At 73.7% G+C, this 49,720-nt stretch carries 33 protein-coding genes; 20 read left to right on the top strand and 13 right to left on the bottom strand.

What is annotated here, in order from left to right; translation table 11 throughout:
• Positions 1-260: 260 nt before the first annotated feature.
• Positions 261-671 (bottom strand): RidA family protein, encoded by a 411-nt coding sequence (locus tag ACLJWH_RS39155; RefSeq protein ID WP_411146588.1) that lies wholly within the window; start codon positions 669-671, stop codon positions 261-263.
• A 378-nt stretch (positions 672-1,049) separates the two neighbouring features.
• Here ACLJWH_RS39155 and ACLJWH_RS39160 point away from each other — a divergent pair, with 378 nt between their 5' ends.
• Positions 1,050-1,178 carry a hypothetical protein gene (locus ACLJWH_RS39160; protein ID WP_411146589.1) on the top strand — a complete coding sequence of 43 codons (129 nt, stop codon included), beginning with the start codon at positions 1,050-1,052 and terminating at the stop codon, positions 1,176-1,178.
• Between the two features lie 980 nt (positions 1,179-2,158).
• Here ACLJWH_RS39160 and ACLJWH_RS39165 read toward each other — a convergent pair.
• Positions 2,159-3,187 (bottom strand): YncE family protein, encoded by a 1,029-nt coding sequence (locus ACLJWH_RS39165; protein WP_411146590.1) that lies wholly within the window; start codon positions 3,185-3,187, stop codon positions 2,159-2,161.
• A 523-nt stretch (positions 3,188-3,710) separates the two neighbouring features.
• On the opposite strand from ACLJWH_RS39165, the gene ACLJWH_RS39170 reads away from it, so the two are divergent.
• On the top strand, positions 3,711-6,062 hold the full coding sequence (locus ACLJWH_RS39170) for a GH92 family glycosyl hydrolase (protein WP_411146591.1): 2,352 nt from the start codon (positions 3,711-3,713) through the stop codon (positions 6,060-6,062).
• A 115-nt stretch (positions 6,063-6,177) separates the two neighbouring features.
• Here ACLJWH_RS39170 and ACLJWH_RS39175 read toward each other — a convergent pair whose 3' ends face one another.
• From ACLJWH_RS39175 to ACLJWH_RS39200, 6 genes are all read right to left on the bottom strand, one after another.
• Positions 6,178-8,655, bottom strand: a complete 2,478-nt coding sequence (locus tag ACLJWH_RS39175) for an ABC transporter (RefSeq protein ID WP_411146592.1) — start codon at positions 8,653-8,655, stop codon at positions 6,178-6,180.
• Positions 8,656-8,675: 20 nt separating this feature from the next.
• On the bottom strand, positions 8,676-10,028 hold the full coding sequence (locus ACLJWH_RS39180; RefSeq protein WP_411146593.1) for an NAD(P)/FAD-dependent oxidoreductase: 1,353 nt from the start codon (positions 10,026-10,028) through the stop codon (positions 8,676-8,678).
• On the bottom strand, positions 10,025-10,219 hold the full coding sequence (locus ACLJWH_RS39185; protein ID WP_411146594.1) for a ferredoxin: 195 nt from the start codon (positions 10,217-10,219) through the stop codon (positions 10,025-10,027). The genes ACLJWH_RS39180 and ACLJWH_RS39185 overlap by 4 nt, the downstream gene beginning before the upstream one ends.
• Before the next feature lie 112 nt (positions 10,220-10,331).
• Positions 10,332-11,597, bottom strand: coding sequence for a cytochrome P450 (locus ACLJWH_RS39190; RefSeq protein WP_411146595.1), 1,266 nt, complete (start codon positions 11,595-11,597; stop codon positions 10,332-10,334).
• A 222-nt stretch (positions 11,598-11,819) separates the two neighbouring features.
• Positions 11,820-12,440: a TetR/AcrR family transcriptional regulator gene (locus ACLJWH_RS39195; RefSeq protein WP_411146596.1), complete on the bottom strand. Its 621-nt coding sequence runs from the start codon at positions 12,438-12,440 to the stop codon at positions 11,820-11,822.
• A 98-nt stretch (positions 12,441-12,538) separates the two neighbouring features.
• Complete coding sequence (locus tag ACLJWH_RS39200; protein ID WP_411146597.1) at positions 12,539-13,684, bottom strand: CapA family protein; 1,146 nt, start codon at positions 13,682-13,684, stop codon at positions 12,539-12,541.
• 199 nt (positions 13,685-13,883) lie between these two features.
• Between ACLJWH_RS39200 and ACLJWH_RS39205 the strand changes: the two genes are divergently transcribed.
• The 5 genes from ACLJWH_RS39205 (at position 13,884) to ACLJWH_RS39225 (ending at position 22,811) form a co-directional block, all read left to right on the top strand.
• Positions 13,884-14,831 (top strand): aminoglycoside phosphotransferase family protein, encoded by a 948-nt coding sequence (locus ACLJWH_RS39205; RefSeq protein ID WP_411146598.1) that lies wholly within the window; start codon positions 13,884-13,886, stop codon positions 14,829-14,831.
• 132 nt (positions 14,832-14,963) lie between these two features.
• Positions 14,964-15,695: an alpha/beta fold hydrolase gene (locus ACLJWH_RS39210; RefSeq protein WP_411146618.1), complete on the top strand. Its 732-nt coding sequence runs from the start codon at positions 14,964-14,966 to the stop codon at positions 15,693-15,695.
• 168 nt (positions 15,696-15,863) lie between these two features.
• Positions 15,864-18,182 (top strand): glycosyl hydrolase family 95 catalytic domain-containing protein, encoded by a 2,319-nt coding sequence (locus ACLJWH_RS39215; protein WP_411146599.1) that lies wholly within the window; start codon positions 15,864-15,866, stop codon positions 18,180-18,182.
• Positions 18,183-18,279: 97 nt separating this feature from the next.
• Complete coding sequence (locus ACLJWH_RS39220) at positions 18,280-20,622, top strand: glycosyl hydrolase family 95 catalytic domain-containing protein (RefSeq protein WP_411146600.1); 2,343 nt, start codon at positions 18,280-18,282, stop codon at positions 20,620-20,622.
• A gap of 68 nt (positions 20,623-20,690) precedes the next feature.
• Positions 20,691-22,811 carry an alpha-galactosidase gene (locus tag ACLJWH_RS39225; protein ID WP_411146601.1) on the top strand — a complete coding sequence of 707 codons (2,121 nt, stop codon included), beginning with the start codon at positions 20,691-20,693 and terminating at the stop codon, positions 22,809-22,811.
• Positions 22,812-22,907: 96 nt separating this feature from the next.
• Here ACLJWH_RS39225 and ACLJWH_RS39230 read toward each other — a convergent pair whose 3' ends face one another.
• Entirely contained in the window at positions 22,908-24,455 is a 1,548-nt protein-coding gene (locus ACLJWH_RS39230) for an AMP-binding protein (RefSeq protein ID WP_411146602.1), read from the bottom strand.
• Between the two features lie 329 nt (positions 24,456-24,784).
• Between ACLJWH_RS39230 and ACLJWH_RS39235 the strand changes: the two genes are divergently transcribed.
• Both ACLJWH_RS39235 and ACLJWH_RS39240 read left to right on the top strand, forming a co-directional pair.
• A complete protein-coding gene (locus tag ACLJWH_RS39235) occupies positions 24,785-26,623 on the top strand; it encodes an alpha-L-fucosidase (RefSeq protein ID WP_411146603.1) in 1,839 nt (612 codons plus the stop codon).
• A gap of 249 nt (positions 26,624-26,872) precedes the next feature.
• Positions 26,873-27,448, top strand: coding sequence for a TIGR03086 family metal-binding protein (locus tag ACLJWH_RS39240; protein WP_411146604.1), 576 nt, complete (start codon positions 26,873-26,875; stop codon positions 27,446-27,448).
• A 108-nt stretch (positions 27,449-27,556) separates the two neighbouring features.
• Here ACLJWH_RS39240 and ACLJWH_RS39245 read toward each other — a convergent pair whose 3' ends face one another.
• On the bottom strand, positions 27,557-27,727 hold the full coding sequence (locus tag ACLJWH_RS39245; protein ID WP_172450374.1) for a hypothetical protein: 171 nt from the start codon (positions 27,725-27,727) through the stop codon (positions 27,557-27,559).
• A 468-nt stretch (positions 27,728-28,195) separates the two neighbouring features.
• Here ACLJWH_RS39245 and ACLJWH_RS39250 point away from each other — a divergent pair, with 468 nt between their 5' ends.
• Entirely contained in the window at positions 28,196-29,764 is a 1,569-nt protein-coding gene (locus ACLJWH_RS39250; protein WP_411146605.1) for a lipase maturation factor family protein, read from the top strand.
• A gap of 227 nt (positions 29,765-29,991) precedes the next feature.
• On the opposite strand, the gene ACLJWH_RS39255 is transcribed toward ACLJWH_RS39250, so the two are convergent.
• A complete protein-coding gene (locus ACLJWH_RS39255; protein WP_411146606.1) occupies positions 29,992-31,077 on the bottom strand; it encodes a tetratricopeptide repeat protein in 1,086 nt (361 codons plus the stop codon).
• Positions 31,078-31,480: 403 nt separating this feature from the next.
• On the opposite strand from ACLJWH_RS39255, the gene ACLJWH_RS39260 reads away from it, so the two are divergent.
• Positions 31,481-32,629 carry a lactonase family protein gene (locus ACLJWH_RS39260; RefSeq protein ID WP_411146607.1) on the top strand — a complete coding sequence of 383 codons (1,149 nt, stop codon included), beginning with the start codon at positions 31,481-31,483 and terminating at the stop codon, positions 32,627-32,629.
• Between the two features lie 88 nt (positions 32,630-32,717).
• A complete protein-coding gene (locus ACLJWH_RS39265) occupies positions 32,718-34,136 on the top strand; it encodes an amino acid permease (RefSeq protein ID WP_411146608.1) in 1,419 nt (472 codons plus the stop codon).
• Positions 34,137-34,281: 145 nt separating this feature from the next.
• Here the strand turns inward: ACLJWH_RS39265 and ACLJWH_RS39270 are convergent, their stop codons facing one another.
• Positions 34,282-35,094, bottom strand: a complete 813-nt coding sequence (locus tag ACLJWH_RS39270) for a PaaX family transcriptional regulator C-terminal domain-containing protein (RefSeq protein WP_411146609.1) — start codon at positions 35,092-35,094, stop codon at positions 34,282-34,284.
• An 83-nt stretch (positions 35,095-35,177) separates the two neighbouring features.
• Here ACLJWH_RS39270 and ACLJWH_RS39275 point away from each other — a divergent pair, with 83 nt between their 5' ends.
• The 8 genes from ACLJWH_RS39275 (at position 35,178) to ACLJWH_RS39310 (ending at position 47,254) form a co-directional block, all read left to right on the top strand.
• On the top strand, positions 35,178-36,836 hold the full coding sequence (locus ACLJWH_RS39275; protein WP_411146610.1) for an acyl-CoA dehydrogenase family protein: 1,659 nt from the start codon (positions 35,178-35,180) through the stop codon (positions 36,834-36,836).
• 82 nt (positions 36,837-36,918) lie between these two features.
• Positions 36,919-37,680, top strand: coding sequence for a crotonase/enoyl-CoA hydratase family protein (locus tag ACLJWH_RS39280; protein ID WP_411146611.1), 762 nt, complete (start codon positions 36,919-36,921; stop codon positions 37,678-37,680).
• A 282-nt stretch (positions 37,681-37,962) separates the two neighbouring features.
• Complete coding sequence (locus ACLJWH_RS39285) at positions 37,963-40,422, top strand: polysaccharide lyase 8 family protein (protein ID WP_411146612.1); 2,460 nt, start codon at positions 37,963-37,965, stop codon at positions 40,420-40,422.
• A 497-nt stretch (positions 40,423-40,919) separates the two neighbouring features.
• The gene (locus tag ACLJWH_RS39290) at positions 40,920-41,789 is read left to right on the top strand and encodes a YndJ family protein (protein ID WP_411146619.1); all 870 of its coding nucleotides are present in this window, start codon (positions 40,920-40,922) and stop codon (positions 41,787-41,789) included.
• Complete coding sequence (locus ACLJWH_RS39295; protein ID WP_411146613.1) at positions 41,786-42,310, top strand: DUF1990 family protein; 525 nt, start codon at positions 41,786-41,788, stop codon at positions 42,308-42,310. The genes ACLJWH_RS39290 and ACLJWH_RS39295 overlap by 4 nt, the downstream gene beginning before the upstream one ends.
• 256 nt (positions 42,311-42,566) lie before the next feature.
• Positions 42,567-43,625: a hypothetical protein gene (locus ACLJWH_RS39300; RefSeq protein WP_411146614.1), complete on the top strand. Its 1,059-nt coding sequence runs from the start codon at positions 42,567-42,569 to the stop codon at positions 43,623-43,625.
• A 229-nt stretch (positions 43,626-43,854) separates the two neighbouring features.
• Positions 43,855-46,047, top strand: coding sequence for a SpoIIE family protein phosphatase (locus ACLJWH_RS39305; protein WP_411146615.1), 2,193 nt, complete (start codon positions 43,855-43,857; stop codon positions 46,045-46,047).
• Between the two features lie 220 nt (positions 46,048-46,267).
• Positions 46,268-47,254, top strand: coding sequence for an alpha/beta fold hydrolase (locus ACLJWH_RS39310; RefSeq protein WP_411146616.1), 987 nt, complete (start codon positions 46,268-46,270; stop codon positions 47,252-47,254).
• A 122-nt stretch (positions 47,255-47,376) separates the two neighbouring features.
• Here the strand turns inward: ACLJWH_RS39310 and ACLJWH_RS39315 are convergent, their stop codons facing one another.
• Complete coding sequence (locus ACLJWH_RS39315) at positions 47,377-48,774, bottom strand: NADP-dependent succinic semialdehyde dehydrogenase (protein ID WP_411146617.1); 1,398 nt, start codon at positions 48,772-48,774, stop codon at positions 47,377-47,379.
• Positions 48,775-49,720: the final 946 nt, after the last annotated feature.

Raw genomic sequence — 49,720 nt, forward strand, 5'->3', positions numbered from 1 at the left:
GCTGCTTACCGCCCACCTCGGCATCCCCCGGGGTGAACTGCCCCCTGCTTCACCCGGATTGCTGCGACAACCCGGGGGTAAGGTCTCTCACCTCACTCGACTCCATGGCGCCTCGTGGCGCACCCACACGCTACGACAAGCGCGGGTACGTCTATCTCGGCACCGTCACCGCCGCCACCCTCCTCATTTGGCTCCGGTCGTGATCGGAGCCAGAACACGGGTGGGACGGTCGGTCGCCGTGGCAGGGAAGTTCTTTCGGCTCAAGAATCGAGCACAGCGGCGATGGCTTCGATCTCTACGAGCTGGCCGTCGTAGCCGAGCACGGTGACACCCATCAACGTGCTGGGCACGTCATGGTCGTCGAACGCGTTCCGGACCACCTCCCACGCCGTCACCAGGTCCTCCCGCCGGTGGGAGGCAACGAGAACGCGAGTGCTGATGACATCGTGCAGTGACGCGCCGGAGTCTGCCAGAGCGGTCCGCATGTTCTCCACGGCCTTGGCCGCCTGTCCTGCGACGTCTCCGATCGCCGCAGTGGAGCCGTCCTCATTCAGCGGGCACGCTCCGGCGAGGAAGATCAGCCGCGACTCGGCCGGAGCCGTGGCCGCGTAGGCGTACTCTGCGACATCGGACAAGGACTCAGAGCGAATCAACGTGACGGCACTCGGCACGGGCTTCCTTTCGCGGTAGATCCGGGGCACTCACGACCTTCTCAAAGATTGACTCCGCGTTCGACCCGATTCCCTGGCCGTCGACTCCTGCGATGGCCGCTGCCGGCCGCCGAATGGATCTGCGCGGTCAGCCCGTCAACACCCGCCACGTGCTGATCCCGTACCCAAACCCGACGAATCACGTGATCGAAGAGACACCGCCTAGTCCACTACGAGGCACCGGAGATCTCGCGGAGCATCCTGGAGACAGGCACCGCTGTACCGACGAAGGAAGCTGACGTATACGCGCTGGGCGCGTCCCTGTTCATCTCCGCTACCGGCTGGAGGCACGTTCCCTACCCGGACGACGCAGACCGGAGGGACCAGCGCCAAGCCATCGTGGACAAGCCACACCGGCCAATCACGGTGCCGGGCAAGCTCGGCAAGCTCATTGAGCAGATGATGAGCCGCAACCCGGCCGACCGGCCGACCAGCGCCGAAATCTGCGGAGAACTCCGGGCTGTCTGACATTCGCATGTCCGGGCAGGCCGCCACCCGTTCGAACACGTCCCTACGGCTGACAGCCGCCCCGCGGAGCCGAGCAACGCGCCGTGGGTGAGGTGGCCGGGCTCGGTCACCACCGACGCCGCGGTCCCGCGCAGCTCATCGACGAGTCCGCGGGCTGCGGGGCTGCTGGTCTACGGGCTGCGTCGTCGACGGCTGAGAACCGGGTGACGAGGCACGCCCGTTCCGGACTCGGCACGGCAGGGGCCGAGATCCGCGCCGGATGGGTGCTGCCGTCCGCGTGCCCGATGGTGCTGTCTGCTGACAGGCTCACTGCCATCTCCCTGTCGTGTCGGTGGACACCTCCCAACATCGCCCCACCAAGTCATGTGCACAAGCGATGGTTTGGCATGGCGAACATGCGGTCCACACATGGATGCGCTCGTCGAGGAGTGCAGGTGGGAGTAGGCGACGTACAGGAAATTCCGTAGAGATTGAGTTCGGTGGGGTCGGGAGAGGAGCTCGGCGAAGAGGACTGCCGCGGCCCGAAGGAGGGATGGACCACGGTCCACAGTGACCGCGGCTGCACGGCGAAAGCGCCTTCGGCCCGAAGGCTGGCGGCGGGTTACTTTTCGGTCGGGGCGCCGTTCGTCAACGGCACCCCACAGCCACCTGTCCTGTCGCACTCAGGCCGGCGGATTCTCACCCGGTCCCATCAGGCTTGGCAGATTCTCAGCTGACCGCGCCCTGAGCGGCGGCGTACCTGATCACCGCGGGCAGTGGCGCGGGCGCGGCCGTCACCCTGCGCCCGAAGCGCTCCGAGGCCAGTGGCAACTCCGCAGTCCTGGCGGAAGGCTTGACGAGCTCTCGTGTCGGGCAGGGCGTGGTGGACGTGGTGCAGGCCGTGTCCGGCGGCTTCCTTCTGCGCGGTGAGAAGTGCGCATGTCAGAAGGCGTCGTCACGGCCTGCACGATGAGAGGGGGCAGGCCCTCCCGCTACTGCGGTCAGGCTTGGGTGGGTGCTGCGGTGACGGCATTCTGGGGGATGCCGGACACGCTGAAGGGAGTTCCGGCTTCTCCGTCGGGGGTGATCAGGACGGCGGTTCCCGTGGAGTAGGCGACCAGGAGGGTGCCGTCCGGGCCCATGCACAGGATGGGGGAGGCGTCGGGGTCGGCAGGGAAGGTGTCGGTGGAGGTGAGCGTGGTGGGGTCGAGGATGACGCCGCCACGGTCGTGGTAGACCGCGTAGAGCCGTTCTCCGTCCGGGGACAGGGCGATGGCCCCGGGCGGGCGGCCCTTGGCCTGGGCGGTGATCTGAAAGGTCTGTGTGTCGAGGACGACGAGCGCGTCGGTCGACTTCGGCTCCCAGGCGTAGAGCCGGCTGTCGTCCGCGCTGAGCAGGACCCGTACTCCCGTGATCTTTTCGACGGTCGTTCCGATGTCCACCGGCCCGAGGACCTGGCGGGGCTTGTCCATGGGCTCTTCTTCTTCGTCGTCCGAAGCGGTGACCGGCGGATCGTCGCGGTCCGCCAGCTCCAGCATCGCCACCCTGGGGGTGATGCCCGCGGGGCTCCAGAAGTTCCCGCTGGTGCCCATGTACACGCGCTCGCCGTCACCACTGAGCGTCAACCCGCCCTCGGTCCCCGGCAGATCGTAGTGACGTACGGAAAGGTTCGTCTTCGTGTCCACCTCGTACAGGGTGCGGCCGGAGTTGGCGGTCACCAGGAGCCGCTCGCCGTCCGGTGACAACGCGGCGTGGCCCAGATTGCCGTCTTCGGGGGCCACGTCGTCGTCGTGGGGCTGCAGCTGGACGCAGTCGATGATCGAGACCGCCGTCGGGTCGTGCGCGTCAACCACGTACAGCCGGTCCACTCCCGGCTGCCCCGCCAGGGACCGGGGGCTGATGAACCCTTGTGACGTGGAGGCCCTGACCTTCCCCTCGGCCGGATCGATCACCACGATCGCGCTGTCGGACTGGTCCTCGTTCCGGCCCTGGCAGGCGAGATAGAAGTGGTAGGAAGCACCTTCGGACATGCGGATCTCTCCTTGGAACGAGGCTCGTGTCTGGAGACGCCATAGTCGCGGATACCGTTCAGAGCGGCTGGTCCTCGCACGAGAACCAGCCACGGTGCTCGCAGCCTGGAGCAGTCCTGACGCGCAGTCAGCGGCGCAAGTCCGCCAGGCCGCCGAGCTCATGGCCCGGACTACTGCGGCGCGAACCGAAGCCTGACCGGACTCGGTACGGCAGCCCACTCCGGGATTCCGCGGAAGCCAGCTCTACCGAGAATGCGCGCATGGAGGGTTCTCGACCAACCTGGCAAACCTAAAGCTCCGGCGAGATCCACGGACAACCCCAGTGCGACGGGACACCACCGCCGACCGCCCGGCAGTTCACCGCCGCAGCCCCGCAACCCCGGTCACCCTCCCGCGCTCTTGACGCGCTCCGGACAAGCGCCAAGAATGAATCAACCCGCCTGACAACGTTGTCGATCGGCCGGGGCACATCCGCCGCCCGGTCGGCCGTCCGCTCAGCGACGACTCTCCGGAGGTCCCGACCATGCCATGGCTCCGTCGTATCCGGCTGCGTACCGCGGGGGCGGTACTGGCGGCCGCGCTCCTCGGGAGCGCGCTCGGCGCCCCCGCCGCGCGGGCCGCGCAGCCGGCCGGCCCGCTCACCGACCTGGTCAACCCGTTCATCGGCAGTCAGCACGAAGGCAACACCTTTCCCGGCGCCGCCGTCCCCTTCGGGATGGTGCAGCTCTCCCCCGACACCGGTCACGACACCGGTTACGACTACGACGACGACCACATCCGCGGTTTCGGCTCGGTGCACCTGTCCGGTGTCGGCTGCGGGCTGGGCGGCGATCTGCCGGTGCTGCCCACCACCGGCGACATCACCGAGACCGACTACGCGAAGTACGCGGCCGCCTACCGCCACGACGACGAGTCCGCCCGCCCCGGCTACTACCGCGTCGGCCTGTCCTCGTACGGCGGAATCACCGCGGAGCTGACCGCCACCGCCCGTACCGGCAAGCAGCGTTACACCTTCCCGGCCACCGACAAGGCCAATGTGCTGCTCAACGCGGGCCAGTCGCTGCACCGGACGGTCACCACCCGTGTCGAGGTGCTGGACTCGCGCACCGTCCGCACCACCATCACCGGCCGCGGCTTCTGCCAGGACACCGAGCCGTACACCGTGCACACCCTCACCCGCTTCGACCGGCCGTTCGCGTCCTACGGGATCTGGGACGGCGACACGGTGACGGCCGGCGCCCGGAGCTCCACCGCCACCGGCCGGCACGGCGTATATGTCCGCTTCGACACCCGTGCGGACCGTACCGTCGAGGCCACCACCGCCCTCAGCTACGTGGACGCGGCGGGCGCGGACCGCAATCTGCGGGCCGAGGGCGGCCGTTCCTTCGACGCGACGAAGGCCGCGGCCGACGCCGCCTGGGAGCGGCGGCTGGGCGTGGTGCGGGCGACGGGCGGCGATGCCACCCTGCACCGGACCTTCTACTCCTCGCTCTACCGGTCCTTCCTCGCACCGAACATCGGCAGCGATGTGGACGGCCGCTACACCGGCTGGGACAACCGGACGCACCGCGCCCGGGGGTTCACCTACTACCAGAACTGGTCCTTGTGGGACACCTACCGCACCCAGGCGCCGCTGCTGTCGCTGCTGGCACCGCACGAGTCCCGGGACATGGCGCTGTCGGTGCTGCGGATCGACAAGGAGAGCGGCTGGCTGCCCAAGTGGGGCTACGGAACGGTCGAAACGAACATCATGACCGGCGATCCGGTCACGCCGTACCTCACCAACGCCTATCAGCAGGGGCTGCTGGCCGGCCACGAGGAAGAGGCGTACGCGGCGCTGCGCAAGAACGCCGACGGGGTGCCGCCCGCCGCCTCGCCCGCCGTGGGCCGGGAGGCCAACGCGGAGTACCTGACGGGTGGGTTCGCCCCGTACATCAAGGGCCGCGCGCACCCCAAGCCCGGCGATTCCGACTTCGACCACGGCGCTTCGGCGACCCTCGAATACGCCCTGTCGGACGCGATGCTGGCCCAGATGGCGCGCGATCTGGGCCACCGCGCGGACGCCGACCGCTACGCGGTGCGGGCCCGCAACTACCGCAATATCTTCGACCCTTCGACGGGGTTCTTCCGGGCCCGCGACGAGCACGGCGCCTTCACCGGGCCCGCCGACCCGGCCAGGAGCGAGGGGTTCCACGAGGGCACCGCCTGGCAGTACCAGTGGCTGGTCCCGCAGGACCTGCCGGGGATGCTGGACCTGATCGGCGGCAAGGCGGCCGCCGACCGGCGCCTGGACTCCTTCTTCGCCTACCAGGAGCTGCTCAAGGACCCGGGGCGGACCGCCCGCCAGGTGTGGGTCAACGGGCCGTACGACTACGACAACGCGGACAAGTACAACCCGCAGAACGAGCCCGACCTCATCGCGCCGTACACCTATCTCTCCACCGGCCGTCCCTGGAAGACGACGGACGTGGTGCACGCGGCGCTGACGCTCTTCACCGACACCCCCGCCGGGATGACCGGCAACGACGATCTGGGGACCATGTCGGCGTGGATGGTGCTCTCCTCGATCGGGGTGTTCCCCGTGCAGCCGGGCACCGCCACCTGGGGACTGAGCACTCCGGTCTTCGACCGGGTCGACCTGACCCTGGACCGGCGCTATTACCCGGCGGGCCACTTCACCGTCACGGCGCCCGGCACCTCGGCCACCGACCGCTATGTCCAGTCGGTCCGCCTGGGCGGCGCCGCGCACGACCGGACCTACCTGACCACCGCCGATCTCCGTACGGCCCGCGAACTGGCCTTCTCGGTGGGCCCGGAGCCGTCCGCCTGGGGTACCGGCGACCGCGCCGCGCCACCGCCGGTACCGACGCGGTGACCATCCGCCCGGTACCGGCACGGAGCCGGCCCCGCCCGTGGGTCAGCCGGCGTCCGACCCGTGAGGGGGCACCCCGCATCCGGCCGGCCCTTCCGGGGCCGGCCCGGGTCCGGCCTCACGCCTCCGTACGGGACAGGCGCCGGGCCAGGTAGGGCGCGGTGCGGCTGTGCGGCGCGGCCGCGACCTCGGCCGGGGTTCCCGCGGCGACGATCCGGCCGCCGTCCGCGCCGCCGCCCGGTCCCAGGTCGATGACGTGGTCGGCGCCCGCGACCACCCCCATGTCGTGCTCCACGACGACCACCGTGTGGCCCGCGTCCACCAGGCCGTGCAGCTGGCGCAGCAGCACCTCGGTGTCGGCGGGGTGCAGTCCGGTGGTGGGCTCGTCGAGGAGGTAGAGGGTGTGGCCGCGGCGGGTCCGCTGGAGTTCGGTGGCCAGTTTGATGCGCTGTGCCTCGCCGCCGGAGAGTTCGGTCGCCGGCTGGCCGAGCCGCAGATAGCCCAGACCCACGTCCTGGAGGGTGCGCAGACTGCGGGCGGCCGCGGGGATGTCGGCGAGGAAGCCGGCGGCGGTGTCGACGGTCATCGCCAGCACGTCGGCGACGGTCCGGTCCCGGTAGGTGATCTCCAGTGTCTCGGGGCGGTAGCGGGCACCGTGGCAGGCGGTGCAGGGCGCGTACGTACCGGGCAGGAAGAGGAGTTCGACGGCGACGAAGCCCTCTCCCCGGCAGGTCTCGCAGCGGCCGCCGGCGACGTTGAACGAGAACCGGCCCGCCGAGTAGCCGCGCGCACGGGCCGCGTCGGTGGCGGCGAAGACCTTGCGGACGGCGTCGAACAGCCCGGTGTAGGTGGCGAGGTTGGAGCGCGGGGTGCGGCCGATCGGCCTCTGGTCGACCCGCACCAGCCGGTCGACCGCCGCCAGGCCCCGGGCGCCGGTGAGCTGGGCCCGTGCCGTCACACCGGCGTCGGTTCCGGTGTCCGCGTCGGCGTCCGGGCCGGATTCCGCGGTCCGTTCCTCCGCCGTGGCGCCGAGCTGCTCCCGCACGGCCTCGGCCAGGACGCGGGTGACCAGCGTCGATTTACCCGATCCGGAGACGCCGGTGACGGCGGTGAAGACGCCGAGCGGGAAGACGGCGTCCAGCGCGCGCAGATTGTGCAGGGTGACGCCGTACAGGGCCAGCGTGCCCGACGGGCGGCGGGGCGTCCGGTCGGCGGGCGGTTCGGTGGCGAAGAGGAACCGGCGGGTGGCGGAGTCGGGGACGTCCGCGAGGGCGGCGACCGGGCCGCTGTGCAGCACCTGGCCGCCGTGCTCCCCGGCCCGCGGACCGACGTCCACGAGCCAGTCGGCGCGCCGCACCACGTCCATGTCGTGCTCCACGACGAACAGCGAGTTGCCGGCCTCCTTGAGCCGGCCCAGCACCGTGAGCAGCGACCGCGTATCGGCCGGGTGGAGTCCGGCGGACGGCTCGTCCAGGACGTAGACGACGCCGAAGAGACCGGACCGCAGCTGGGTGGCGAGCCGCAGCCGCTGGAGCTCGCCCGCGGAGAGGGTGGGCGAGGGCCGGTCCATGCTGAGGTAGCCCAGGCCCAGTTCGGTGAGCACCTCGATCCGGGCCACCAGGTCGCGGGCGAGCGTCGGGGCCACACCGTCGTCCGGGCGCCCGGCCGTGGGGCGCAGCAGTCCGGCGAGGGCGCTCAGCGGCAGACCGGCGAGGGCGGCGATGTCGTGGCCCTCGAAGGTGACGGCCAGTGCCTCGGGGCGCAGCCGCCGCCCGGCGCAGACCGGGCACGGTTCGGCGACCAGGAAGCCCCGTACGCGCTTGCGCAGCGTCTCGCTCTTGGAGTCGGCGAAGGTGTGCAGCACATAGCGCCGGGCGCTCATGTACTGGCCCTGGTAGGGGCGTTGGATGCGGCCGGCGGCGCGGACCGGCTCGACGGTGACGACGGGCTGTTCGTCGGTGAACAGGATCCACTCGCGGTCGGCCCGCGGCAGCTCGCGCCAGGGGCGGTCGATGTCGTGACCGAGGGTGGCGAGGATGTCGCGGAGGTTCTTGCCCTGCCAGGCGCCGGGCCAGGCCGCGACGGCGCCGTCGCGGATGGACAGCGCCGGGTCGGGGACGAGGGAGTCCTCGGTGACCCGGTGGACCCGGCCCAGGCCGTGGCATTCGGGGCAGGCGCCGGCGGCGGTGTTGGGCGAGAAGGCGTCCGAGTCGAGCCGCTCCGGCGCGTTCGCCGGATAGTCGCCGGCCCGCGAGAACAGCATGCGCAGGGAGTTGGAGAGGGTGGTGACGGTGCCGACCGAGGAGCGTGCGGTGGGCGCGGAGCGCCGCTGCTCCAGCGCGACGGCGGGCGGCAGGCCGGTGATGTCCTCGACCTTGGGGGCGCCGACCTGGTGGATCAGGCGGCGGGCGTAGGGGGCCACCGACTCGAAGTAGCGGCGCTGCGCCTCGGCGTAGAGCGTGCCGAAGGCGAGGGACGATTTGCCCGATCCGGACACCCCGGTGAACGCGACCAGCGCGTCCCTCGGGATGTCCACATCGATCGTGCGGAGGTTGTGCTCACGGGCGCCGCGCACCCGTACGTACGAGTCGGTCATCCCTCCATGATCGGGCACGGTCAGCCGGTGGTGACGGCACGGACCGTGGCGCGCGCCTCCTCCCACGGGACGGGGGTGGCGACGACCGCGCGCAGGGCCCGCAGCTGGCGGGGCGGGAGCCCGGCGGCCAGCACGCCGACGGCGGCGCCGCCCCGGCCGAAGAGGGCGACGGTACGGCGCTCGGCCCGGTCCAGGACGGTGGTCTCGACCTGGTCGGCGCCGTCGGTCAGCCCGTACGCCTGGATCTTGATGTCGTACTGGTCGGACCAGAAGTACGGCACGGGGGCGAAGGGGCGGCGTTCCTGGGCGGGCGCGGGGGCCTGGTCCGCCGTGGTGGCCGGGTCGCTCCCGGCCGCCCGCGGGGTCTGCGCGGCCAGTTCGGCCAGCAGGTTGCGGGCGGCGGCCATCCCCTGCTCGGTGGCGTTCAGCCGGTGCTCGAAGCGGAGCGGCAGGCCGTGCGCCGGATGGTCCCAGCGGGCCACGTCGCCCGCGGCGTAGATACCGGGGGCGGCGGCGCAGTACGCGTCGCAGCGCAGCCCGTCGGTGGTGTCCAGCGCCGGGTCGCCGCGCAGCCAGTCGACGGCGGGCTCGGAACCGATGGCGAGCAGCACGGTGTCGGCGGGCAGCCGGGTGCCGTCGGCCAGCCGCACGGCGGTGACCCGCGGTCCGTCCGGTGCGTCGTCGGTCCCGGCCGCTGCCCCTTCCGCCGCCTCGTCCGCTGCTCCGGGGCGCGTCTCGAATCCGTCCACGGCGCCGGTGACCAGCCGTACGCCCCGCGCGCGGTGTTCCTCGGCGAGCAGTGCGCCGACCTCGGCGCCGACGGTCCGGGCCATCGGCACCGGGTCGCGGCCGACGAGGGTGACGTCATGGCCCAGCTCCCGTGCCACCGCGGCGGCTTCACAGCCGAGTACGCCGTTGCCGACGACCACCAGCCGCCGGGCGGGGCCCGCCAGCCGGGCGCGCAGGGCCAGGGCGTCGTCGAGGGTGCGCAGGGTGTGCACCCCGGCGGTCCGGTCGGCGCCGGGCAGGGTGCGGGCCGCGACACCGGTCGCGATGATCACCCCGGCGCAGCCGAGCCGCTCGCCGCTGTCGAGGGTGAGGGTGCGGGTGGCCGTGTCCAGGCCGGTCGCCCGGGTGCCGAGCCGCAGGTCGAGGCCGAGCGGATCGAGCTGGTCGGTGGTGCGCAGCAGCAGCCGCTCGGGCTCCCAGACGCCGTGCAGCAGCTGCTTGGACAACGGCGGCCGGTCGTAGGGCAGATGGGGTTCGTCGCCGATGAGGGTCAGCGGGCCCCGCCAGCCGAAGCGGCGCAGCGCCTCGACGGCGGCGAGTCCGGCCGCGGCGGCGCCGACGACGGCGATGGGCCGGGCGCTCATGCGTGGATCCGGATGACGGCGGCCGGGCAGATGGCGGCCGCCTCGCGGACCGCGTCGTGCCGCTCGGCGGGCGGCTCGGCGTCGAGGAGGACGACCACGCCGTCCTCGTCACGCTGGTCGAAGACCTCGGGCGCGATCAGTACGCACTGACCGGCGGCGCAGCACGCGTCGGCGTCAAGAGTGATCTTCATGGCAGGAAGCTCCCGTCGGAGGTGAGGTGGGAAGGTAACCGAGGTACGGGTGCGGCGCCGCGGTGCGGTGGGCCGCCCGGCATCACAGGGTGACGGCCGGTGTGTGCCCATGTCACCAGGTGACGGGCAGCGCGTGGCAGCCATAGATCGACATATCAGTACGGAACGGAATCTCCTCGACCGGTACGGCGGGCCGCATCGTGGGGAACCTGCGCAGCAACGTACCGATGACCACCTGGAGTTCGACACGGGCCAGCGCCTGGCCCAGGCACTGGTGGATGCCGTAGCCGAACGCGACATGGTGCTGGGCGTTGGGGCGGCCGGGGTCGAACCGGTCGGCGTCGGCGAAGACGCGGTCGTCGCGGTTGGCCGAGGCCACGGCCACCACGACGCCCTCACCGGCCCGGATGAGGTGCCCGTCGATCTCGATGTCGGTGGTGGCGACCCGGCGCGGTCCGTTACGGATGATGCTGTGGAAGCGCAGCAACTCCTCGACGGCGCCCCGGATCAGGGCGGGGTCCCGGCGGAGCCGGTCGGCGGCCTCCGGGTCGCGCATCAGGGTGAGGGCGCTGAGGCCGATCATGTTGGCGGTGGTCTCGTGCCCGGCGATCAGCAGCAGCGCGGCGAAGGCGGTCACATCGTCGTGGGTGATCTCGCCGGTCCGCTGCTGTTCGGTGATCAGCCGGCCGAGGATGTCGTCGCCGGGCGCCGCCTCCTTGGCGGTGACCAACCGGTCCAGGTAGTCGCGCAGTTCATCGCGGGCCGCCGCCCGCTCGGCGTCGGTCACGCTGCGGGCGAGCAGGGTGCCGGTGAGCCGCTGGAAGGTCTCGTGGTCGTCGTAGGGGACGCCCAGCAGCAGGCTGATGACCAGGGACGGGACGGGCAGTGCGAGCGCCTCGACGAGGTCCACGGGGCCGTCCGCCCGCTCCCGGGTCCGCTCCATCGCGTCGCAGAGGTCATCCGTGAGGCGCTGGATCCGCGGGCGCAGCGCCTCGACGCGCTTGACCATGAATTCCCGGGTGACCATCCGGCGCAGCCGGGTGTGCTCGGGCGGGTCCCGGCGGATGAATGCCCGGTTGTCGGTGTTGCCGCCGCCGGTCATCCCGCTGAGCGGGTAGCCGGGGACGGTGGGGTCGGAGCTGAAGCGGGTGTCGCCGAGGATCGCCCGGATGTCGGCGTAGCGGGTGGCCAGCCAGGCCCAGCTCCCGTCCGCGAGGGAGACCTTGGAGATCGGCTCCGTGGTGCGCAGCGCGCCGAACGCGGTGTGCGGGTCGCCCCGGTCGAGCAGGTTCGCGTGCGGGGGCGGACCGGCGGGGCAGCCGCTCGGTGGCTGGACGGGCAGCGGTGCCGCGGCGGTGGGACGGGTCATTTCGCTCATCACGCTCCTCGCGCGCACACCGGCAGGGGTGTGCGCCATGCGTCGGACGTTCGCCTAACAGCTGTAAACTTACATGTGTATCGACCAACTAAACAGGTCGGGGTACGGGAAATGACGTTGCTTCAGGGAGCCCGGGGGGGGCGACGGGCGGGGAGGGGCGGCGCCGACGGCGCCCGAGGCCCGGCACCGGGCGCCGGGCGCCCGGTGTCCAGCGCTGAGCGCTCAGCGCTCAAGGAGCAGATGCAGGATCTCGTCCACGAACCGGTCCAGCCGGCTGGCGTCCTTGCGGCTCGGCATGACCTGCCAGAGCATGACCCGGCCGTGCACCGACGACCACAGCATGCCCGGCGCCTCGGACCGGGTGCCGCGCACCCGCCAGCCGGCCGCCTCGCAGGCCGCCAGCGCGTCGGACCAGCTGTGCACGATCAGCCGGGCCGGGTGCCCGGACAGCCGCTCGGGGCCGACCGGGGTCTGCCGGGTCTCGTAGAGCAGGCGGTAGGTGGCCGGGTGCGCGACGGCGTAGTGGCAGTAGGCGCGCAGCTCGGCGCGGAGCCGCTCCACCGGGTCGTCGGCGTCGGCCCGCGCGGCGGCCTGCGTCATCGCCTGCGCCAGCCGCTCGAAGCTGACCTCCAGGGTCGCCCAGACCAGTTCGGTCTTGTCGGCGAAGTGCCGGTAGATGCTCGGGGCGGCGACACCGGCCTCGCGGGCCACCGCGCGCAGCGACAGGGCGTCCTCGCTGCCGACCTCCTCCAGAAGCCGCTCGGTGGCCCGCAGGAGGTCCGCCCGCAGGCGCTCGCCCTGGCCGCGCGGGTTCCGGGGCCGGACGGCCGCACTCTCGCTCACTGCCCTCCGGTCCCTTCCCTGGTCTGGTCGCCGTGGTGCGTCACCAGGGTTTCACACCGGGGCGGCCGGGCATACGCGCGCACCGTCCCGGCCTCGGGTCACCTCCCCATCGTCAGCCCGTCCGCCGCGGCGCCCCGGCTGAGGACCGCCTTGCCGATCTTCTTGCGGACGTCGGCGTGGCCGCGGGTCCTGGTGAGATCGACCACCCGCACCTTCGGCCGCTGCACGACGAGCTGCGGGAAGTACTCGGCCTCGGTGACCTGCCAGCGTTCGCCCTCCTCCTCGGGCGGGGCGAACCGGAAGCGGGCGATGGTGCCCCAGTTGCCCTGCGGTTTGCGCATGGCGCCGGAGAGCTGGGCACCCAGGCCGTAGACGACCCAGGTGCCGTTGACCTTCTCGTACGGCTGCGGGGTGTGCGCATGGGCGCCGATGACCAGGTCGATGTCGGGGCGGCCGTCGGTCTGCGAGGCGGTCAGCGCGTGGGCGAGCCGGATCTGCTGTTCGTTGGGGGCGGTCCGGTACTCGGTGCCCCAGTGCGGGCTGACGACCACGACATCGGCGCCGGCCCGGCGGGCGGCCCGCGCATCCGCGATGATCTTCTGGTCGTCGAGGAGGTTCACCGTCCACGGGGCGGCCGCCGGGCGCTGGGCGCCGCCGGTGCCGTAGGTGTACGAGAGCTGGGCCACCCGCGCGCCGTGGGTCCGCAGCAGCGCGGGGCGGGCCCCCTCGGTGGCGCTGCGGGCCGAGCCGGTGTGCCGCAGGCCGACCGTCTCCAGGACCTTCAGGGTGTGGCGTACGCCGGGGACGCCGCGGTCCAGGGCGTGTTCGGAGGCGGTGGCGCAGGAGTCGAAGCCGGTCGCCTTGAGGGCGGTGGCGAGCTGCGGCGGCGCCTGGGCGGTGAACGGTCCGGACAGTGGGCCGAGCGGGGTCTCCAGCTGGCACAGCGCGAGGTCCGCGGCGGAGATCACCGGCCGCACGCCCGCCAGTATCGGCCGGTAGTCGTACTCGGCGTCCTGGTCCGGTACGTCGTCGTGGGCCGTGCGGAGTACGGCGGGGTGCGACGCGCTGATGTCCCCGGAGGCGACCAGGGTGAACGGCCGCTGGCGGGCGACATGGGACACGGGGGCGCCCGCGTTGCCGCGCGGCCTGGGCGCCGGGGACGGCGGGGCGAGGTGCGGGCCGCCGCAGGCCACGGCGAGTGCGGCGAGCACGGCGACGGCCGCACAGCGGGGGTACGCGCTCATGCCCGAACACTTACCAGCAGTCATACGTATGAAGAGCGCTCTTGCGGCGGTGTCCGGGGCGATCCCCTCGTACGGCCCTGCGCGGGCCGGGTGTCCCGGCGGCCGCGGCACCGGCACATCACCGCGCGCCCGGCCGTCCCCCGTACCCGCCGCCGGGCCCGGCTCCGCGTCCCCGGCGGCCCGTCGCTACGCTGCCCCGATGGCGTACTCCCCGCACGACGACGACCGCTTCCCCGCCCAACTGCCCGTGGTCGCGCAGCTGGGGCGGTCCCCGTCCGGGCGGGCCTGGCTCGACCGGCTGCCGGGGCTCGTCCGGGAGGTCGAGGAACGGTGGGAGCTGCGGCTCGGCGCGCCGTTCCACGGCGGCAGCTGCTCCTGGGTGGCACCGTGCGAACGGCCCGACGGCTCGCCCGCGGTGCTCAAGGTGACCTGGCCGCACCGCGAGGCCGAGGGGGAGGCACCCGGACTGCGCGCCTGGGACGGTGACGGAGCCGTACGGCTGCACCGCTGGGACCGCGAGCGCGGCGCACTGCTGATCGAACGGTGCACGCCGGGCACCCCGCTCACCGGCCACCCGTTGCCGCCCGCCGAGCGGCTGACGCTCGCCGCCGGTCTGCTGCGCGACCTGTGGGCCGCGCCCGCGCCGCCGGAGGGCGAGCTGGAGCGGGTGGACCTGGTGTGCGCCGAGTGGGCCGATGTGCTCCAGGAGCGGATGATCCGGCTGCGGCCCGGCTACGATCCGGGGCTGGTCGCGCTCGGCGCGGACCTGCTGCGCACCCTGCCGGTGACGGCCGCCCGCGAGGTCGTGGTGCACGGCGACTTCAACCCCGGCAATGTGCTGGCGGCGGAGCGCCGGCCGTGGCTGGCGATCGATCCCAAACCGATGGCCGGCGACCCGGCGTACGACCCGTGGCCGCTGCTGATGCAGGTCGACGACCCGTTCACGCAGCCGGATCCGCGGCCGGTGCTCCGCGACCGCTACACGCTGGTCGCCGAGGTGCTGGGCGAGGATCCGGCGCGGCTGCTGGCCTGGTCGGTGGCGCGCGGGGTGGAGAGCGCGCTGTGGTACGCGGACGAGGACGATCTCGCGGCCGGGGCACGGGAGTTGGCGCGGGCGCGGGTGCTCGCGGAGCTGGCCGGATACTGACCGGTGGGGAGCCGGGCCGCACCGGTCGCCCGCGCCCTGCCGTGGGGCCGCACGCCCCCTGACCCCCTTCCTGTGACGGTGTGGGACGAGACGGCGCCCGGCGCTCCCCGGGCGGTGCTGGTGCACGGCACGATGAGCCGGGGCACCGACTGTTTCGCGGCGCAGCGGCCGCCGGCCGGGCTGTGCCGCCTCGAACTCGCCGACCGCCGCGGCTGCGGCGACAGTCCGGACCTCGCGCGGAGCGACTACGCGATCGACGTCGAGGACATCGGCCAACTACTGGGCGACGGCGCCCACTTGGTCGGCCACTCCTACGGCGCCGCGGGCGCGATGCCGGCCGCGTCGGCCCGGCCCGCGGCGGTGCGCTCCCTCCCACTCATCGAGCCGTCGCCGCTGCGCACTTGCCGCCGCGCGGCCCGAAGTCGCGGCCGCGCTGACGCGCATCCGCGCGTCGTTCGGGGACGTTCCCTAGGAGCCGGACCCGGTGGAGTATCTGCGGCGGCCCACCCAGCCGTACGGTCCGCCGATGCCGGAGACGACGCCCCGGCCGCCGCGGGCGGTGCGGTCCGCGATGCGCGAACGGCCCGTCCGGGACGCGCGGATACCGCTCGGCCCACTGGCCGCGCCCGGTCTGCCCCAGATGGTGATCAACGGGACCTGGGAGGGCGCGCACCCCGACCACCGGACGTTCACCGGCGAGGCGCTGACGGCGGGCGGGGAGTATCTCGCCGGGGCGATCGGCGCGCGCCATACGCGGGTGCGCGGCGCCACCCACGCCCCGCACCAGGAGCGTCCGGACGTGGTGAACGAGGTCCTCGCCCGGCTGTGGCGGAGCCGACCAGGGCCGCACACCCCACCCCTTGACATCCGAGGTATCTGTTCGAAGGAGGCGAATCGACCGCCAATTCGGCGGCCCCATCGGCCCGTTGGCGTGAGTTCATCCGATGTATGTGGTGCCGGAGGTCTTTCGGAACCCCGGAGCTGCCTGCACTATGCGGGGGGAGTTCAGGGACGAGACCCGGAGGCGCCGCCATGACCGATCTCTCGCGAAGAGCCTTCACCGGTGCGGCGGTCGCCGGCACCGCCGGTGCCTGGGCCGCCGGATCCGGTGCCACCTGGGCCGCCGGCGGCCGGGGCGCCACGGCGGCCCCGCACCGGGACCCGTACGAAACCGCCGTCCGCGCCGCCGCCATGACGTGGCGCAGGCTGCCGGCCGGCTGGCAGCAGGCACCGTTCCTCGCCGACGGGCGGCTCGGCTGCCAGATCTACGCGGGTACCGCGCCGAACACCCTGAAGGTGATGCTCAGCCATACCGAGGTCCAGGACCAGCGCGGCCGGTGGCGGGCCGGGATCGGCTACTCGCGGCTGCCCATCGGATACTTCACGCTCACCCTCGCCGGGACCGTCACCGCCGTGGACTGGTCGCTGGACCTGTGGGACGCGGAGCTGCGCGGCACCGTCACCACCACCCGCGGCAGTGTCCGCCTCGCCGCCCTGGTGCACACCGCCCGCTCCGCGCTGCTGCTCTCGACGCGGCCGAGCGCGGGTGAGTCCGGCGCCGCCTGGTCGTTCACCTGGCTGACCGCGGCGACCACCCGCACCACCGGCAGACCGGCCGACTACACCCCCAACCCCGACCCCCGCACCGCCACCACGGACGCCACCCACGTCATCGAGCAGCCGCTGCTGGCCGGCGGCGGCTGGAGCACCGCCTGGCGCGAGCGCCGTGCGGGCTCCGACCGGCTGCTCGCCGCCCATCTCGTCTACCGCTCCCCCGGCGACCCGGCCGCGACGACGCGGGAGGCCGTCCGGGCGGTCGCCGCGACCCTCGCCGCCGACCCGGACCGGCTGGTCGCCGAACACCGCGCCTGGTGGCACGCCTACTACCGGCGCAGTCTGCTGTCGGTGCCGGACAAACGGCTCCAGAGCTTCTACCTGATCCAGCTCTACAAACTCGGCTCGGCCACCCGCGCCGACGGCCCCGCGCTGTCGGAGTGGGGCCCGTGGTTCCCGGAGACCGGCAACAACTGGACCGGGCTGTGGTGGAACCTCAACGTCCAGATCGCCTCCACCGGCTACCTCGGCACCAACCACCTCGAACTCGACTCGGTGACCGCCGCGTTCCGCCGCTTCGAGGCGAACCTGCCGCTCTCCGTACCACCCGCCTACCGCGACGGGCAGAGCTACGCGCTCGGCCATCCCTCCGACTGGCAGCTGCGGGCCGGGGAGTGGAACGTGGGCGTACCGGGCTCCGGCCGGATCTCCGACAACTTCGGCAATCTGACCTGGGGCCTGCACAACGTCTGGCTGGCGTACCGCCACACCATGGACCGCGCGATCCTGCGCGATGTGCTCTTCCCCGTCCTCGCCAGGGCGCTGAACTTCTACGACCACTTCCTGCACGAGGGCGGCGACGGCCGGCTGCACCTGCCCACCACCCGTTCCCCCGAGTACGCCGACGCCGCCGACTGCACCTACGATCTCTCCCTCATCCGCTGGGCGGCCCGCACCCTGCTCGACGCGGCGCGCACCCTGCGGATCGCGGACCCGCGCGCCGGGCGCTGGCGGGAGATCGCCACCCGCCTGGTCCGGTACGCGCAGGATCCGGCCGACGGTGTGCTGATCGGCGCGGGCGTCCCGCTCGCCGCCTCGCACCGCCACCACTCGCATCTGCTGTGGCTGTACCCGCTGCGCGAACGGGTCTGGGACCGGCCCGCCGACCGGGACCTGATGCGCCGGAGCTTCGTGCACTGGGCCGGGATGCGGGACAGCTGGCACGGCTACAGCTACGCCGTGTCCTCCTCGATGTCGTCGGTGATGGGCGCGCCGGAGCGGGCGCTGGACCTGCTGACCCACTTCACCGACCGGAACACCGTCGCGGACTGTCAGCTGACCGAGAACACGATGTACCGGGAGGGGAAGAACTTCGCGCTGGAGAGCCCGCTGACGGGGGTGCAGTCGATGCTCGACATGGTGCTCCAGGGGCACGGCGGGGTGCTGAAGGTCTTTCCCTCGGTCTCCGGCCGGTGGCCCGATGTCTCCTTCGCGTCGCTGCGCACCCAGGGCGCGTTCCTGGTGGACGCCGACCGGTCCGCGGGGCGGACCCGCTGGGTGCGGGTGCACAGCGAGGCGGGTGCGCCGCTGGTGCTGGAGCACGGCATCGAGGGCGCGTTCACGGTGTCCGACGACCGGGGCCGGCCGCTGCCGTGGCGCTCCGCCGGGCCGGGCCGGATCGCCGTCGGCCTGCCGCGCGGCGGTACGGCGTTCGTCGCGCCGCGGGGCACCGGCCCGGATGCCGGTCCGCGCGAGGTGCCGGCCACGGGACCGGCCCGGCCCTGGGGCCTGCCGTGACCCCGCCCCGGCCGCCCCTCCCGTGTGCCTTCCGCCGCCGTTGCGCAGCCGCCGCTCCCGCCTCCCCCGTCCCCCGCCGCGCCGATGGAGAGATCCGATGACCGATCCCGCCACCCCCGCCCCGTCCAGAAGGAGCGTCCTCGGCGCCGCCGCGCTGGCCGCCGGTGCGGCAGGTACGGCAGGTACGGCCGGACTCGTCGCGGCCGCGCCCGACGCGGCCGCCACGCCCCCGGCCCGCCCGGCGGACGCCGACCCCTGGGTGACCGTCCTCGCCGACGCGGACCTGGTGTGGCAGCGGCTGCCGAAGACCTGGTACGAGGGCCCCTTCCTCGGCAACGCCCTCCTGGGGTCGGGGATCTACGCGGAACCGGACGCCAACGCCGTCCGTTTCACCGTGCAGCACAGCGAAGTCCAGGACCACCGGCCGGAGTTCGGCTCCCTCTTCGGTCTGGCCCGGCTGCCGATCGGTCATTTCGCCCTCGAACCGGTCGGCACGATCACCGGCGTCGACTGGCGGCTGCGGCTGCGCGACGCCGAGCTGACCGGCACCCTGACCACCGACCGGGGCACCCTGGAGCTGCGCGCCCATGTCCACAACTCCCGTTCCGTGCTGGCGGTCGAGGTCCGGCCGAGCGCGGGTGAGCGCGCCTTCCGCTGGGTCTTCCATCCGGCCGAGGCGATCAGCCCCCGCGCCGCCTTCAAACCGCTGCCTGCGGGGTACACCGCCAATCCGCCGGCCCAGGTCGCCGACCACGGCGGGGTGCGGGCCGCGGTCCAGCCGTTGCTGGCGGGCGGGCAGCATGTGACGGCCTGGCGCGAGCGGACGGACCGGGGCGGCGCCCGCACGCTGTACGCGGCCGTCGCGCATTCGCACCCCGCCACCACCGCGCTCGGCCGCGCCCTGCGCTCTGTACGCACGGTGGCCGCGCTGCCGTACGGGGCGGTGGCCCCCGGTCACCGCGCCTGGTGGCACGCCTACTACCGGCGCGGTTTCCTGTCCTTCCCGGACGCCAGGCTCCAGCGCTTCTACTGGATCCAGCTCTACAAGGTGGCCGCCGCGGCCCGCGCCGACGCACCGGTCATGGCGACCTGCGGCCCCTGGCTGGAGCCGACGCCGTGGCCCGCGACCTGGTGGAACCTCAACGTGCAGCTGGAGTACTGGCTGATCCACGGCGCCAACCATCTCGAACTCGACGCGGTGACCCGGGCGCTCGGCGAGTTCCGGGACAGCCTGTCGGACCAGCTGGACGCCCCGTACCGCAAGGACTCGGCGGGCATTCCGCGCACCACCGACACCCGGCTGCGCAACGGCGGCGACGCGGCGGACGGCGGCTACGCGGTCGGCATACCGGGCCAGGATCCGCCGACGCCGGAAGTCGGCAACCTCACCTGGGCGCTGCACAACGTCTGGCTGACCTACCGTCACACCATGGACCCGCGGGTGCTGCGCGAGGTCCTCTTCCCGCTGCTGCGCCGGGCCGTCGCCTACTATCTGCACTTCCTGGAGCCCGGCCCGGACGGCAGACTGCATCTGCCCGCGACCTTCTCCCCCGAGTACGGCGTGAACGCCCCCGACTGCAACTACGACCTGATGCTGCTGCGCTGGGGCTGCGCCACGCTGCTGGACGCGGCCGCCACCCTGGGCGTGCACGACCCGTCGGCCGGCCGCTGGCGCGAGGTACTGGCCAGGCTGGCGCCGTACCCGGTGGACGGCAACGGCTTCATGATCGGCGCCGGGGTCCCGTTCGCCAAGTCCCACCGGCACTACTCACATCTCCTCGCGGTCTATCCGCTGTACGAGGTGAACTGGGAGCAGCCCGGCCAACGGGACCTGATCGAACGGTCGTTGCGCCACTGGGTGGGCTTCGAGGGCGCCTTGCAGGGCTACACCTTCACCGGCGCGGCCTCCATCGCGGCGCAGCTGGGCCGGGGCGAGGAGGCGCTGGAGTACCTGGGCGAGCTGCTGACGCGCTTCATCCGGCCGAACACGATGTACCAGGAGTCGGGGCCGGTCATCGAGACGCCGCTGTCCGCGGCGCAGTCGCTGCACGACATGGTGTGCCAGAGCTGGGGCGGGGTGATCCGGGTGTTCCCGGCGCTGCCGCGGGCGTGGCGGTCGGTGACGGTGCACGACTTCCGCACCCAGGGCGCGTTCCTGCTCGGCGCCGCCCGCGAGGAGGGCCGTACCCGCTGGGTGCGGCTGCGCAGCGAGGCGGGCGCGCCGTGCGTCCTGCGGCATTCGCTGCCGGCCGGCCCGGTCGAGGTGCGGGACGGACGGGGCCGCCCGCTGCCGTACGAGGAGGTGGCGGCCGGCACGGTCCGGATCGCGCTGGACAAGGGCGGTACGGCGGTGGTCACCGCGCGCGGCGACCGGCCGGCGATGCGGATCGCACCGGTCGCGCCGAACGAACCGGCGGCGCGCTGGGGGCTGCCCGCGTGAGCGGCGGCGCCGGGCCCGGCACGCCCGCCATGAAACCCGCCATGAAACCTGCCATGAAAGGAGCCCCCATGGCCGATCTGCTGCACTTCCGGGCCGCCGGTACGAGTCTGGTGCTGGATCTGTCCGGTACCGGTCTGCCGCGCGTCCCGCACTGGGGCGCGGACCTCGGCGAGCTGCCGCCCGGCCGGCTCGCCGCGCTGGTCGCCGCCGAGGCCGCGCCGGCCGTCGCCGGCGGCCTGGACGAGACGTTCGCGCTGAGCGTGCTGCCGCAGGCGTCCGCGGGCTGGCCCGGCACCCCGGGGCTGAGCGGCCACCGCGACACCTGCGCCGCCGCGCCCGCGTTCACGGTGCGCGGCCGTTCCGTGACGGCCGGGCGGCGGCTGCGGGTCGAGGCGGCGGACGCGGACGTCGGTCTCGCGCTCACGCTGGAGATCGAACTCACCGATGCCGGGCTGGTACGGCTGCGCGCCGAGGTCACCAACACCGGGCCCGGCCCGTACCACCTCGGCGGGCTGACACCGGCGCTGCCGGTCCCGCCGCAGGCCACCGAGCTCCTCGACCTGACCGGCCGGCATCTGCGGGAACGCGCCCCGCAGCGGCACGCGTTCACCCTCGGCACCCATCTGCGGGAGAACCGGCGCGGGCGCACCGGCAGTGACGCGACGCTGTTGCAGATCGCCGGTGAGCCGGGCTTCGGCTTCCGGTCCGGCGAGGTGTGGGGGCTGCATGTGGCGTGGAGCGGCAACCACCGTTCGCTCGCCGAACGCACCCCGGCGGGCCATGCCGTACTGGCCGGCGGCGAACTCCTGCTGCCCGGCGAGATCCGGCTGTCCCCCGGCGGCTCGTACACCTCGCCCTGGCTCTACGGCTCCTACGGACGGCACGGCCTGGACGAGCTGTCCGGCCGCTTCCACCGCCATCTGCGGGCCCGCCCGGGGCACCCGGGCTCCCCGCGCCCGGTCACGCTCAACACCTGGGAGGCCGTCTACTTCGACCAGGATCCGGCGACGCTGGCGCGGCTGGCACGGGCGGCAGCCGAGGTGGGCGCGGAGCGGTTCGTGCTGGACGACGGGTGGTTCCGGGGGCGGCGGGACGACCGGGCCGGGCTCGGCGACTGGTATGTGGACGAGCGGGTGTGGCCGGACGGGCTGTCGCCGCTGATCGAGACCGTGCACGGGCTGGGGATGCGGTTCGGCCTGTGGGTGGAACCGGAGATGATCAGCCCGGACTCCGGGCTGGCCCGTGCGCACCCCGACTGGATCCTGGCGGCCACCCCCGCCAGGACGCCGCCCGCCGCCCGTCATCAGCAGGTCCTCGATCTGGCCCGCCCCGACGCGTACGGGTACGTCCTCGGCCGCCTGGACGCCCTGCTGCGCGCGGACCGTATCGACTACCTCAAGTGGGACCACAACCGCGATCTGGTGGACGCCCCGGCGCACCATCAGACGGCGGCCGTCTACCGGCTGATGGACGCGCTGCGCGCCCGGCACCCGCGGCTGGAGATCGAGTCCTGCTCCTCGGGCGGCGGCCGGGTGGACCTCGGGATACTGGAGCGCACCGACCGGGTGTGGACCAGTGACTGCATCGACGCGCTGGAGCGCCAGCGGATCCAGCGCTGGACGGGGCTGCTGCTGCCGCCCGAACTGCTCGGCGCGCACGTCGGGGCGCCGGTCTCCCATACGACGGGGCGCACCCACAGCCTGGACTTCCGCGCGGGCACGGCGCTGTTCGGGCATTTCGGGATCGAGTGGGACCTGACGTCCGCGAGCGCGACCGAGCGGGCGCGGCTGGCCGAGTGGGTGGCGCTGTACCGCGCGCTGCGGCCGCTGCTGCACAGCGGGACGGTGGTGCGCGCCGACCACCCCGATCCGGCGCTGTGGGTGCACGGTGTGGTGGCCGCCGACGGCGCGCGGGCGGTGTTCGCGCTCGTGCAGACCGCGACGAGCGTGCACTCCCCGGCGGGCCGGGTCCGGCTGCCGGGTCTCCCGCCCGACGACGAGTACCGCGTACTGCCGCTCCCGCCGGGCGACCGCCCCGAGGGGCCGTTCACCGCGCCGCCGCCCTGGTGGGAGCGGGGTGTGACGCTCTCCGGCCGGGTGCTGGCCGAGGCGGGGGTACGGGCCCCGACGCTCTTTCCGGAGCGGCTGGTCCTGCTGGAGGCGGTGCGGGTGGCGGAGGGGCAGCGGTGAGCCGGGCGAACGGCGGCATCGCCAGGTGCGGGGCGTCGTCCCGCCGCCGGTCGTCGTACCGGTCCGCCCGGGGTCGCCACCTCGCGGCGGGGTGTCTCAGATCGCGCGGTCGCGCCCGGCCCAGTACGGGTCCCGCAGCTGCCGTTTGAAGAGCTTTCCGGACTCGTCACGCGGCAGCCGTGCCTCGAAGACCACGGCCCTGGGCACCTTGTGTCCGGCGAGCCGCGCCGCGACATGGGCGCGTACCTCCTCGGCGCCGAGGCGTACGCCCGGTTCGGTCTGGATGTGTGCGGCGAGCACCTCGCCGTACTCCTCGTCGGGGATGCCGAAGACCGCCGCGTCCCGGACACCGTCGAGGGCGAGCAGCGCGCCCTCGATCTCCGCCGGGTAGATGTTGACGCCGCCGGAGATCACCATGTTGTTGCGGCGGTCGCTGAGGTAGAGGTAGCCGTCCGCGTCGAGATGGCCGATATCGCCGAGGGTGACGTATCCCGGCAGGCCCGGCGCCTCCATAGCAGTGCGTGCGGCGGGGTTGCCGAGATAGGTGAACTGCGGCCAGTTGTCGGCGGGCCGTAGGTAGATCTCGCCGGTCTCCCCGGCCGGCAGGATCCGCCCGCCGGGGCCGAGGACCGCTACCGCGCAGGTCCCTTCGGCCCGTCCGACGGTGCCCGGGTGGGCGAGCCAGGCCGCGCTGTCGCACCAGGTCACCGCGCCGGTCTCGCTGCCGCCGTAGTACTCCCGGACGACCGGTCCCAGCCAGTCGATCATGGCTTGTTTGATATGCGGCGGACAGGGCGCGGCGGCGTGCACGACCGAGGTGAGCGAGGACAGGTCATAGCGCTCGCGCACCTCCCTGGGCAGCCGCAGCAGCCGGACGAACATCGTGGGCACGACCTGGGTCTGCTCGATGCGGTGGTATTCGATCAGCCGCAGGAACTCCTCGGCGTCGAAGCGCGGCATCAGCGTGATGTCCAGTCCGGCGGCGAGCGCGAGGGCGGCGTGCCCGCTGGGCGCGGCGTGGTAGAGCGGTGCGGGGATGAGCGTCCGGCCGCCGGGTGCGATGGCGAAGTGCTCCAGGAACGACCGCACCGTTTCGGTCAGTTGCTCGGGAGCGACCGGTGCGCGCAGAACTCCCTTGGGGCGTCCGGTCGTTCCGGAGCTGTAGATGACGGTGGACGGCCGTTCCCCGGCCGCGGAGGTCAGCGGCGGGTGCCCGGCCAGCCAGCGGTCCAGGAGGGGATACGCCCCGGTGGCGGGCGGTGCGGCGATCCCGCAGGCGGCGGCGACACCGGCGGGGACGGGCGCCTCGATGACCCGTACGCCGTCGGGGAGTGCGGCGGTCACCGCGACCAGCAGGTCGGTGTGCGCGAAGACGACCCTGCTGCCGCTGTCGGTGAGCACATGCCGTAACTCGTCGGGCCGGAAATGCCAGTTGACGGGCACCGCCGCGGCGCCGAGGAGGGCGGCCGCGGCGGTGATCTCCAGATGGGCGGGCTCGTTGCGCAGTACGAGGGCGATCCGGTCGCCCGGCCCGACGCCCAGGTCCCGCAGACCGGCGGCGATCCGCGCGGCGCGGTCGAGGAAGTCGGGATAGCCGCGCGCGTGCCCGGCCGAGCGGATGGCGGGTGGTCGGACGGCGTCCATGGTGCCTCCCCTGGGGTACGGCCGCGCCCATTGAACAGGTATCCGGGCCCCCTTTGAAGAGCGCCGTGGCGACACCGGCGCGGACCGGACACCCGCCGCGCTCCGGCCGGGCGTGCTTCTCGGCCACCCGTCCCACCCCCTCTGAGATCCGAGGTCTGAGCGCCTCCGCTCCCCCGGCTCCCCCAAATTCGGCCTCCGTTACGGAAGATACGCGGCAGGTGCTCCGATGTTTATCGCGTCGGAGGTCTTCCGGTACGGGCGGGTGCGCCTGCACCATGCGGGGTGCACGGGAGGCACGGACGTGACCGACGGACCGAAGGAGCACGCGCATGCTGCGATGGCACAGCCGCCCGAGACCACCCCGGCTGCTGGGAGTGCTGGGACTGCTCAGCGCCCTGCTGCTGACCACCGGCGGCCCCGCGGCCGCGGCGAAGCCCGCGCCGCGGCCCACCACCGGGCCGGGCACCAACCACGCGACCGACGATCCCTTCACCGCCGACCGGACATCCTGGTGGCGGCAGGACCGCTTCGGGATGTTCATCCACTTCGGCGCGTACTCGAACCTGGAGGGCGAGTACACCCGGCCCGACGGCACGGTCTGCCGCAACGCGGAGTGGATCAAGCGCGAATGCAAGATCCCGAACGATGCCTACGAGAAGCAGGCCGCCACCTTCAACCCGGCCGATTTCGACGCCAAGGCGATCGTCCGGGCCGCCAAGGACGCCGGCCAGCGCTATATCGTCATCACCTCCAAGCACCACGACGGCTACGCGATGTGGCCGACGAAGCAGAACTCCTGGAATCTGCGTGACCACTCCGCCTTCGATCCGCACCGCGACATCCTCGCCGAGCTGAAGCGGGCCGCCGACGCCGCCGGGATCAAACTCGGCTTCTACTACTCGATCTGGGACTGGCACGACCCGGACTTCGCCGACCCGGCGACCTTCCCGCGCTACAAGAAGCGGATGTACGCCCAGCTCAAGGAGCTGGTGGACAACTACGACCCGGCCCTGCTCTGGTTCGACGGCGAATGGGACGCGGTCGATCCCACCAACACCTGGTCCCGCCGGGACGGCGCCGAGCTCCAGACGTATCTGCACGGCCTGAACCCGGAGCTGATCGTCAACAACCGCGTCGGCAAACGCGATGTGGTCGACGGCGACTTCGGCACCCCGGAGCAGGAGATTCCCGCGGCGCCGGTCGACGGACAGCTGTGGGAGAGCTGCATGACGCTCAACGACCACTGGGGGTTCGCCCGGTACGACACCAACTGGAAGTCTCCGGCGACCATCGTCCGCAACCTCCTGGACGTCGCGAGCCGCGGCGGCAACTACCTGCTGAACGTCGGACCGGACAAGCGCGGCCGCGTGCCGCAGCCGTCCGTGGACCGGCTGCGCGAGGCCGGCCGGTGGCTGCGCGCGCACGGCCAGGGCGACGCGGTGTACGGGGCCGGGTACACCGGGCTGGTCGCGACCCCCTCCTGGGGCGCGGTCGCCCGGCGCGGCAACGACCTGTACGCGTCCGTGACCTCCTGGCCCGCGGCCGGCCGGCCGCTGCATCTGACGGCCAGGGAAGCCTTCACCATCACCTCGGCCCGGGTACTGGGCAGCGGCCGACGGGTGACGGTCACGCCGGCCGGCGACGGCTTCGACCTCACCCCGTCCGGCGCGGCCACCGGCCCCGTCGCGAGCGTCATCCGGCTCACCATCAAGCCCCCGGCCGCGGCGCCGCCCGGCAGCGGGCGGGGGCTGACGGCACGGAGCTGGGCGAACGACACGTTCACCGGCCCGCCCGCGGTGACCACCGTCGATCCGACCGTGAACAAGTCCTACCGCTTCGACGGGTCGCCCGACCCGTCGATCCCCGCCGAACACTTCAGCACCCGCTGGACCGGCAGCATCCAGCCGCGCTTCAGCGAGACGTACACCCTCACCACGGTCTCGGACGACACCGTCCGGCTCTGGATCGACGGCACGCTGGTGATCGACAGCGCCACCCCGCACGGCCCGCAGACCGACAAGGGGACCGTCACCCTGACGGCCGGGCACCGGCACGACATCCGGATCGACTACACCCAGCGGACCGGCGAGGCCCATATGAAGCTGTTCTGGTCGAGTCCGAGCCAGTCCCAGCAGATCGTGCCGCGGCGTCAGCTGTACGCCGGCTGACCGCGGACCGTCCCTACGGTGCCGGCCGGTCCGCGCCCCCGGGACCGGCCGGCGCCCGGCGCCAGGTGCCCCGCACCGCCCCGCACGGCGAAATCCTCCGCTCGCGTTGCGCCGGACGGGCCTGCGGCGCGGGCCGGGCCGGCGGCAGCGGCCGGACGGCGTACCCGGGGGCCTCGCGCGAGGCGTGATCCGGCGGTCCGCCGTGCGTCGGGGCGCGGTGCTCCGGGCCCGCTCCTATCCTCGGGCAGCATGAGTCACGACGACATCCTGCGCGCCCACGGCGAGGCGCTGAAGCTTTTCGGCACCCGGGTCCACGCCGTCCGCGACGACCAGTGGGACGCCCCGACACCGTGCACGGAGTGGTCGGTGCGCGATCTGGTGAACCATCTCACCGCCGAGCAGCTCTGGGTGCCCCGTCTGGTGCGGGACGGCGCGACGATCGCGGACGTGGGCTCGGAATACGACGGCGACCGGCTGGGCGACGATCCGGCCGCGGTCTGGGACCGGGCGGCGGTGGCCGCCGTGGCCGCGTTCGCCGAGCCGGGTGCGCTGGACCGCACGGTCCAGCTGTCCTACGGATCGAGTCCGGCCGACGCGTACTGCGCCCAGATGATGGCCGATGCGGTGGTGCACGCCTGGGACCTGTCACGGGCGATCGGCGCCGAGGAGAAGCTGCCCGGCCGGCTGGCGACGGCGGCGCTGCGCGAGGTGGAGCCGTATGCGGCGGGACTCAACGGGTCCGGCCTGTTCGCCCCGCCGATCGAGCCGCCGGCGGACGCCGACGACCAGACCCGGCTGCTCTGCCTGCTGGGGCGCCGCCCCTGACCGCCCGCCCGGGGCCGGTCCGGCCGGCCGGGGGCCGCTGCCCTCGCCCGGCCGCTTCCGCCGACGGACCGCGCCGGGCGAACGGCGTGGTCCGGTCGGTCGGCGGGATCAGTCGATGCCGCGGAAGATATACGGTTCGGCCGGATCGTCGTCACAGCCGGCGAGACGCACCGGGACGCAGCGGCCCCAGACCTCCAGGTTGCGGACCTCCTTGATCCGGCCCGGCCGGTCCACCTGCTTCAGGCGGGGCTGCTTGTACTGAACCTTGTGCACTGCCACCACGTACTCCTTCATCGAGGTATTGGTCCGACGCGGTGGCGCCTTCTTCACGAACCGGGAGGTCTGCCAAGGTTTGTGGCGTTCCCGCGACGGGCCAATGGTGTTGGCGTCTCCCGTAAAGGTCGTCCGTCGTACCCCAGACTAACGACCTCACACCCGGAGCGCGCGATTTTTTCCGGCGACAGAGGCATCCGTCCGGACGGCGGAAAATCCACCCCGCCGCGCCGAGCCGCTGGTGGGGGCACCGATGACCGGCCGCCGGCCGCCCCGGCACCCGTCCGGCGGCCGGTCGTCTTCCGCTACGCACTCTTAATGGTCGTCCGGCAGCCGGATGACCGCGCAGCCCGTCCCCCGGCCACCGGCACACCGGGCACGGCCGCCGCCCGCTCCCACGGCGGACGCCCGCCCGGGGCCCCGCCGCGCGCGCCTGTCACCCGGGCACGTGGCCGCGGTGCTACCCATGGGCGGGTGGACTGGTTCACGGATACCGACTACGGCCTCGGCCGGCTGATCTTCCAGCGGATGCTGGCCGTGCTCTACCTGACCGCGTTCGTCGCGGCGGCGCGGCAGTTCCGGGCGCTGATCGGCGCGCGCGGGATGCTCCCGGTGCCCGAGTTCGTGGCGCGGGTGCCGTTCCGTGCCGCCCCCTCGGTCTTCCAGCTGCGCTACTCCGACCGCTTCTTCGCGGCCTGGACCTGGTGCGGGGCGCTGCTGGCGGCGGCCGTCGCGGCGGGGGCCGCCGATGCCGTACCGCTGTGGGCGTCGATGGTGATGTGGGCGGCACTGTGGGTGATGTACCTGTCCGTCGTCAACGTCGGGCAGACCTGGTACGGCTTCGGCTGGGAGTCGCTGCTGCTGGAGGCGGGCTTCCTCGCCGTCTTTCTCGGCAATGCCACGATCGCACCCCCGGTGCTGGTCATGTGGCTGCTGCGCTGGCTGCTCTTCCGGGTGGAGTTCGGGGCCGGGCTGATCAAGATGCGCGGCGACCGCTGCTGGCGGGATCTGACCTGCCTCTACTACCACCACGAGACCCAGCCGATGCCGGGCCCGCTGAGCTGGTTCTTCCACCATCTGCCCAAACCGCTGCACCGGGCCGAGGTGGCCGCCAACCACGTGGCACAACTCGGCCTGCCCGTCCTGCTGTTCACCCCGCAGCCGGTGGCCGGCTGGGCCGCCCTGGCGATGGCCGCCACCCAGTTGTGGCTGGTGTTCTCCGGCAACTTCGCCTGGCTGAACTGGCTGACCATCGCGCTGGCCCTGTCGGCGATCGGCCCGTTGTGGGCGGCCGGACCACAGACCCCGGCGTCGCCTCCCGTCTGGTTCACGGTCCTCGTCATCGCCGTCACCGCGCTCGTCGCCGCGCTCAGCTACCGGCCGGCGCGCAATCTGCTCACCCGGCAGCAGCGGATGAACACGTCCTACGAGCCGCTGCATCTGGTCAATTCCTACGGCGCCTTCGGCAGCATCACCCGCGTGCGGCGGGAGATCGTCATCGAGGGCACCACGGACGCCGCGACCGGGCCCGGCACCGTCCGGCCGGCGTACGAGCTCCACGGCAGGCAACTGGACCGGCACCAGGTGGACTGGTACCGGCGGCGCAGCGGCCAGGGGCGCCCGGTGCTTGAGCGCGCCGACCGGGAGGTTCCCGCCGACGCGGGGTGGCGGGAGTACGGCTTCCACGGCAAGCCCGACGACCCGCGGCGCTGGCCGCGCCAGTTCGCGCCCTTCCACTTGAGGCTCGACTGGCTGCTCTGGTTCGTGGCCCTCTCCCCGTCCTACGGCCTGCCGTGGTTCGAGGGCTTCCTCCTGCGGCTGCTGCTGAACGACCGGGACACGCTCGGGCTGCTGCGGCACAACCCGTTCCCGGATCTTCCTCCGCGGTACGTCCGCGCCCGCGTGTTCCGGTACCGCTTCACCACGTGGCGGGAGCTGCGTGCAACAGGGGCGTGCTGGCATCGCGAGTACGTACGCGATCTGCTGCCTCCGGTACGCCTCACCACACCCCCGGCCCCGCACACTCCGGCTTCGGGTGAATGAAGCAACCCCGGCACCCTCGCGGGGGTGCCGGGGCTTCGCCGTCCCCCTGGTACGGCGGCTTGCGGCCGTCCCCGCCAGGGGGACCGTTTGTTGATTCACTCATGCGGCCACGCCACGGTGAGAAGCCCATGACCCAGCTGCCGCGGCCATCGCGCTGACCCACGGCGCACCGGGCTCGCGTTCAGCGAACGCGCGGGTGCGGGCCCAGGCCCTCCGGTGCCGCTTCGCTACCTGGCGGGAGCTGCGGGCGACCGGGGCGTGGTGGTGGCGCGGCGCGGTGCGGGGGTTTCTGCCGCCGGCGTCCCTGTCACCTCGGCGCGGAAGGCGATGACCATGTCGCGGGCGTGGCGCAGTCCGATCCTGCCGAAGTCGCGCTCCAGCTCGGCGAGTTCGGCGAGTGTCCCGTCGCGGTCGCGGCCCAGCCGGGCGCGGGACTTGGCCAGGCCCAAGCGGGACAGCGCCACGCCGCGCGGTTCGTGCATCTCGCGGAACTCCCGCAGCGCGACGGTGTACATGTCCCGGGACGCCTCGTAACGTCCGGCCCGGTAGAGGACGTTGCCGCGCATCTTGTGGTTGTAGGCGAGCGCGCTCGCCAGGTCCATCTCGCGGCAGACGGCTTCCGCGTCGGACAACAGCGCCAGGGCCCGGTCCGGTTCCCCCTGGACGGACAGGACGTCGGCTATGCCGCGCAGGGACCAGGCGCGGCCCCGGGCGTCGTCGGCCTCGTCGGCTATCCGGGCGGACTCCTCGAACAGTTCCAGCGCCTTGGCGTGGTCGCCGGTGTTGCGGTGCATCTGGGCGATACCGGACATCGCCCACACCATGTGGCGGGCCTCGCCGTGGGCCCGGCCCTGTTCGAGCAGTTGCTCGTGGAGTTCGGCGACCGCGGGGTAGTCGCCCTGTATGCGGCCGGTCTCGGCGAGACCGGCGAGGGCGTAGCCGTGGGCGAGGCGGTCGCCGCTCCCGTCGGCCAGTGCGACGGCCCGGCTGAGCAGCCGGCGGGCGAGCGGCAGCGTTCCGCACTGGCGGGCCAGGGTGCCGCCGCTCCACAGGGCCCAGGACATCGCGCCGGCGTCGCCCGCGGTGCGTGCGCTGCGGTAGCTCTCGCGCCAGGCGGCGCCGGCGTCCGCCACCCGGCCCAGCCGCCGGTTGGCCTCGGCGACCGCGAGCGCGGCACGCGCCCGCTCCAGCGCGGTACCGGCTTCCGACCGCGCGCGGCTCGCGATGGCAAGCACCTCCTCGTACGAGGAGTTCACCCCCAGTGCCGCCCCCAGCTCACCCTGGTACTCGGGCGCGAATGCCTTGTCGTACATCTCTCCGTGGCCTCTCGATCATCCCCGTGCCTTGATCAAGAAACTATGGGGCGCCCACCCCGCGGCGAATCCGTCGACGTGGGGGTTGTGGCGTACAACTCCAGTGCTACGGGAGGGCCGATGCTCATCATCGGGATGTACGGGTATGCCGGGCCGGCTGGCGGGCCGCGGACATCGGCCCCGGCGCCGCACGGGGCGGTGGCGGCGGTGCGGCGGCCCAACCGGCCGGGCCCCGGCCCCCGTTCCCTCGCGCACCACACGTCGTCGGCCGCCCCTCTTGCCGTCGCGTACCGGCGCACGCCACCCTGACTGCCACAGCCGGGATCGCCGGACGCCGAGGGGTGACATGAGCGCGGTACGGACAGGGACCGGCAGCGGCCGGGAGACAGGGAATGCGACCAGCATGGGCCGGCGGCGGTTCGTCGGGACGGTCGCGGCGGGGCTGGCCGCGACGGCCGGTGCGGCGGTGGTCACGGTCGGGACCGCGGCCCCCGCGCAGGCCCGGCACCGCCCCGGCCGGCCGCTCTTCCTGGGCACGTACACCTCCGTGCAGGGCGGCGGTACCGGCATCGGCCTGGGCACGTACGACACCAGGACCGGCCGGATCACCGCCACCGGCGTCGTGCGGGGCGTCGCCGACCCCTCCTACCTCGCGCTCGCCCCGGACGGCCGCACCCTCTACGCGGTCGACGAACGGCAGCGGGGCGGGGTGACGGCCATCGCGCTGCGGCCGGGCCGCGGGCCCAGGGTGCTGGGCAGCCGGCCGACCGGCGGCGCCGGGCCCTGCCATCTGTCGGTGCACCCCGGCGGCCGCTGGCTGCTCAGCGCCAACTACCTCTCCGGCAGTGTGGCCGTGCACCCGGTCGACCCGGACAGCGGTGCGCTGGGGGCGCGTACCGATCTGGTCGTACACACCGCCCCGCCGCCCGGTCCCGGCCAGGACGGCCCGCACGCGCACCAGATCGCCACCAGCCCGGACGGCCGCCATGTGCTCGCCGTCGACCTCGGCAACGACACCGTCTACACCTACCGGCTCGACACCTCCGCCGGGAAGCTGGCCCAGGTGTCGTATGCGGCGCTGCGGCCCGGCGCGGGCCCCCGGCACCTGACCTTCCACCCTTCGGGCGTCTTCGCCTATCTGGCGAACGAGGTGGACAACACCGTGGTGGTCTGCGGCTACGACCCGCGCAGCGGACGGCTCACGCCCGGCGCACCGCAGCCCACCGGCACCGGCGCGGGCACCAGTTACCCGGCGCAGATCCTGGTCACCGGGGACGGCCGCTTCGCGTATCTCGCCAATCGCGGCGACAACAGCCTCACCCGCTATGCCGTGGCGGCGGGCGGGGCGCGGCTGCGGCTGCTGGACACCGTGCCGGTCGGCGGGGACTTCCCCCGGCAGCTCGCGTTCTCGCCGGACGGGCGGCTGCTGTTCGCGGCGAACCAGAAGTCGGCGTCGGTGACGGTGTTCTCGGTGGACGCGCGGACGGGGGCGCTGCGGCGCACGGGCAGGCCCTTCACGACCCCGATGCCGGTGTGCGTACTGCCGCTGTGAACCGGGCGGCGGGCCCGCGCGGGACCGCCACGCCGGTGCAACACTGTGGCAACACCGCCGCACGATTGGCCCGTTAGCGTCGGCCCCCATGAGCACCGGAACGTCGCAGCACATCCCCCAGGGCTCCGCGGCACCGTCCGGAGCGGCCGTGGAATCCGGCGGTCTCCAACAGGGGCTCAAGCCGCGTCATATGCGGCTGATCGCGCTGGGCGGGGTCATCGGGGCCGGTCTGTTCGTCGGCAGCGGGGTGGTCGTACGGGCCACCGGGCCGGCCGCCGTGCTGTCGTTCCTGGCGGCCGGCACGCTCACCGTGCTGATCATGCGGATGCTGGCCGAGATGACCGTCGCCCGCCCGGCGCTCGGCTCCTTCTACGCCCATGTCCGCGAGGCGCTCGGGCCGCGGGCGGGGTTCACGGTCGGCTGGCTGTACTGGTACTTCTTCGTGATCGTGGTAGCCGTGGAGGCGGTGGCGGGCGGCCGGGTCGTCCAGCTGTGGCTGCCCGGGGCCCCGTTGTGGGCGGTCAGCCTGGTCCTGCTGGCGCTGCTGACCGCGACCAACATGGTCTCGGCCCGTTCCTTCGGTGAGTTCGAGTTCTGGTTCTCGTCGGTCAAGGTGGTGGCGATCGTCGTCTTCCTCTTCCTCGGCACGCTGTATGTGCTGGGGCTGTGGCCGGACGCCCGGGGCGGGCTGGACCAGCTGACGGCGCACGGCGGTTTCGCCCCGCAGGGCGTCGGCGCGGTCCTGGCCGCCGTGGTGCCCTGCACGGGGTTCTTCACCGGCGCGGAGATCGTGACCGTCGCGGCCGCCGAGTCGGCCGAGCCGGAGCGGGCGGTGGCGCGGGCGATCCGCTCGATCGTGCTGCGGGTGGTGGCGTTCTACGTGCTGTCGATCTTTCTGGTGGTCGCCGTGGTGCCGTGGACGTCGAAGGCGATCGAGGTCAGTCCGTACGCGGCCGTGCTGGACCGGCTGGCGGTACCGGCGGCCGGCACGGTGATGAACGCCATCGTGCTGATCGCCGTGCTGTCCTGCCTGAACTCGGCGCTCTACACGTCCTCCCGGATGCTCTTCGCGCTGACCCGCAACGGGGACGCGCCGCGCGGTTTCACCCGGGTCAGCCGCGGCGGGGTGCCCCGCCGGGCGCTGCTCGCCGGGACCTCGGCCGGCTATCTGTCGGTGATCGCGGCCTGGGCCTCCCCCGATGTCGTCTTCGATTTCCTCATCAACTCCTATGGCGCCATCGCCCTGTTCGTCTATCTGGCGATCGCCGTCGCCCAGGTGCGGATGCGGCGGAAGCTGGAGCGCACCGCGCCCGAGCGGCTGACCCTGAAGATGTGGCTCTTCCCATGGCTGAGCTGGGTGACCATCGCGCTGATGGGCACGGTGACCGGCGCGATGGCCTTTCTGCCCGGCAGCCGCCCGCAGTTCTGGCTGAGTCTGCTGACGGTGGCCGTGGTGCTGACCGCGTACGAGATCCGCCGCCGCAGGGCCCCGCTCGGCGCGGGGTGAACGGAGGCGAGGTGAACGGGGGCGGGGTGCGGCCGGAGCGCGGGACACGGCGGGCGCGGGGCGCGGCGGGCGCGGGGTGTCCCGCACCGCCCGCCGGGGCCGGTAGGTACGTACCGTGCGGCGGCGGGGGCGCGCGTGCGGGGTGTCAGCGGGTCGGGCGCGGTTCGATGAACTGCCGCAGCAGATCCCGTAGTTCGGTCTCGAACGCGGCGTAGCGGAGCCGGAGTGCGTCGCCCGGCCAGCCCGGGGGCAGCAGTCCGCCGGGGAGCAGCGGATCGGCGAGGAGATGGCGGAGCACCGCCGCCGCGACCGTGAAGCGGTCGGCGGGGGTGCCGGCGCGGTCCAGCGCGGTCAGCAGGGCGCGCGCCCGCCCTGCCCAGCCGTCGAGGTCCCACAGCCGCCGGACCAGTGCGGCCGGGTCGCCGTCCGGGGTGCCGGTGAACCAGGTGCACTGCTCGGTGACGACGGCCGGGCGGGGCCGGTCGAGGTTGGCGGGGCGCAGCCAGCTGCCCTCGCGGAGTTCGGCCAGCCGCAGATCGGCCATCGCCTGGCGGAGTGCGGTGCGCTCGGCCGCGGGCCGGCGTTCGGCGGTGGCGACCACGGCGATCTCCCACCCCTCGCCCCGGCCGCCGCCCCAGGGCCGGGTCCGGGGCGACCGGCTCGCGTCCTGCCGGGTCTGGCGCGCCAGCAGCCGGGCGGTGAGTCCGTACGAGCCGTCGCGCTGGAGCAGGTCGCCCGCGGCCACCATCCGGGAGAGCGCGACGCGCACCGTGCCCTCGGCGATGCCGAAGAGTTCCCCGACCCGGACCAGGGCGCGGGCGGGCAGCCGGGGCGGATGGTGGCCGAGAAGGGTGCTCAGCACGATGGAGCGGGCGGTGAGCGGCCGCAGCGCGAGGGCGCCCGCCCCGGCGTCGCGGCCGGCGCCGGCTTCGGTGTCGGTTGCGGTGTCGTCGTTCATGTGTGCAGAAATCCTAGCCGCGCCCGCCTCCGTCGACTCTTACAGTCTTCCCACAGCTGTTCGGTATCTGTAACGTCGGTGCTATGACCGTCACCCATGAAGTCGTGAATCAGGCACCGCCGCTGACCGGGTTCAGTACGGCGGACGAACCGGCCCTGCTGGCGGCACTGCACCGCGAGGGCGCCGGCTGGGGCGTGCGGGAGGTGGCCGAGCTGGGGACGCTGGCCGGTTCCGAACCGGTGCAGGAGCAGGCCCGGTGGGCGGAGGAGCAGCCGCCCCGGCTGCGCACCCACGACCGGTTCGGGCACCGGGTGGACGAGGTCGAGTTCCATCCGGCCTGGCACCAGCTGATGACCGTCGCGGTGGAGCACGGGCTGCACGCCGCGCCCTGGGCCGACGACCGCCCCGGCGCCCATCTCGTCCGCGCCGCGAAGTTCTACGTCTGGTCGCAGGCCGAGCCGGGGCACGGCTGCCCGGTCTCGATGACGTACGCCGCCGTCCCCGCGCTGCGGGCCGCGCCGGATCTCGCCGCCGGGTACGAGCCGCTGCTCACCGCCCGCAGCTACGACTTCGGGCTGCGCGCGCCGCTGGGCAAGGCGGGGCTGATCGCGGGCATGTCGATGACGGAGAAGCAGGGCGGCTCCGACGTCCGCACGAACACCTCGCGCGCGGTACCGGCCGGTGACGGCACGTACCGGATCACCGGCCACAAGTGGTTCACCTCGGCGCCGATGAGCGATCTGTTCCTGACGCTGGCGCGGACCGAGGAGGGGCTGACCTGCTTCCTGCTGCCCCGGGTGCTGCCGGACGGCACCCGCAACGGCATGCGGCTGATGCGGCTCAAGGACAAGCTGGGCAACCGCTCGAACGCGTCCGCCGAGATCGAGTACGACGAGGCGGTGGCCTGGCCGGTCGGCGAGCCGGGCCGCGGGGTGCGGACCATCGTCGAGATGGTGAACATGACCCGGCTCGACTGTGTGCTCGGCTCCGCGGCCGGGATGCGGGCCGGGCTGCGGCAGGCGCTGCACCACACCGCGCACCGGCGGGCGTTCGGGCGGGAGCTGGACCAGCAGCCGCTGATGCGCTCGGTGCTCGCCGACCTCGCGATCGAGTCCGAGGCGGCGACGGTACTGGCGATGCGGCTGGCGGCGGCGGTGGACCGGTCACAGGCCGGGGACGCGTCGGAGGCGGCGCTGCGCAGGCTGGCGCTGGCCGCCGGTAAGTACTGGGTGTGCAAGCGGGGCAGTACACACGCGGCCGAGGCGCTGGAGTGCCTGGGCGGCAACGGGTATGTCGAGGAGTCCGGTATGCCGCGGCTGTACCGGGAGGCGCCGCTGATGTCGATCTGGGAGGGCTCGGGGAACGTCGCCGCCCTCGATGTGCTGCGGGCGCTCACCAAGGAGCCGGCCGCGCTGGACGCGTTCTTCGCGGAGGTGGACGCCGCCGCGGGCGCCGACCGGCGGCTGGACGCGGCGGTGGCCGGGGTACGCACGATGCTGGCCGGGGCGGCCGATCCGGAGCGGGCGCAGCTGATGGCGCGTTCGCTGGCGGAGCGGATGGCGCTGGTGCTCCAGGGGTCGCTGCTGGTGCGCCACAGCCATCCCGCGGTCGCCGACGCGTTCTGCGCCTCGCGGCTCGGCGGGGAGTGGGGCAACGCCTTCGGCACCCTGCCGGCCGGTGCCGATCTGGCGTCGGTCCTGGAGCGCGCCCGGATCGAGACCCCGGCCGGGGACGCGGTATGAGGTGCGACGTGGGATGCGGTACGGCGCGGGGACATGACCTGGGCGCGCGGGCGCCTCGGGAGCGCGGGGCGGGTGCGGGCCGGTGACCGTACGGGTGGAACGTGCCGGGCCGGTGACGACGGTGGTGCTGTCCCGGCCGGCGGCCCGGAACGCCGTGGACGGCCCGACGGCCAGGGAACTGGCCGATGCCTTCCGGGAGTTCGAGGCCGATGACGGTGCGCGCGTCGCGGTGCTGTGGGGCGAGGGCGGGACGTTCTGCGCCGGTGCGGATCTCAAGGCCATCGGTACCGAGCGTGGCAACCGCGTCGCGCCGGACGGTGACGGTCCGATGGGGCCGACCCGGATGCGGCTGTCCAAACCGGTGATCGCGGCGGTCGCCGGGTATGCGGTCGCCGGTGGGCTGGAGCTGGCGCTCTGGTGCGATCTGCGGGTGGCGGCGGAGGACGCGGTCTTCGGGGTGTTCTGCCGCCGCTGGGGGGTGCCGCTGATCGACGGCGGTACGGTGCGGCTGCCCCGGCTGATCGGGGCGAGCCGGGCGATGGACCTGGTGCTGACGGGGCGTCCGGTGCCGGCCGCCGAGGCGCTGGACATCGGGCTGGTCCACCGTCTGGTGCCGGCCGGTACGGCGCGCGCGGCGGCGGAGCGGCTGGCGGCGGAGCTCGCCCGCCTCCCGCAGGCGTGCCTGCGCAGCGACCGCGCCTCCCTGCTGGACCAGGAGGGGCGCTCCGAGGAGGCCGCGATGGAGGCCGAACTCCGTCACGGACAGGCGGTATTGGCGGAGTCGTCGGCGGGCGCCGCCCGGTTCGCGGCGGGGGCGGGGCGGCACGGGGAGGCGGACCGGTAGGCGACGGAGCGAGGGGCGAGCGGCGGTGACCGGAGGGGGCGCGGTGGGCGCGGGGCCGGCCGGCGGAGCCGGACCGGTGCGGGGAAGCGGGCCGTCGGTGGCGGGGGCCGGACGTGCCGCACCGTGAGCGAAGAGATCGAGCGATCGTTTGGATCGTTTGATGTGAACCTCTTGAGCGTTTAACGGCCCTCGTGTTTCATACGGGCACACCGCACCGCCGACGCCCTCCCCCTCCCTCTGCGGCTCTCCCGCCGCCTTCCGCCTCCCGGCCACGGAGCCCCCATGACGCACCCATGGACCCGTCGTTCCCTGCTCATCACGGCAGGCGGGGCCTCCCTCGCCGCCGGGCTGCCCGCCGCCACCGCCACCGCCCGCACGGTGACCGGCACCGGCCCGGCCCGGCCCGCCGCGTCCGCCGCCGACTTCGCCGCCCTGCGCACCACCTGGCGCGAGCTGACCCTCGGCACCGGCTTCAGCCCCACCGCCCAGCCGTTCAAGGACCGCCTCGCCACCCTCGGCACCGGCGCCGGGAGACTGCTCGCGACCATGGCACCGGCCGAGGGGTCGCTGTGGCCGGACGCGGTGTACGCCGACCCCGAGCCGGGCACGGACCCCGAGTCGTTCGGCTACTCGGAGCGGATACAGACCAGTTACGTCCGGCTGCGGACGATGGCCCAGGCGTACGCGCAGCCCGGCACCGGGCTCACCGGCGACCAGGCCCTGGCCACGGCCCTGCGGACCGGTCTCGACCACCTCTACGAGCAGGTCTACAACGAGCGGACCACCCGCTACGGCAACTGGTACAACTGGCAGATCGGCGCCCCGCAGGCGCTCCTCGACAGCTGCGTCCTCCTGTACGACCAGCTGGCCGCGGACCGGATCACCCGCTACCTCGCGGCGGTCGACCACTTCGTCCCGGACTCCGCGGTGGGCTCGTACACCGGCACCAGCACCGGCGCCAACCGCGTCGATCTCTGCCGCGTCCTGGCGCTGCGCGGGGTCGTGGGCGCGGACGCCGGCAAGCTCGCGCTGGCCCGGGACGCCCTCACCCCCGTCTTCCCGTACGTCACCTCGGGCGACGGCATCTACGCCGACGGCTCCATCGTCCAGCACACCTGGGTGCCCTACACCGGCTCCTACGGCGCCGTGCTGATCGACGGTCTCAGCAGACTCTTCGCGCTGCTCAGCGGTTCCCCCTGGGCGGTCGTCGACCCGAAGCGCCAGCAGTTCCTGGACTCGGTCGAGCACTCCTACGCGCCGTTCCTCTTCAACGGCCTGATGATGGACGGCGTTTCGGGCCGCGCGATCAGCCGCGGGGTCGCCGCGGGCGACCCCGCCGGGACCGAGGCCAACGACCACCTCCGGGGCCACCCGGTCATCGCCTCGGTACTGCTGCTCGGCGAGGGCGCGAGCGCGGCGGAGCGGGACCGCTGGCGCGGGCTGGCCAAGGGGTGGTGCCGGCGTGACTACTACTCCCCCGTGCTGAGCGATCCGAGCCTGTCGGTCGGCGCGCTCGCCCGGCTCAAGAACGTCCTGGACGACACCTCGGTGACCCCCGTCCCCGAGCCGTCCGGCCACCGGCAGTTCCCCGGTATGGACCGGGTGGTGCACCGGCGCCCCGGCTGGGCCGCCGCGCTCTCCATGGCGTCCCGGCGCATCACGTACTACGAGAACGGCAACGGCGAGAACGTCCGCGGCTGGCACACCGGCTCGGGGATGCTCTCGTGGTGGGGCGACACCTTCGCCAACGGCCAGTACAGCGACTCCTTCTGGCCCACCGTCGACCCGGCCCGGCTGCCCGGCACCACCGCCTCGCGCAAGAAGCTCGCCGACGGCCAGGGCGGCGCGTGGGGCGCGGCCCGGCCGGACGTGTCCTGGGTCGGCGGCAGCGAGGCCGACGGCTACGCCGCCGCGGGCCAGTACCTCAAGGGCCTCGCCAGCACCCTGCTCGCGAAGAAGTCCTGGTTCTTCCTCGACGACGCGGTGGTCTGCCTGGGCGCGGGCATCACCGCCAGGGACGGTCAATCGATCGAAACGATCGTCGACAACCGCAACCTGGGCACCACGGGCGGCGCGCCCCTCACCGTCGACGACCGTCCGCAGCCCACCGTCTACCCCTGGTCGGCGACGCTGCCCGGCACCCGCTGGGCGCATCTCGCCGGGCACGCGGGCTATGTGTTCCCGGGCGGGACGACGCTCACGGCGCTGCGCGAGGCGCGCACCGGCGCCTGGCGGGACATCAACGCGGGCGGCTCCCCCACCCCGGTCGCGCGCCGCTATCTGACCCTGCTCACCGACCACGGCACCGATCCGGCCGGTGCCGGTTACGCCTATGTCCTGCTGCCCGGCGCGAGCGCGTCCCGTACCGCGCAGCGGGCGGCGGACGAGGGCTGGCTGCGGATCCTGGCCAACACCGATGACATCCAGGGGGTTTCGGTTCCCTCGCTCGGGTTCACCGGGGTGAACTTCTGGTTCGGCGGGACGGCGGGGCCGCTCACCGCCGACGCGCCCGCGAGCGTGACGGTGCACGAGAGGTCCGACGGCACCGCCGTCATCGGGGTCAGCGACCCGATGCGGGCCCGGACCGCGCTGACGCTGACCTGGGCCCGGCCGGTCGCCGCCGTACTGTCCCGGCCCGCGACGCTCACCGCCGCCACCACCGGTTCCTCCCTCACCCTCACCTTCGGCGACCTCCGCGGATCGGGCGGGGTCACCCAGAAGGCAGTCGTGCGGCTGGGGTGAAACGGTCCGGCGGGCCGCACGACGGGGGCGCCATCGCCCTCCGCGCGGCCCGCTGCCCACACCCGCGCCTCGGGCACCGGAGTCACCTGCTGACGCGGTACCACCTCGGCGGCCACCGCGCCCTTCCGCGTGACCGTCACGCCCTCCTCCGCCCGCCCGTCACCGCCCTCCCGGAGCCCGGACCGCCGGCCCCGGCAATGCGGGCCGGCGGCACCTGCGTCACCACCATCTCGCGGGCGACGCACACCGCCTCGCCGAAGAAACCGCCGACGGCCGGTACGGCCACGCCAGCCACCGGCCCCCATGCCGGGCCGGCCGGCCGGCCGCCCGGCGGACCGGCCGCCCCCGCTCCGCCGACACCTCGACGTCCCACCGTCCCGCACCCGCCCCGCAGCATTCTTGAACGCGTTCAATTCTCCGCGTACCGTGTCGTACATCCCGCCACGGAAGGGGACACGGTGTCCGCAGCAGCGCACGTCCTGGTCAAGCTCCTCGTCATGCTCGGAATGTTCGTCGTGATCCCGATGGGGCTCTCGCTCATCGGCGGGCGGCGGCTCACCCGTATCCGCCGGCGCTGGCCGCTCGCCGCCCTCGCGGGCTCGGCCGCGCTCTGGCTGCCGCGCGGTCCGGTCGCCGTCCTCTGCGCGGCCGGGTACGCGGCGGCCACCCTGGTACTCGCCGCACAGGCCCCGCGGCAGCTCGCCCGTACCCGCTCGCTCGCGCCGTCCGAGATCGCGGTGCTGACCGCGCTGGCCACTCCGGCCGTCGCCGGGATCGCGCTGGTCGCCGAGCGCGCGGGGCACCGGCTGCTCGGTTTCGACCTCGACACCCTGGCGCTGACCGTGGCGCATTTCCACTTCGCCGGATTCGCCGCGGCGCTGGTCGCGGGACTGGTCTGCCGCGGTACGGGCACCGGCCGGGCGGGCCGGGCCGCGGCCTACAGCGTGCCGGCGGGCACCCTGCTGGTGCTCGCCGGATACTTCGTCAACGACTGGGCCGAGCTGGCCGGCGCACTGGTGCTGACCGCCGGCATGTGGCTGGTGGCCCTGCTGACCTGGCGCGAGCTGCGGCCGGGCGGGCGGGACCGGACGACCCGCGCCCTGCTCGGCTGCTCCGCGGCCGTCCTGGTCGCGACCATGCTGCTCGCCCTGAGCTGGGCGGTCGGCGAGGCGACGGGGCTGCCGCACCTCTCGCTCGGCTGGACGGCCGCCACCCACGGCCTCGGCAACGCCCTCGGGTTCGCCGTGTGCGCCGTGGTCGCCCAGCACCGCCTGCGGGCCGGACCGGCCGCGCCCCCGGGCGCCCGCGGTCCGGCCCGCGACATCCCGGCACCGACCGTCCCCTCCCCGAAGGAGCGCACCGCATGACCGACGTCAACTACCCCGAAGCGGGCGGCACTCGGCACACCCCGCTGCCGCCCGGCTACCACCATCTCCACCAGGAGATGCCGATCGGCCACGGCCGCGCCGTGCTGGCGGCGGCCGGTGAGGCGGTCACCACCTTCCGGATGCACCGCGCGTCGGGCGTCGGCATCCGGGCCGACGCGCCGCGGGCCGCCCCGGGGGTGGCCGTCGAGGTCTCGCTGGGCATCGGCCCGCTGCGGCTGCGGGCGCCGTGCCGGGTGGTGTGGAGCGTGGCCGAGGACGACCGCGTCGGCTTCGCGTACGGGACCCGCGACGGGCACCCCGAGTGCGGCGAGGAGGCGTTCACGGTCACCCTGCGGGCGGACGGCTCGGTGTGGTTCACCGTCACCGCCTTCAGCCGGCCGGACCGGTTCTGGACCCGCCTCGCGGGCCCCCTGGTCCCCGTCCTGCAACGCGCGTACGCCCGGCATTGCGGCCGGACCCTGCGCCGGCTGGTGAACCGCGCCCGCCCCGGCGGCCGTTGAGGCGGTCCGGTAGCCGTCGGAACGGCGTCGCCGCGCCCCGGGCCGGGACTTTGGTCCCCCGGCGGCCGGGACCACCCGGTCCCTGAGGAGGAGGCCGGCGCCCGGCCGCGGGACTAGCCTCGGCAACGGGCCGCAGCCGGCGGCCGGCGACAGCCGGCCGGAGCGGTGTACGCAGGGGGCGGGCGGCCCGGAGTGCGGTGAGGACGAGGCGTCCGCACGGGTCCCAGGACCGGTGCGGACACGCAGAGGAGCGGAGATGGCCGACGTGATGATCCCGGACCGGCGCACCGCGTTCCTGGACCAGGACGCCGCGGAGGTGGTCGCGGACGCACTGGCCCGGACCCCGTACCCGGTCGGCTGCTGTGCGCGGACCGAAGCCGCGGTACTGCTGGACGGGCCGGACCCCGCCGAGGGCGCCGACGGCGTGGCCGGCCGCCCCCGGTACGTCGTACGCGGCGAGGCGGTCGCGCGGCGCCTGGAGGAGTTGCTGCGGTCGTTGTGGGGGATCTCCTGCCGGACGTACGTGGTACCGGCTCCCGGCGCGGGCGACGGCCGGCGGGGAGCGGCCGCGCCCGGTCCGGACGGCGTTCTCCGCCCGCTCCACCGCCCCGTTTCGCGCGCCTACGCGGTGGAGCCCGATCCGTCCGGCCCCCGGCCGCCCGTCGCGGAGCTCCACGGTCCGGACGGGCTGCCGCGACCGCTGCTGCTCGCCCGCGCCCGGGAGTGCTGCCGGCAGGCCGCGCTGCGGGCGGCTTTCCTGGCCGGCGGGACGGTCGTGCCGGGGGTGCGCACCGCGCGCGGTATGGAGGACCGCCGGATCGAGATCGTCTGCGCCTCGCCGGGCACCGCGGACACCGTGGCCGCGCTGACCGGGGCGGTGGCGCTGCGCCCCGCCGAGATCCGGACGGACGGACCGGCTCCGCTCGTGGTGCTGCGCGGGCTGGACGCCACCCGCAGGCTGCTCTCCGCCGCCGGACTGGCCTGGACCCCGGAGATCCAGCGGCTGCTGCGCAACACGTACAGCAGCGGCCCCACGGCCCAGGACGTCCGCGATGCGGTGGCGCGGGTCGGCGGCGCCGCACCGTCCGAGGTCCTGGAGGCCGCCCGGCTGCGCCTGGCCGCGCCCTCCGTCTCGCTGACCGCGCTGAGCAGGCTGAACGGCGGCCGGCCATCGGTACGCACCCTCACCCTGCGCCTCAACCGGCTGATGGCACTGGCCCAGGCCCGTCCCGCCCCCGCCGCACCCCCACCGTCACCCCCGCCCGCATCGGCATCGGCATCCGCTCCGGGTTCCGGAGCCGGCGCCCCCGGCTGATCGCCCACCCGTTCACCGGCACGCCGCCGGCCCGGGAGCGGTCGCCGCGAGGGCGCGTACGGCCGTCGGCCGGGGTGCGCGGCGGCGTACGCCGTACCGGGAATGCGCGGGTCACCGCCCCGGCCTAAGGTGAGCGCATGGCCGCGTTCCGGTGGATATCGGCCCCGGTCCGCGGCGCGCGACCGAGGGCAGGGGGCGCGCCTGTCCCGGGGCCGGGGCGTCGCACGCCATGACCGGGCAGCACCGACCGCGGCGCGAGGGGTACGACCCGCGTGCCGGCCAGGATGCGCGCCGGGGCACGGAGGACGCGCCCGCGCTGTACCGCCATGAGCCCATCGGCCTGCACACCCGGCTCTCGCTCAACCGGATGGGCACCTTCGACTGGGACCTGGACAGCGGGCGCATGATCCTGGACTCCGGCGCGCTGACCGTCTTCGATCTGCGCGCGGACGAGTACGACGGCAGGCCGCAGTCGCTGGCCGCACGGGTGCCGGCCGACGAGGGCCGGCGGATGGACGCGGCGCTCGCCCAGGCCCTCCAGGACGGCAGCTCGTCCTACGGCGCGTACTTCCGCGTCCGGTGCCGCGGCGGGGCGCTGCGCTGGACGCACACCCAGGGCCGCATCCTGCACGACGGCAGCGGGCTGCCGTACCGCATCGTCGGCATCGTCCGGGAGGCGACCGGTGAACTGGCGGACTCCGCGCTGCTGCGCTCGCGCCAGCAGGAGCGGCAGCGGCAGACCGTGATGGTGCAGCACGCCACGGCGGCGCTGGCCCGCGCGCTGTCGGTCGAGGATGTGACGCGGGTGCTCGCCGACACCGAGGGCGCCCAGCGGTTCGGGGCCGACGCGCTGCTCCTGGGGCTGGTGAGGGAAGGCAGGTTCGAGGTCATCACGACCGCCGGGCTGGCGGGCGAGGTGCCCGAGGGGATGACGCACTCCTGGCTGGACGACACCCTGCCGCTGTCCCATGTGGTGCGCTCGCGGCGGCCCACGTTCCTCAGCACCCGGGGCGAGCTGATCGCCCGCTACCCCCGGCTGCGCCGGTACGCCGAGATGCTGCCGGCCGGCAGTTCGGCGTTCCTGCCGCTGGTCGCCCAGGACACCGTCATCGGGTCGCTGGGGCTGTTCAACGCCGAGCCGTCGGTGCAGTCGGCGGAGGCCCGGAACCTGGCGCTGGCGCTGGCCGGGGTCGTCGCCCAGTCGCTCCAGCGGGCCACCCTCTTCGACCAGGAGCGGGAGTTCGCGACGCAGCTCCAGGCGACGATGCTGCCCCGCGGGGTGCCGTCCATCACCGGTGGCGAGCTCATCGTCCGCTACCACCCGGCGAGCGTCGGGCGGGACATCGGCGGCGACTGGTACGACGTGATCCCGCTGCCGCAGGGCCAGACCGGGCTGGTCGTCGGCGATGTGCAGGGCCACGACACCCATGCGGCGGCCGTGATGGGCCAGTTGCGCATCGCCCTGCGCGCCTATGCCAGCGAGGGGCACACACCGGAGACCGTCCTGGTGCGGGCCTCCCGTTTTCTGGCCGAGCTGGAGACCGAGCGGTTCGCGACCTGTACGTACATCCAGGCCGATCTGGAGTCCGGGGCGCTGCACGTGGCGCGGGCCGGGCACCTGGGTCCGCTGATCAGCAACAGTTCCCGGCACATCGACTGGCCGGAGATCCCGGGCGGTCTGCCGCTGGGCCTGGCCACGGTCTTCGGGCACGACCACTTCCCGGAGACCCAGCTGTTCCTGGAGCCGGGATCGACGCTGCTGCTGTGCACCGACGGTCTGGTGGAGCAGCCGGGCCAGGACATCTCGGCGGGCATCGACGCGCTGTCCGAGGCGGTCCGCACCGGGCCCGCGGAGCTGGAGACCCTGGCCGACCAGCTCTCGGACCAGCTGTGGGCCGAGCCCGGTTCGGAGGACGACATGGCCCTCCTGCTGCTGCACCGGCTGCCGGGCCCGGGACCGGCCACCACACCGCGGCTGCGGCTCCACATCCACCAGGCGGATCCCGCCGGGACGGCGCAGGTCCGCTCGGCGCTGCGCCGCATCCTCGACCAGTGGCGCGCGGGCGCCGTGACGCACGATGTGGAGGTCGCCGCCACCGAGCTGATCGTCAACGCGCTGACGCACACCGAGAGCGGCGCCCTGGTCTGCGTGGAACTGCTGCCCGGCACCCCGCGGCGGATCCGGCTGGAGGTCGAGGACCGCTCCAGCCAGTGGCCACGACGGCGCAGCCCCGGCGAGACCGCCACCTCCGGCCGCGGGCTGATGCTGGTCGAGGCGCTGGCCGACCGCTGGGGCGCCGAACCGCGCGGCTCCGGCAAGGCGCTGTGGTGCGAGTTCGACGTGCCGGACGCGGGGGACGGGGCGGAGGCGGCGGACGCACCGGGGGCCCCGCGCGTTCCCGGCCCGGAGCCCGGACGCTGAACTCTCTTACGGGCGGAGTGCGGTGGCCGACCGCCGGCCTTCGGGGTTCCCGGCCGGCGAACCCCGAAGGGCCGTGGTCACGGCCTTGCGTAATCGGCAAAAGGGCCACGGCGACCGCCGCCCGCTGATGGATCATGGCACGGACGGCGGGCCGCGGCCGGTACCGGAACCGGTCCGCCGCCGCGCTCGGCCAAGGACAGCTCGACACCCCGGAGGATTCATGTCGCAACCCGCCCAGGCCACGGAAGGCACCCACCGTCTGGTCCCCTCTCCCGCCGGCCGGATCCATCTGGTGGAGCAGGGCACCGGGCCGCTGGTCCTGCTGCTCCACGGGTTCCCGGAGTCCTGGTACTCCTGGCGCCATCAACTGCCGGTACTGGCCGCCGCCGGATACCGCGCGGTCGCCATCGACGTCCGCGGCTACGGCCGCTCCGCCAAGCCCGAGGACACGGCCGCGTACCGGATGCGCGACCTGGTCGAGGACAACGTCGCCGTGGTGCACGCCCTGGGCGAGCGGTCCGCGGTGGTCGTGGGCCACGACTGGGGCGCGACCATAGCCGCCAACACCGCCCTGATCAGGCCCGATGTCTTCCGCGCGGTCGGCCTGCTGAGTGTGCCCTACGCCCCGCGCGGCGGACCGCGGCCCAGTGAGATCTTCGCGCGGATGGGCGGGGACGAGGAGTTCTACGTCTCCTGCTTCCAGGAGCCCGGACGGGCCGAGAGCGAGATGGAACCCGATATCCGCGGCTGGCTCGCGGGTTTCTACGCCGCCTTCTCGGCCGACACCATGCCCGCACCCGGCGCACCGGACCCGCACTTCGCCGACCGGGGCGGACAGCTCCGTGACCGGTTCCCGGCCGGCCGGCTGCCCGCCTGGCTCGGCGAGGGCGATCTCGACTTCTACGCCGGGGAGTTCGAGCGGACCGGGATGCGCGGGGCACTCAACCGCTACCGGAACATGGACCGGGACTGGGCGGACCTCGCCGACTTCGACGGCGCCCCCATCCCCCAGCCGTCCCTGTTCATCGGCGGCGCGCAGGACGCCTCCACGACCTGGCTGGCCGAGGCGATCGAGGCGTACCCCACCACCCTGCCCGGCCTGGTCTCCTCGCACCTCCTCGACGACTGCGGCCACTGGATCCAGCAGGAACGTCCCGACGAGGTGAACCGGCTGCTGACCGGCTGGCTCGCCGCGCTGCCCGCCTGACGGAGCTCCCCGGGATCCGCCCGCGTCCGCGGATCCCGGGGGGCCGGGCAGGTCCCCGCCCCGCCGCCGGGTCCCAATCGGCCGACGGTCGCCCGCGGGTACCGCCACCCGGCGGCGCGCGTTCAGTCCTGGGGCCCGTACCACACCGTGGTGATGTTGCAGAACTCGCGGATGCCGTGCCCGGAGAGCTCGCGTCCGTAGCCGGAGCGTTTGGCGCCGCCGAACGGCAGTCCCGGGTGCGAGGCCGTCATACCGTTGAAGAACACGCCGCCGGCCTGCAAGTCCCTCACCAGCCGCTCCTGTTCGGCCGCATCGCGGGTCCAGGCGTTGGAACTCAGCCCGAACGGCGAGTCGTTGGCGACCGTCACCGCCTCGTCCAGGTCGGCGACCCGGTAGAGGGTGGCGACCGGGCCGAACGCCTCCTCGTGGTGGATGCGCATTCCGGGGGTGACGCCGGTGAGCACCGTCGGCTCGTAGAACCAGCCCGCGGGGTGCCGGGGCGGGCGCCGGCCGCCGCACCGCGCCCGCGCGCCCTGGTGAACCGCGTCGTCGACCAGTTCCTCCAGGTCGGAGCGGCCCTGTTCGCTGGCGAGCGGCCCGACATCGGTGCCCTCGTCCATCGGGTCGCCGACGGTCAGCGCGGCCATCCCCTCGGTGAACCGCTCGGCGAACGCGTCGTAGACATCGGTGTGGACGATGAACCGTTTGGCGGCGATACAGGACTGGCCGTTGTTCTGGACGCGCGCGGTCACGCCGGTGCGGGCCGCCTTGTCGAGGTCGGCGGAGGGCAGGACGAGGTACGGGTCGCTGCCGCCGAGTTCCAGCACCGTCTTCTTGACCTCGTCACCGGCGATGGCGGCGACCGAGCGGCCGGCCGGTTCGCTGCCGGTCAGCGTGGCGGCGGCGATCCGCGGATCGCGCAGCACGTCCTCGACGGCGCCGGAGCCGATCAGCAGGGTCTGGAAGCAGCCCCGGGGGAAGCCCGCCCGGCGGAAGAGTTCCTCCAGGTAGAGGGCGGTCTGCGGGACGTTCGACGCGTGTTTGAGCAGCCCGGTGTTGCCCGCCATCAGGGCGGGCGCGGCGAACCGCACGACCTGCCAGAGCGGGAAGTTCCACGGCATCACCGCGAGGACGGTGCCCAACGGGCGGTAGCGCACCAGGGCGCGGGCGGCCCCGGAGTCGCGCACGTCGGCGGGGTCGGGGACCTCGTCGGCGAGGAGTTCCTCGGCGTGGGTCGCGTACCAGCGCATGGCCTTGACGCATTTGGCGGCCTCGGCGCGCGCCGCGGCCAGCGGTTTGCCCATCTCGGTGGTCATGGTGCGGGCGATGGTCTCCTGGTCGGCTTCGAGCAGGTCGGCGGCCTTGTGCAGCAGCTCGGCCCGGTGGGCGAACGACGTCGTGCGGTGCTCCTGGAAGGCCCGTTCGGCCAGGACCAGACGGTCTTCGAGCTCGCCCGCGTTGAGGGCGTCGAAGGTCTTCAGGGTCTCGCCGGTGGCCGGATTGACCGTGGCGATCGCCATGATCAGCACCTCCTCGGTGGTGTGGGGCCGCCCTGGTGGAGCGGGCTGGGGGCCGGGGACGGCTCGGGGACCGGGTCCGGGCCGGGGCCGGGCGGGCGCGGTACCGGGGACGGCGGTACCGGGTCGGGCGGTCCGGGCGGGGACGGTGGTCCGGGGGGCGGTTCCGGGATGGGGCTGGGGATGGGGGTGGGTCCTTCCGGATCCGGGGGCCGCGTGGGCGCGGACCCGCGGTCCGGGACGGGGGACGGACGCGTCTGCGGTTGCCGCTGCACTGCGGGCCTCCAGAATCGGACGGCTGAGCATGTGACCCCCGTACCCGAGTCTCACCCGTTCGTGGCCACCGCGCACCACGGATCGCCGCCGGGCGGGGCCCGAGCGGGCTCCGGACGGGGCCCGGCGGTGCCGGACGGGGTGCTGCCCGGTGCGGATGACCTGTTCGGACGGCGCCCGGCGGGCCTGCTGCGCTGGTGCCGTGACCGGCGATGTCCGCCCCGTGCGGAGTGTCGTCCGGCGCGTGCGGTCGCAAGGCGGCCGGCAGTCCTTGCGGTGGAGCTAAGGGCTGTCCCGTTCTACCTGGCGGGCGCGCGACGACAGCTACGGCACCTCGCCGCGTTGTCGGAACATCCACATACACCCAGTGTGCGGACGCTCCTCCGCCTTGCGATGCACCGCATCTGACGCCGCGCGCTGATCCACCAGGTATGACGGGACAGCCCTTACCAGGACTTTTGGCCGACGCGGCGCGTGCGCGCCGGGCGGCGCGACGGGGCAACGCTTGCCGGGAGGGGCACTAGTGTGATGCGCCAGAAATTCTGAGGGTTAGTTACTACCCTGTTGGCATGTCGCATCCGGGGCCTTCTGCTGTGGAGATCACGCTGTCCGAGGCCGAGCGTGCCGAGTTGGTGCGCCGGACGGGATTGCCGAACCGGCGCTCGGCCGAGAAGGC

It is taken from the genome of Streptomyces sp. x-80 (assembly GCF_046549095.1).
Classification (GTDB): Bacteria; Actinomycetota; Actinomycetes; order Streptomycetales; family Streptomycetaceae; genus Streptomyces; species Streptomyces celluloflavus.

Coding starts and splice junctions, on each gene's coding strand:
- ACLJWH_RS39235 (WP_411146603.1), top strand. CDS start 24,785: ATGCTGCGATGGCACAGCCGCCCGAGACCACCCCGGCTGCTGGGAGTG.
- ACLJWH_RS39225 (WP_411146601.1), top strand. CDS start 20,691: ATGGCCGATCTGCTGCACTTCCGGGCCGCCGGTACGAGTCTGGTGCTG.
- ACLJWH_RS39175 (WP_411146592.1), bottom strand. CDS start 8,655: ATGACCGACTCGTACGTACGGGTGCGCGGCGCCCGTGAGCACAACCTC.
- ACLJWH_RS39260 (WP_411146607.1), top strand. CDS start 31,481: ATGGGCCGGCGGCGGTTCGTCGGGACGGTCGCGGCGGGGCTGGCCGCG.
- ACLJWH_RS39265 (WP_411146608.1), top strand. CDS start 32,718: ATGAGCACCGGAACGTCGCAGCACATCCCCCAGGGCTCCGCGGCACCG.
- ACLJWH_RS39230 (WP_411146602.1), bottom strand. CDS start 24,455: ATGGACGCCGTCCGACCACCCGCCATCCGCTCGGCCGGGCACGCGCGC.
- ACLJWH_RS39200 (WP_411146597.1), bottom strand. CDS start 13,684: ATGAGCGCGTACCCCCGCTGTGCGGCCGTCGCCGTGCTCGCCGCACTC.
- ACLJWH_RS39180 (WP_411146593.1), bottom strand. CDS start 10,028: ATGAGCGCCCGGCCCATCGCCGTCGTCGGCGCCGCCGCGGCCGGACTC.
- ACLJWH_RS39190 (WP_411146595.1), bottom strand. CDS start 11,597: ATGAGCGAAATGACCCGTCCCACCGCCGCGGCACCGCTGCCCGTCCAG.
- ACLJWH_RS39215 (WP_411146599.1), top strand. CDS start 15,864: ATGACCGATCTCTCGCGAAGAGCCTTCACCGGTGCGGCGGTCGCCGGC.
- ACLJWH_RS39170 (WP_411146591.1), top strand. CDS start 3,711: ATGCCATGGCTCCGTCGTATCCGGCTGCGTACCGCGGGGGCGGTACTG.
- ACLJWH_RS39275 (WP_411146610.1), top strand. CDS start 35,178: ATGACCGTCACCCATGAAGTCGTGAATCAGGCACCGCCGCTGACCGGG.
- ACLJWH_RS39300 (WP_411146614.1), top strand. CDS start 42,567: ATGGCCGACGTGATGATCCCGGACCGGCGCACCGCGTTCCTGGACCAG.
- ACLJWH_RS39270 (WP_411146609.1), bottom strand. CDS start 35,094: ATGAACGACGACACCGCAACCGACACCGAAGCCGGCGCCGGCCGCGAC.
- ACLJWH_RS39165 (WP_411146590.1), bottom strand. CDS start 3,187: ATGTCCGAAGGTGCTTCCTACCACTTCTATCTCGCCTGCCAGGGCCGG.
- ACLJWH_RS39310 (WP_411146616.1), top strand. CDS start 46,268: ATGTCGCAACCCGCCCAGGCCACGGAAGGCACCCACCGTCTGGTCCCC.
- ACLJWH_RS39295 (WP_411146613.1), top strand. CDS start 41,786: ATGACCGACGTCAACTACCCCGAAGCGGGCGGCACTCGGCACACCCCG.
- ACLJWH_RS39255 (WP_411146606.1), bottom strand. CDS start 31,077: ATGTACGACAAGGCATTCGCGCCCGAGTACCAGGGTGAGCTGGGGGCG.
- ACLJWH_RS39285 (WP_411146612.1), top strand. CDS start 37,963: ATGACGCACCCATGGACCCGTCGTTCCCTGCTCATCACGGCAGGCGGG.
- ACLJWH_RS39210 (WP_411146618.1), top strand. CDS start 14,964: ATGAGCCGGGGCACCGACTGTTTCGCGGCGCAGCGGCCGCCGGCCGGG.
- ACLJWH_RS39205 (WP_411146598.1), top strand. CDS start 13,884: ATGGCGTACTCCCCGCACGACGACGACCGCTTCCCCGCCCAACTGCCC.
- ACLJWH_RS39185 (WP_411146594.1), bottom strand. CDS start 10,219: ATGAAGATCACTCTTGACGCCGACGCGTGCTGCGCCGCCGGTCAGTGC.
- ACLJWH_RS39220 (WP_411146600.1), top strand. CDS start 18,280: ATGACCGATCCCGCCACCCCCGCCCCGTCCAGAAGGAGCGTCCTCGGC.
- ACLJWH_RS39290 (WP_411146619.1), top strand. CDS start 40,920: ATGCTCGGAATGTTCGTCGTGATCCCGATGGGGCTCTCGCTCATCGGC.
- ACLJWH_RS39305 (WP_411146615.1), top strand. CDS start 43,855: ATGACCGGGCAGCACCGACCGCGGCGCGAGGGGTACGACCCGCGTGCC.
- ACLJWH_RS39240 (WP_411146604.1), top strand. CDS start 26,873: ATGAGTCACGACGACATCCTGCGCGCCCACGGCGAGGCGCTGAAGCTT.
- ACLJWH_RS39315 (WP_411146617.1), bottom strand. CDS start 48,774: ATGGCGATCGCCACGGTCAATCCGGCCACCGGCGAGACCCTGAAGACC.